Below are 47,935 nucleotides of genomic sequence, written 5' to 3' on the forward strand. Positions count from 1 at the left end.
AACGCGTGGCCGTAGCCGAAGTCCATCGTCACGTCGCGCACCTGGGTGCCGACGCCCGGGACCTTCGAGCCGAAGCGGAGCGTGACGCCCTCGTCCGGCTGGACGCGGATCACCAGGGCGTTCTGCCCGAGCGGGGACTGCGAGTTGCCGTAGACGTCCTCGGGGACGCGCTTGAACACGATCGCGATCTCGGTCACACGACGGCCGAGACGCTTGCCGGCGCGCAGGTAGAACGGGACGCCCTGCCAGCGACGCGTGGCGATGTCGAGCTTGATCGCCGCGTAGGTCTCGGTGCCGGACTCGGGGTCCATGCCGCCTTCCTCGAGGAAGCCGAGCACCTTCTCGCCGCCCTGCCACCCACCGGCGTACTGCCCGCGGGCGGTTGCGGTGGAGAGGTCCTCGGGCAGACGCACGGCGGAGAGCACCTTCTCCTTCTCGGCGCGCAGGTCCGCGGCCTTGAACGAGACGGGCTCCTCCATCGCGGTGAGCGCGAGGAGCTGCAGCAGGTGGTTCTGGATGACGTCGCGCGCCGCGCCGATGCCGTCGTAGTACGCGGCTCGTCCGGCGACGCCGATGTCCTCGGCCATCGTGATCTGCACGTGGTCGACGTAGTTCGAGTTCCAGATGGGTTCGTACATCTGGTTCGCGAACCGGAGCGTCAGGAGGTTCTGGACGGTCTCCTTGCCGAGGTAGTGGTCGATGCGGAACACGTCGTCGGGAGCGAAGACGCTCTCGACGATCGCGTTGAGCTCGCGCGCGGTGCGGAGGTCGGAGCCGAACGGCTTCTCGACGACCACGCGGCTCCAGGAGCCCTCGCGCTTCTCGGTCAGCCCGGACAGCTTGAGCTGCTCGGTGACGACCGGGAACATCTTGGGTGGGATGGACAGGTAGAACGCGTGGTTGCCCAGCGTCCCGCGCTCGGCGTCGAGGTCGTCGACGGTGCGCTTGAGCTCGCGGAACGCCTCGGGGTCGTCGAACGAGCCCTGCACGAAGCGGATGCCCTGTTCGAGCTGACGCCAGACGTCCTCGTCGAACGGGGTGCGGGAGTGCTCCTTGACGGCGTCGTGCACGAGCTGGGAGAAGTCTTGGTCCTCCCAGTCGCGACGAGCGAACCCGACGAGCGCGAACCCCGGGGGCAGGAGCCCTCGGTTGGCCAGGTCGTAGACCGCGGGCATCAGCTTCTTGCGTGACAGGTCGCCCGTCACACCGAAGATGATGAGCGTGCTCGGTCCCGCGATCCGGTTCAGTCGACGATCCGTCGGCAGCCGGAGCGGGTTGTGCTCCGGGGTGATTGCCACCGGTGACATGAGTCGGTGAACTCCTTACGAGTCAGGGGGAGACGGCGGCCGCGATCGCCGCGGTGGCGGCGAGGACGTCCGACGTGGTGAGGGTGAGGACCGGTCGGCCGTGTTCGGCGAGGACACTCGCGTCACCGGCCGCCTGGGCCTGGAGGAGCTGCCCGAACGTGAACGGCCGACCCGGGATCGCCAGGTCCTCGGCTTCGTCGGCCACGATCTGCAGGAACACTCCCGTTGCGGGGCCGCCCTTGTGGTACTGGCCGGTCGAGTGCAGGAACCGCGGGCCGTACCCGAAGGTGACGGGGCGTTCCGTGCGCGCCGCGATCGCGTCGCGCAGCGACTCGAGGCCGCTGTTCGCGGTGCGGTCGACGTACGCCTGCACCGACACGTAGCCGGTCGGGTCGAGTGCGGACACCAGGCCCGACACGGCTTCCGAGAGCGTCGCACCGATGGCGAGTCCGGGCGTCGCGCGGACGGCGATGCCGTCCTCGGAGAACGCCGGCTCAGCCGCGGCGGGGCGGTCGTCGAGCAGTGCGCGCGTCGCGACCTTGGCGGCCTCGACGTCGGGCTGGTCGAACGGGTTGATGCCGAGCAGGCGACCGGCGACCGCGACGGCGTACTCCCAGACGAGGATCTGGCCACCGAGCGTGCCGGTGATCTCGACCTCGCCCTCGGCCACGTGACGCTCGTCCTCGCGCGAACCGACCAGGCGGATGACCTGGACGTCGGGCAGGCCGGCGGTGACCTCGGGGGAGTCCGCGTGCAGCACGACGGGCAGCAGGCCGCGGCCGTCCTTGCCGGTCGACTCCGCGATCAGCTGTTCGACCCAGTCGCCGAAACCGACGATGTGCGTGCCGTCGGGCACGATGGCGATCTTGTCGCGCAGCGGCTCGGTGCCGGCGAGGACCGCACCGAGCACGAGCCCGGGGTTCTCGTCCAGGTCGACCGAGAGCAGCGCGGAGATGGCGTCGGCTTCGTCGAGGAGCTCGGCGATGTCCGCTCCGGCGAGACCGGACGGCACGAGGCCGAAGGCGGTGAGCGCGGAGTAGCGGCCGCCGACGGTGGGGTCGGCAGTGAAGACGCGGTACCCGGCGTCGGTCGCGGCTGCCTCGAGCGCGGAGCCCGGGTCGGTGACGACGACGATGCGGCCGGCCGGGTCGATGCCGGCGTCGCGGAACGCCTGCTCGTAGACCCGGCGCTGCGAATCGGTCTCGAGCGTCGAACCGGACTTCGACGAGACGACGAGCACGGTGCGCTCGAGGTCGGTCGTCACGGCAGCGTGGACCTGCGCGGGATCGGTCGAGTCGAGGACCGTGAGGGGGACACCGGCCGTGCGCGTGATGACCTCGGGTGCGAGCGACGAGCCGCCCATGCCGGCGAGGACGACGTGGTCGACCCCTTCGGCACGGAGCGACTCGCGCAGCGCGGTCACCTCGGCGACGAGCGGGCGGGAGACCGAGACGGCCTCCACCCAACCGAGGCGCTTCGACGCCTCGGCCTCGGCGGTGGCTCCCCACAGATCGGCGTCCTGGGCGGTGATGCCCGAGGCCACCAGGTCAGCGACGAGCCGCGGGACCACCTGTTCGATGGCCCGCGCGGCGTCGCCGCTGGCTGCGATGGAAACCGTCACTACTTGGCGCCCTCGAGCGCTGCCTTGACGGTGTCGACGAGCTCGCCCCAGGAGACGTTGAACTTGTCCACGCCCTCCTTCTCGAGCAGCGCGACGACCTCGTCGTAGTCGACACCCTGCGCGGCGAGCTGGTCGAGGACCTGCTGCGCCTGGTCGAAGGTGCCGGCGATGGCGTCGCCGTGGATCTCACCGTGGTCGAACGTGGCGTCGAGCGTCTTGCCCGGCATCGTGTTGACGGTGTTCGGGGCGGCGAGCTCGGTCACGTAGAGCGTGTCGGGGAGCGACGGGTCCTTGACACCGGTCGAGGCCCAGAGCGGACGCTGCGTGTTGGCACCGGACTCGAGCAGGCCCAGGGCGCGCTCGGAGGCGAACGCCTCGGTCCAGACCTGGTAGGCGAGCTGCGCGTTGGCGATGCCGGCCTTTGACTTCAGGGCCTTGGCCTCGTCGGTGCCGACGGCGTCCAGGCGCTTGTCGATCTCGGAGTCGACGCGCGACACGAAGAACGACGCGACCGAGTGGATCTTGGAGAGGTCGTCGCCGGCGGCCTTGGCCTTCTCGAGCCCACCGAGGTAGGCGTCGATGACGGCGCGGTAGCGCTCGAGCGAGAAGATCAGCGTGACGTTGACGGAGATGCCCGCGCCGATGACCTCGGTGATCGCCTCGAGACCCTCGAGCGTCGCCGGGATCTTGATGAGGACGTTCTCCTTGCCGACCTTCTCGAACAGGAACTTGGCCTGCTCGATGGTCTTGGCGGTGTCGTGCGCCAGACCCGGCTCGACCTCGATCGAGACGCGGCCGTCGAAGCCCTTGGTCTCGTCGTAGATCGGCTTGAAGACGTCGGATGCGTTCGCGACGTCCTGCGTGGTGATCGCGAAGATCGCGTCGGTCACGTCGGTGCCCGCAGCGGCGAGCTCCTTGACCTGCGCGTCGTAGCGCTCGCCCTTGGCGAGGGCCGACGCGAAGATCGTCGGGTTCGTCGTCACACCGACGACGTTCTTCTGCTCGATGAGCTCGGTGAGCTTGCCGGTCTCGAGGAGCTCGCGGGAGAGGTCGTCGAGCCAGATGCTCACGCCGACCGCGGAGAGGGCGGCGGTGGGGGTGTTCTCAGCCATGTGTTTCTCTTCTTCTTTCATCGACGGGTCCGTGAGGACCGTGAGTCGGGGTTTCGGGGACGGGAGGCCCGTGGCGGAACCGAGCCGGGCCTCCCGGAAGAAGGGCCGGATCCGGAAACCGGACCCGGCCCTTGCAGGTCAGGAAGCTGCGATCGATTCCTTCGCGGCGGCCACGACGTGCTCCGTCGTGAAGCCGAACTCCTTGAAGAGCGTCTGGTAGTCGGCCGAGGCACCGAAGTGCTCGATCGAGACGCTGCGGCCCTTGTCGCCGACGATGTCGCGCCAGCTCATGGCGATGCCGGCCTCGACCGACACGCGAGCGGTGACGTCCTTCGGGAGCACCTGGTCCTGGTAGTTCTCGGACTGGGCGCGGAACCACTCGATCGACGGGGCGCTCACGACGCGGGCGTTGATGCCCTCGGCCTTGAGCTGCTCGCGAGCCTCGACCGCGATCTGGACCTCGGAACCGGTCGCGATGAGGATGACGTCCGGGGTGCCGTTGGGCGCCTCGGCCAGGACGTAGGCACCCTTGGCGACGTTCTTCGCCGAAGCGAAGACCTCGCCCGAGGCGTCGCCCTCGCCACGCTCGAACACCGGCAGGTTCTGACGGCTCAGCGCGATGCCGGCCGGGCGGTCGGTGTGCTTGAGCATCTCGAGCCACGCGTACGCGACCTCGTTGGCGTCGGCCGGACGGACGACGTCGAGACCCGGGATCGCACGCAGCGACGAGACCTGCTCGATCGGCTGGTGCGTCGGGCCGTCCTCGCCGAGGGCGACGGAGTCGTGGGTCCAGACGTAGATCGCCGGCGCCTGCATGAGCGCGGCGAGACGGACCGCCGGACGCATGTAGTCGCTGAAGATGAGGAACGTGCCGCCGAAGGGGCGGGTGTTCCCGTGCAGGACGATGCCGTTGAGGATCGAGCCCATGGCGTGCTCGCGGATGCCGAAGTGCAGCACGCGGCCGTACGGGTCGGTGCTCCACGTCGAGGTCGAGGCCTCGGCCGGACCGAAGGACTTGGCACCCTCGATCGTGGTGAGGTTCGACTCGGCGAGGTCGGCCGAACCGCCCCAGAACTCGGGCATCAGCGGCGCGATGGCGTTGATGACCTTGCCGGAAGCGGCACGGGTCGAGACGGCCTTGTCCGCCGGGAAGACCGGGAGCGCTGCTTCGAGGCCCTCCGGGAGCTCCTTCGACTGGACGCGGTCGAACAGTGCCTTCTTGTCGGCGTTGGCTGCGGCCCACGCGTCGAAGGACTTCTGCCACTCGGCGTGCTCGGCCTGGCCCTTGGCGACGGCGCCGCGGGTGTACTCGAGGACCTCGGGAGCGACCTCGAAGGTCTTGTCGGTGTCGAAACCGAGGATCTCCTTGAGGCCCTTGATCTCGTCGGCGCCGAGCGCTGAACCGTGGATCTTGCCCGAGTTCTGCTTGGTCGGCGACGGCCAGCCGATGATCGTCTTGAGGACGATGAGCGACGGCTTGTCGGTGACCTGCTTGGCGGCCTCGATCGCGGCGTGGAGCTCCTCGGCGTCCTCGGAGTACTCGCCGTTCTTCTTCCAGTCGACGATCTGGACGTGCCAGCCGAGCGCCTCGTAGCGCTCGGGGACGCTCTCGGAGAACGCGATGTCGGTGTTGTCCTCGATCGAGATCTGGTTCGAGTCGTAGAACGCGATGAGGTTGCCGAGCTGCTGGCGACCGGCGAGCGAACCCGCTTCGTTGGTCACGCCCTCCTGCATGTCACCGTCGCCGGCGATCACGTAGGTGAAGTGGTCGAACGGCGACTGACCGGCCGGGGTCTCCGGGTCGAACAGGCCGCGCTCGAAGCGCTGGGCGTAGGCGAAGCCGACCGAGGACGCGAGGCCCTGGCCGAGCGGGCCCGTGGTGATCTCGACACCGTCGGTGTGGCCGTACTCCGGGTGACCCGGGGTCTTCGAGCCCCACTTGCGCAGGTGCTGCAGGTCCTCGAGCTCGAGCCCGTAGCCGTGCAGGTAGAACTGCACGTACTGGAGGATCGAGGCGTGACCGGCGGAGAGGATGAAGCGGTCGCGGCCGATCCAGGTGGCGTCGCTGGGGTCGCGACGCATCACCTTCTGGAAGAGCAGGTGGGCGAGCGGAGCAAGGCTCATCGCGGTGCCGGGGTGACCGTTGCCGGCGGCCTCGACCGAGTCGGCGGCGAGAACGCGGGCCGTGTCGACGGCCTTCCGGTCGATGGCGTCCCAGGTGAATTCAGCCACTTGGATGTTGACCCTTCTTGATGCGACATGTGCGAGGGCTCGTGCCATCGCACGGACATGTGGCCATCCCGGGGCCGAGTCGTGTCGCCGTCTAGCGGCGGCCGACCGGCTCATCGCGGCCGACGTCATCGGGGCGCGCACTGCGGGAGGGCGTGTCCAGCATAGTGACCGGGTACTCAGAAGGGGTTCAGGTGACCCCCGATGTTCACACCGGGGTGGCCGACGACGGTCGATCCGGGCGTGTCGAACGCGTCCGGATCACGCCGGGATGTCGGAGCGGGGCACCGTTGCGGCGCTTCCATCCCGTAAACTGATCGGGACCCGTGGACATTCCGGGTCAGCGCATGCCCGGACGCCGCCGCAGTCGTCCACCGAGTGTGCGAGCTGATGCGAACAGACTGAGGTTCCCTTGCCGACTGCCACCGTGACCCGGCCCGACACCGATCGACCCCGATCGCCGCTGTCCCGCAAGGTCCGTGCGTACGTCTCGTTGACGAAGCCGCGCGTGATGGAGCTGCTGCTCGTCACCACGGCCCCGACGATGTTCCTCGCCGAGCGCGGCGTCCCCGACCTGTGGCTCGTCTTCTGGACGATGCTCGGCGGAGCGATGTCGGCCGGTTCGGCGTCGGCCTTCAACTGCTACATCGACCGCGACATCGACCGGCTCATGAAGCGGACGAGCACCCGGCCGCTGGTCACCGGCGAACTCTCGGACCGTGAAGCCCTCGTGTTCTCGTGGATCCTCGGCGTCCTGTCGACAGCGGTGCTCGGCTTCCTGGTGAACTGGCTCGCCGCGGCGCTCAGCGTCATCGCGATCCTGATCTACGTGTTCGTCTACACGCTGTGGCTCAAACGCCGCACGCCGCAGAACATCGTCTGGGGTGGCTCGGCCGGCTGCATGCCCGTGCTCATCGGCTGGGCGGGTGTCACCGGGTCGCTGACGTGGACCCCCGTCATCCTGTTCATGGTGATCTTCCTCTGGACGCCGCCGCACTACTGGCCGCTGTCGATGAAGTACCGGGACGACTACGACGCCGCCGACGTGCCGATGCTCGCCGTCGTCCGTGGTCGGACCGTCGTCGGCCTGCAGGTCGTCCTGTACGCCTGGGCGACGCTCGTCTGCTCGCTCCTGCTCATCCCCGTCGGGCACATGGGTCCGCTGTACACGGTGGTCGCGCTGGCCGGTGGCATCTGGTTCGTCGTCGAGTCGCACCGCCTGTACTCGCGGGCGATCCAGCACGTCGAGCACGTGCATCCGATGCGGGTCTTCCACAGCTCGATCACGTACCTGACGCTGCTCTTCATCGCGGTGGGCATCGACCCGCTGCTGCCGCAGGTCTTCACTTTCTAGGGCGGTCGCGCCGGCGCCGCCGCAGGCGCGTGCTCGGTCCGCAGGACGCCGTCGTGTCCGGTTGACGCCGTCGTGTCCGCAGGACGCCGTCGTGTCCAGTTGACGCCGTCGTATTGGCAAGACGCCGTCGTGTCCGCAGGACGCCGCCACCCCGACGAGACGCCGCCGAATCCGGCGGCGTCTCGCGCGCTCGGCGGCGTCTCGGCAGGACACCGGCGTCTTGTGCTCGGCACGCGGCGGCCTGGAGGCGCGGTGCGGGCCCGCCACGGGCCTCCCGTCCGGCGCGGGGAGCGTCTGCCGCGGCGCGGACCCGACTGGCTGGGGACCGCACGTGGTGCGGGCTCGGTCCGACGGCGCGTCCGGCCGACCACCACAAACGCGACACCCCACGAGTCGAACGACTCGTGGGGTGTCGGAGAACGGGTGTCGAGCGCGCGACGCGCCCGGGCGTCAGGCGTCGATGGGTTCCCGGACGGCGTCGCGACCGGCCGATGCCCGCGTGGACAGCACCACCGCGGTGACGGCGCCCACGAGGAGCCCGGCGAGCACCATGTGCGTGCCGACGAGCCCGACGGGCAGACCGGTGCGTGCCTGCGTGAGGCCGACCGCGATCTGCAGGAACTCGACGACGAGCAGCAGCAACGGCCACTTGCTCGGCCGGCCCAGGCGGACGGCTCCGATGACGAGCACCAGGGTGAGCGCGAAGAGGGCGTACGCCGGCCAGGCGTGCACGTGCTCCATGACCGCGGGGTCGAACCCGGTGCGGTGCAGGCGTCCGCCGTCGACGGCTTCGTCAGCGCCGGCGTGTGGGCCGCTGCCGGTGGTCAGGATGCCGACGAGCACGGTCACGACGACGGCGGCGACGGTGCCGCGGACGACGCCGGTGTACCAGCCGGGGACGAGCCGCTCGGCCGTGCGGGGGCCGTGCACGGTGCGGTAGACCAGGGCAGCGGTCACCGAGGTGAGCGCGGCGGAGACGACGAAGTGCAGTCCGACCACGAAGGGGTTCAGGTTCGTCCACACGCTCATGCCGCCGATCACGGCCTGCACCGGGATCGCGACGCCCTGAGCGAACGCCAGCCAGAACAGTTCCGGCCGCGTGCGGAGCATCCGGACGATCGCCAGGAACATCGCGACGGCCACGATCACGAGCACGAAGGTCAGCAGACGGTTGCCGAACTCGATGATGCCGTGGACGCCCATCTCCGGCGTGGAGACCAGCGAATCCGCCGTGCACTTGGGCCAGGTGGGGCATCCGAGGCCCGACGCGGTGAGGCGGACCAGGCCGCCTGTGCCGATCAGCACGACCTCGACCACGAAGGACGCCCAGGCCAGTGCGACGACGCGGCGGTCGACCGCACGGGGGAGCGACCACCACCGTCCGGTCCGGAGATCCTGCTCGACGGGGGATCCGACGCGTGTCACGAGGGTGGTGCCTTCCTGTTGCTCCGTGCAGTGAACCTGTAGGATTCGAGGGTTCAGCAGCAGTCAAGTCTAGGCAGGCGCCGGCTCCGAATGGGCCGAGATCGCCGATCACTCCACGGACTGCGTGGAACCATAGTCGTTGCGAGGGAGCAGCACCGGGTCCGCATGTCAGCGGTCCACGGTGGAATGGCGTCCAGACGCCACGGGTTGACACCTGTAACGCTGTCCCGCGAGAAGGAAACGAGGAGACCATGTCCGACGTGCTCATCGACCGTCCCGAGCTCGAAGGGCTCGGCCAATACGAGTTCGGCTGGTCCGACTCCGACTCGGCAGGGTCCTCCGCCCGTCGTGGGATCTCGGAAGAGGTCGTCACCGACATCTCGAACCTCAAGGACGAGCCCGAGTGGATGCTGAAGAACCGCCTCAAGGGGCTGTCGCTCTTCGGCCGCAAGCCGATGCCGACGTGGGGTGCCGACCTGACGGGCATCGACTTCGACAACATCAAGTACTTCGTGCGCTCCACCGAGAAGCAGGCGCAGTCGTGGGAAGACCTCCCCGAGGACATCCGTGCGACCTACGAGAAGCTCGGCATCCCCGAGGCCGAGCGCCAGCGCCTGGTCGCCGGCGTCGCCGCGCAGTACGAGTCCGAGGTCGTGTACCACCAGATCCGCGAGGACCTGGAGCAGCAGGGCGTCATCTTCATGGACACCGACACGGCGCTCCGTGAGCACCCGGAGCTGTTCGAGGAGTACTTCGGCACCGTGATCCCGGCCGGCGACAACAAGTTCGCCGCGCTGAACACGGCCGTCTGGTCCGGTGGCTCGTTCGTCTACGTCCCCAAGGGCGTCCACGTCGAGATCCCGCTGCAGGCCTACTTCCGGATCAACACCGAGAACATGGGTCAGTTCGAGCGGACGCTGATCATCGCGGACGAGGACTCGTACGTCCACTACATCGAGGGCTGCACCGCCCCGATCTACAAGTCCGACTCGCTGCACTCGGCCGTCGTCGAGATCATCGTGAAGAAGAACGCCCGCGTTCGCTACACGACGATCCAGAACTGGTCGAACAACGTCTACAACCTCGTCACGAAGCGTGCGATCGCGCACGAAGGCGCGACGATGGAGTGGATCGACGGCAACATCGGCTCCAAGGTCACGATGAAGTACCCGTCGATCTACCTCGCCGGGGAGCACGCCAAGGGCGAGACGCTCTCCGTGGCCTTCGCGGGCCCCGGCCAGCACCAGGACGCCGGCGCGAAGATGATCCACATGGCGCCGTACACGACGTCCTCGATCGTCTCCAAGTCGATCGCCCGTGGCGGCGGTCGTGCCGGGTACCGCGGCGAGGTCCGGGTCGACCCGGGCGCGCACCACGCGGCCAACACCGTGCGCTGTGACGCCCTGCTCGTCGACACGATCAGCCGGAGCGACACGTACCCGGCGATCGACATCCGTGTCGACGACGTGCAGCTGGGGCACGAGGCCACGGTCTCGCGTGTCAGCGAGGAGCAGCTCTTCTACCTCATGTCCCGCGGCATGGCCGAGGACGAGGCGATGGCGATGATCGTCCGTGGTTTCATCGAGCCGATCGCCCGCGAGCTCCCGATGGAGTACGCACTCGAACTCAACAAGCTCATCGAGATGAGCATGGAAGGATCCGTCGGCTAGATGTCCAGCACCACCCCTCCCCACATCGACCAGCCGATCGAGCCCGCTGCCGCAGCGCAGGGCGGCACCCAGCACGGCGCCGGAGCCCACTCCGACGGCGGCTGGGACGCCCCCGACAAGAAGGTGCCGGTCCAGACCCGCTCCGAGCGGTTCCAGTCCGGCGACGTCGAGGCGTTCCCGAAGGTCACCGGCCGAGAGGTCAACTGGAAGTTCGCGCCGCTGACCAAGCTCCAGCCGCTGCTGGACGGCCCGCTCGACGGATCCGCCTACCCGTACCTCGCCCGCCAGTCCGAGGGCGCCGACGTCGAGTGGGGTCGCAGCGACGACCCCCGCGTCGGCACCGCCGGCCTGCCCGAAGACCGCGCGGCGGCCGCGGCCTGGAGCGCCCGTGACGCGGTCCTGGCGATCACGATCAAGGCCACCGAAGCGCACGAGTTCATCACGGTGACCCGCTCCGACTTCGGGTCGCAGCCCCGCGCCGCGCACACGGTCATCACGGCCGAGCCGAACGCGCAGGGCATCGTCGTGCTCGACAACCGCGGCAGCGCCCTGCTGAGCGAGAACATCGAGATCGTCGCGCAGCAGAACGCACGACTGACCGTCGTCAGCCTGCAGGACTGGGACGACGACGCGGTGCACGTGTCGACGCACTTCGCCGAGGTCGGGCGCGATGCCTTCCTCAAGCACGTCGTGGTCTCGCTCGGCGGCGACGTCATCCGGGTCAACCCCTCGACGCACCTCGGTGCGCAGGGTGCCGACACCGAGATGTACGGCGTGTACTTCGCCGACGCCGGCCAGTACATCGAGCAGCAGGTCTACGTGAACCACGACGCGCCGAACACGCGCGGTCGGGTCAACTACAAGGGTGCGCTGCAGGGCCAGGGCGCGCACACCGTCTGGATCGGTGACGTCCTGATCGGTCGCGCCGGTGACGGGACCGACTCGTACGAGCAGAACCGCAACCTCGTGCTGACGGACGGCACCCGTGCCGACAGCATCCCGAACCTCGAGATCGAGACGGGCAACATCGAGGGTGCCGGTCACGCGAGTGCCACCGGTCGCTTCGACGACGAGCAGCTGTTCTACCTGCAGTCCCGCGGAGTCCCGGAAGAAGAAGCGCGGCGTCTCGTCGTGCTCGGCTTCCTGGTCGAGGTGATCCAGAAGATCGGTGCGCCCGAGCTCGAGGAACGCCTCATCGCCGCGGTCGAGCAGGAACTCGCCGAGGGCCGTTCGGTCATCGCGGCACCGGCCGAGTCCGGCGCCGAGCCGGCCGCCGCGCCGCAGACCGCCGCACCGCAGACCGCCACTCCGCAGGCCAACGCCTGATGGCCGAGAAGGTCTGCACCGAAGCCGACATCGCGGTGGACAGCCCGATGCGGGTGGTCGTCGGTGGCACGGCGGTCGCGATCGTGAAGGACTCGTCCGGCACGGTCCACGCCATCGGCGACACCTGCACGCACGGCGACATCTCGCTGGCCGAGGGCTTCGTCGAGGGTGACTCGCTGGAGTGCTGGGCCCACGGGTCCCGCTTCTCGCTGACCACCGGCAAGCCGCAGAACTTCCCGGCCTACGAGCCCGTCCCGGTCTTCCGGGTCGAGGTCCGCGACGGCGACGTCTACGTCGACGTCCAGGACGTCGTCCCGGTCGACTGAGCACCCCAACACTTCCCGCGGCTGACGCCGCACCACAGCTGCAACCGAAGGAACGCAATGTCCACTCTGGAAATCCGTGACCTCAAGGTCTCGATCGACACCGACCAGGGCACCAAGGAGATCCTGAAGGGTGTCGACCTCACCATCAACGAGGGCGAGATCCACGCGATCATGGGGCCGAACGGCTCCGGTAAGTCCACGCTGGCGTACACGATCGCCGGCCACCCCCGGTACAACGTCGTCGGTGGCACGATCACCCTCGACGGCGAGGACGTCCTCGCGATGAGTGTCGACGAGCGTGCCCGTGCCGGCATGTTCCTGGCGATGCAGTACCCGGTCGAGATCCCCGGCGTCACGGTGTCGAACTTCCTCCGCACCGCCAAGACGGCGATCGACGGTGAGGCCCCGGCCCTGCGCGGCTGGATCAAGGAACTCCGTCAGTCGATGGCCGACCTGAAGATGGACTCGTCGTTCGCCGAGCGCAACGTCAACGAGGGCTTCTCCGGTGGCGAGAAGAAGCGCCACGAGATCATGCAGCTCGAGCTCCTCAAGCCGAAGTTCGCCGTCCTCGACGAGACCGACTCCGGCCTCGATGTCGACGCGCTGAAGATCGTCTCCGAGGGCGTCAACCGTGCCAAGGCCGCGACCGGCCTCGGTGTGCTGCTCATCACGCACTACACGCGCATCCTCCGCTACATCAAGCCGGACTTCGTGCACGTGTTCGTCGCCGGCAAGATCGCGGAGCAGGGCGGCCCCGAGCTGGCCGACCGCCTCGAGAACGAGGGCTACGACCGCTACGTGCAGGCCGTCGCGGCCGCCGAGGCGCAGGCCTGATGATCGCCGCGCTCGCTCCCGACAAGTTCGACGAGGTCGTCGAGGGCCTGAAGGAGGTCCAGGACCCGGAGCTCGGCGTGAACATCGTCGACCTCGGCCTGATCTACGACCTCGCCTGGGACGACGACGCCAACGCCCTCGTCATCAGCATGACGCTCACCAGCGCCGGCTGCCCCCTGACCGACGTCATCGAGGGAGACACCGCGAACGCCCTGGACGGCATCGTGGACGCCTTCCGGATCAACTGGGTCTGGATGCCGCCGTGGGGTCCGGAACGGATCACCGACGACGGACGCGAGATGATGCGCGCCCTCGGGTTCGCGATCTAGGCGCGACCCACAACGGACGGGAGGCGCGGTGCCAGCTGGCACCGCGCCTCCCGTCCGTTTGTGCGCACGCCACGCGCGGGGCGCGCCGCCGAGTGGTCGCAACCGCCCGCTCACGTTCGCCGAGCGGTCACGTTCTGTCGGCTGACCCCGCTCCAGGCGACGGAACGTGACCACTCGGCATCCGGGCAGTGGGGAGTCGTGACCGCACTGACAGCCCGGCGCCGCGCCCGCCTGCCTGCCCGCCCACCCGCCGCTGACGCAGAACGGCCCCACACCGATCGGTGCGGGGCCGTTCTCGTGCGAGGGGTCAGCGGCGGCCGACGGCCTTCCACGCGAGCGGCAGGATGCCGGCGGCGATGAGGGCCTTGGCGACGCCACCGATGATGAACGGGTACAGGCCGGCGGCGAGCACCGACTGGACGTCGTTCGGGGCGCCGAGCTGGCCGAGCGCCACGGCGAGGTACGGCAGGCCGGTCACGAACGGGATCGCGCTCGCGAGCAGCATCGCGACCGCGGCACGACCGACGTTGCGGTCCCAGTTGCGGCGGGCGAGCCAGCCGACGAGCCCGGCGGCCGGGATGAAGCCGATGACGTACCCGAAGCTCGGCAGGGCCAGGGCCTGCAGGCCGCCCTGCAGGTCGGCGAAGAACGGGGCACCCGCGAGTCCGGCGACGGCGTAGACGAGCAGCGAGAGCATGCCGCGACGCGCGCCGAGCGTCGCGCCGACGAGCACGACGGCCAGCGTCTGCCCGGTGATCGGGACCGGCCACATCGGGACCTCGAGCTGCGCCATCGCGGCGGTGAACAGGGCTCCGCCGGCGACGAGGGCGGCGTCGGTGGCCAGCCCGTGCGTGCGCAGACGGTCGGCGAGGACTGCGCGGGGAGCGAACCCGGTGGCGTTCGTCATGGATTCTCCTAGAATGGACTGCTGGTTCCGTTCGGAACCATCGGTCCCGTCAGCGTAGCGGTGCACCTCACGCACACACCGTTGTGCAAACCCACCAACTGATTGGACGTCCACTGTGCTTGCCGTGCACGAACTCGAGATCCGCGTCGGAGCTCGTCTCCTCATGGAAGAAGTGTCCTTCCGTGTCGAGAAGGGCGACAAGATCGGACTCGTCGGCCGCAACGGCGCGGGGAAGACGACGATGACCAAGGCCCTCGCGGGCGAGACGCAGCCGAACGGCGGCACGATCGACCGCGGCGGGGAGATCGGCTACCTGCCGCAGGACCCCCGCTCCGGCGACCCGGAGGAGACCGCGCGGAAGCGCATCCTCGACGCCCGCGGGCTCGGTGAGCTCGTGGAGGGCATTCGCCTCGCCACGCTCGACATGGCGAGCGACGACGCGGCCGTCGCCGAGAAGGCGATGCGGCGCTACAGCCGTCTCGACGACCAGTTCAACGCGCTCGGTGGCTACGCGGCCGAGGCCGAGGCCGCCTCGATCGCGTCGAACCTGAAGCTGCCGGACCGCATCCTCGACCAGCAGCTCAAGACGCTCTCGGGTGGTCAGCGCCGGCGCATCGAGCTCGCCCGCATCCTGTTCTCGGACGCCGAGACGATGATCCTCGACGAGCCGACCAACCACCTCGACGCCGACTCCGTCGTGTGGCTCCGCGAGCACCTGAAGACCTACCCCGGCGGCGTCATCATCATCTCCCACGATGTCGAGCTCGTCGAAGAGGTCGTGAACCGCGTCTTCTACCTGGACGCAAACCGCCAGACCATCGACATCTACAACATGGGCTGGAAGCTCTACCAGCGGCAGCGCGTCGCCGACGAGGAGCGCCGTCGCAAGGAGCGCGCGGGCGCCGAGAAGAAGGCCGCCACGCTCAAGGACCAGGCCGCACGCTTCGGTGCGAAGGCCTCGAAGGCCGCCGCGGCGCACCAGATGGTCGCGCGTGCCGACAAGCTGCTCGCCGGCCTCGAGGACGAGCGCGTCGCCGACCGCGTCGCGAAGATCCGTTTCCCCACGCCGGCGCCGTGCGGTCGTACGCCGCTGATGGCCGAGGGGCTGTCGAAGTCCTACGGCTCGCTGGAGATCTTCGCCGGTGTCGACCTGGCGATCGACCGCGGCTCCCGCGTGGTCATCCTCGGCTTCAACGGTGCGGGCAAGACGACGCTGCTGCGCATCCTCGCGGGTGCCGACCAGCCCGACACCGGTGAGATCCAGCCAGGCCACGGTCTGCGCATCGGCTACTACGCGCAGGAACACGAGAACATCGACATCAACCGCACGGTGATCGAGAACATGGTGTCGGCGTCGACGGACCTCAACGAGACCGAGGCCCGTCGGGTGCTCGGGTCGTTCCTGTTCACCGGCGACGACGGCTACAAGAAGGCCGGCGTCCTGTCCGGTGGTGAGAAGACGCGTCTGTCGCTCGCGATGATCGTCGTCTCGGGGGCGAACGTCCTGCTGCTCGACGAACCGACGAACAACCTGGACCCGGCGTCACGCGAGGAGATCCTCAACGCCCTGGCCGGCTTCGAGGGCGCGGTCGTCCTGGTGTCCCACGACGCCGGCGCGGTCGAGGCGCTCAACCCCGAGCGCGTGCTGCTGCTGCCGGACGGCACCGAGGACCACTGGAACAAGGACTACGCGGAGCTCATCGAACTCGCGTAGCCGCTTGCGAGACGCCGTCGTGTCCACACGACGCCGCTGAGCCGTCGAGGCGCCGCCGGAGACGGCGGCGCCTCGCCGACGTGGGGGCGTGTCGCGATGACGACGGCGTCTTGCGCACCGGCCTCGGGGTCGGTCGGGCGTCGCGCCTCCCGTCCGCACGGTGCCGCGTTCGCGGGCCGGTGCGGTGTTGCGTGGTGGGTGCGCGCTTGTGGTGCTGCACGGTGCGGGGAAGCGCGCACGGGGTTGCGAGGTGCGCACGGTGCGGTCTGGAGGCGCGGTGCCGGTCGTGCGTCGCGCCTCCCGTGCGCACGGTGCCGCGTTCGCGGTCCGGTGCGGTGTTGCGTGGTGGGTGCGCGCTTGTGGTGCTGCACGGTGCGCGGAAGCGCGCACGGGGTTGCGAGGTGCGCACGGTGCGGTCTGGAGGCGCGGTGCCGGTGGTGCGTCGCGCCTCCCGTGCGCACGGTGCCGCGTTCGCGGGCCGGTGCCGTGTTGCGTGGTGGGTGCGCGCTTGTGGTGGCGCACGGTGCGCGGAACCGCGCACGGGTTGCGAGGTGCGCACGGTGCGCTGACGCGCACACACGCCAGCGCGTCAGCGACGGGACGCGATGAGCTCGTCCTCGATCTCGGCGTCGGTCTTCGGCTTGAGGTTCTTGCGGCGTTCGCGCTCGAGGGCACGCTCGCGCTCCTCGGGGTCGTCCTGGTTGAGGTTCCGGTACTCCTGCACCATCACGTACGCCAGGAACCCGAAGCCCCCGGCGGCGAACAGGAACCACTGGATGAAGTAACTCAGGTGCAGCCCGGTGTCGGCGTTCGGGCGATCCCAGCCGAGCGGGCGGGCCTCGGTCGGGGCGGGGGACTCCGAGGCGAGCTGCCCGTACGCACCGGTCCAGATCGGGTCGTCGACCTTGTTCGCCACGTCGGCCAGGGTGACCGACTGCACCTGGTCGGTGTCCTTCGGGTCGGAGCGGCCGGGGATGCGGGGTTCGCTCTGCTGCAGCCGGACGACGGCGGTGACCTCGCCGGACGGGGGAGCGGGAACGTGGTCGGGGGCGTCCTGCGCGTTGCCGGTCGGGACCCAGCCGCGGTCGACGATGAAGGCGCGGCCCTCGGACGTGACGAGCGGGGTGAGGACCTCGAACCCGGGCTGCCCGTTGTGCACGCGGTTGCGGACGAGCAGCTGGGAGTCGACGTCGTACCGGCCGGTGACGGAGACCCGGAGCCACTCCTGCTCGTCCTGCCAGCTCGACGCCCTCGGCAGCGCCCGGTCGAGGGGGACGGGAGTGTGGTCGTAGTTCTGCGCGACCTGCTCGTTCTGCCGGACGGCTTCGTTGCGGCGGTCCCACTGCCACATGCCGAACAGCGTGCAGACGATGGCGAAGGCGACGGCGATCGCGAAGTAGCCGAGCCAGCGGCGGCTCCGGACGAAGCGCCAGCCGACGAAGGGCTCGTCGGAGCGGCTGATCGAACCCGAGTCCGAGCCCGACCCCGAGTCCGAGCCAAAGCCGGAGCTCGATCCAGCGGCGGCACGCTGCAGCTTGGCGGCGTGCTTGCGGCCGTACCGGGACTGCGGGTCGAAGCCGTCGGTCATCGCGAGGTGCCGGTGGCGCGCACCCCGACGTCGTTCTTCGGCGCTGCCACCGGGTCGCGCTCGTCGTCGAGGCGGTCGACGTCCTCGTGCATGCCGGTGACGCGCACCGGGAACGAGCGGGACCGCAGGTAATCGGCCAGGAAGTCACGGTGCTCGTCGCACGCCGCCCAGATCTTCACGCGGTCGATCGCGTGGATGCGGGGGTTGCGCCAGTTCACGCGCCAGCCGGCCGTCGAGGTGCAACCCGCTCGCGAGCACACCGGGGTCGATCCGGGCTCGGTCTGCAGGTCGAACGTCGCACCCATCAGCGGGGCCCCCACATCTTCGATCGGTCGCCGTTGCGCTGCCACTCGTCCTGGGCGTGCTGCGCCTGCTGGCGGAGGCGGTCCTGTTCGTCGCGGTAGGCCTGGGCCCGTGCGTCCTCCTGCTGTTCGCGGAGGCGCGGGTCGACGGCGTCGTACAGCTCGATGGACCCGGCGGGGGAGATCATGTCGCTCTCGGTCCGGCTGCCGGCGTTCGCGATGACGACGGCAACCCAGGGGATCACCGCGGCGAGGACGATCGGGATGACCGCGAGCCACGAGTGCCAGGTCGAGTACACGAGCACGGCGGAGATGAAGAGGACCACTCGGATGGCCATCTGCCAGACGTAGCGGGACAGGCGGTGCGCCCGGTCCTGCTCCGGTGTGTCCGGCAGCGAGGTGATGCTCGTGTGCGTGCTCTTCATACAGATGGTCTCCGTCTACCCGTGGTCAAGCCTAATCCCGCCGGGCCGATCGTGGGTGCGCCGCGCGCGAACCGGCAGGGTGGTCGGCTCCGGTACGCTCGTCCGGGCGTGTCCGCCGGGTCCCCGGCACCGCGTGCCGAGCAGAACCCACCGAACGGAGCGACCATGAGCACCCCCCGTACCGTCCTCATCACCGGCGGCAACCGCGGCATCGGCCGCGCGCTGGCCGAGCGGTTCGTCGCAGCCGGCCACCGGGTCGCCGTGACGTCGCGCAGCGGTCAGGGTGGTCCCGAGGGCGCGCTGACGGTGCAGGCCGACATCACCGACACGGCCTCCGTCGACGCCGCGTTCACGCAGGTCGAGGCCGAGTTCGGTCCGATCGAGGTCCTCGTCGCGAACGCCGGCATCACGAACGACCAGCTGCTCCTCCGCATGTCCGAGGACGACTTCACCAGCGTCGTCGACACGAACCTCACCGGCACCTTCCGCGTCGTCAAGCGCGCCACGAAGGGCATGATGAAGGCCAAGTTCGGGCGCATCGTGCTGATGTCGAGCGTCGTGGGTGCCTACGGCCAGATCGGCCAGGTCAACTACGCGTCCTCGAAGGCCGCCCTGGTCGGCATGGCCCGCTCGATCACCCGTGAACTCGGTTCGCGTGGCATCACCGCCAACGTCGTCGCGCCCGGCTTCATCCAGACCGACATGACCGCCGCGCTCTCCGACGAGCTGCAGGCCGAGTTCAAGAAGGCGATCCCCGCCGCCCGCTACGGCACGGTCGACGACGTCGCCGACGCCACGCTGTTCCTGGCGAGCGACGGCGCCGGGTACGTCTCCGGTGCGATCATCCCGGTCGACGGCGGCCTCGGGATGGGGCACTAGCCACCACCTGCGCGTCGTTTCGTGCCCAGCGACCGTCCACGGGTGCTCGCGCGCCTGACGTGTCGCTGAGCGCGAAGACCGGCCGGTCCGCTCAGCCGCGCAGGCCGAGCGTCGCGAGCACGGCGGACAGGTCACGGTCGACGACCGCGACGTCCGCCTGCTCCCGCACGCGCGGCTTCGCGTCGAACGCGACCGACAGCGCCGCGACCCGCATCATCTCGAGGTCGTTCGCGCCGTCCCCGATCGCGATCGTCCGTGCCGGGTCGACACCGTCGGCGTCCGCCCACTCGCGGAGCGCGACGGCCTTCGCGTGCGCGTCGATGACGTCGCCGAGCACGCGGCCGGTCAGCACGCCGCCGCTGACCTCGAGCCGGTTCGCCCGGCAGTGGTCGAGGCCGAGCTGCTCGGCGAAGGGGTCGAGGACCTCGTGGAACCCGCCCGACACCACGCCGACGGTGCCGCCGGCGGCGTGCACGCCGCGGACGAGCTGGTCGGCGCCCCGCGTCACACGGACCGCCTGCTGCGCGCGGACGAAGACGTCCGCCTGGAGGCCCGCCAGGGTCGCGACACGCTCCCGGAGGCTCTCGGCGAAGTCGAGTTCCCCGCGCATGGCGCGCTCCGTGATCGCCGCCACCTGTGGCCGGGTCCCGGCGCTGTCGGCGAGCAGTTCTATCACCTCGTCCTCGAGGAGGGTGGAATCGGCATCGAGGACGACGAGGAAGCGGGGCACGCACCAACGGTACCGACTGGCGGAGGCACGGCCGCGTCGGGGACGCGAGCCGTGCCTCCAGACCGTCCGTCCGGGGCTGCGCCCCGGGTGCGTCGTCACGCGTCGACGCGGACGCCCTTGCCCACCACGGTGATGCCGGACGCGGTGACGGTGAAGCCGCGTGCCTCGTCGGCCTCGCGGTCGACGCCGACCTGCGCACCCGGTGCGAGGACGACGTCCTTGTCGAGGATGGCGCGGTTGACGATCGCGCCGGCGCCGATGGTGGCGCGCTCGAACACGATCGAGTCGAGGACCTTCGCACCGGAGTCGATCGAGCACCACGGCCCGATCATGCTGCGCTCGACCTGGGCGCCCGACACCAGGCAGCCGAGCGACACGAGCGAGTCGACCGTGGAGCCGGTGTTTCCGTTCGCGTCGCGGACGAACTTCGCCGGCGGCAGGTTCGTCTGCTGGTTGAAGATCGGCCAGTCCTGGTTGTACAGGTTGAAGACCGGGACCGGGGCGATGAGGTCCATGTGGGCGTCGAAGAACGAGTCGATCGTGCCCACGTCGCGCCAGTAGTACTTGTCGCGGTCGGTGGACCCGGGGACCTCGTTGCGCTGCAGGTCGTACACGCCGGCGTCGCCGCGGTTGACGAAGTCGGGCACGATGTCGCCGCCCATGTCGTGCGCCGAGGTCTCGAGCTGGCCGTCGCGCAGGACCGCGTCGACCAGGGCGTCCGCGTTGAACACGTAGTTGCCCATCGAGGCCAGGATCTCGCCGGGGGAGTCGGCCAGGCCGATCGCGTCCTTCGGCTTCTCGAGGAACGCGTCGATCTTGGTCGGGTCGTCCTCGGCCACCTGGATCACGCCGAACTGGTCGGCGAGGCCGATCGGCTGGCGGATCGCCGCCACGGTGACACTGCGGCCGGAGGCGATGTGCGCCTCGACCATCTGGTGGAAGTCCATCCGGTACACGTGGTCCGCGCCGACGACGACCACGATGTCGGGGCGTTCGTCGCGGAGCAGGTTGAGCGACTGCAGGATCGCGTCGGCCGACCCGGCGAACCAGCGCTTGCCGAGCCGCTGCTGCGCGGGGACCGACGCGACGTAGGAGCTGAGCAGCCCCTCCATCCGCCAGGTCTCCGCGACGTGTCGGTCGAGACTGTGCGACTTGTACTGGGTCAGGACCACGATCTTGTTGAGACCGGAGTTCACCAGGTTCGACAGTGCGAAGTCGATGAGACGGAAGTTGCCGCCGAACGGGACGGCGGGCTTCGCGCGATCGGCGGTGAGCGGCATGAGTCGTTTGCCTTCGCCACCGGCGAGCACGATGCCGAAGACCTTCTTTGGAGCCATGCCGCTCACAGTAGGCGTCAGCACTGGGAACCGGTTACCTTGAACCAGTGCGAGTCGATCTGCTGACCAGGGAGTATCCGCCGGAGGTCTACGGCGGAGCCGGTGTCCACGTGTCCGAACTCACCGCCGCGTTGCGGTCGGGAACGGAGACGGAAGTCCGTGTCCGGGCCTTCGGGGCCTTCCGTGACGAACCCGACGTGTGGGGCTACCGGACCCCGGACGGCCTCGGCCAGGCGAACGGCGCACTGCAGGCCCTGGGCACCGACGTGGCCATCGCGGCCGACGTCGAGGGTGCCGACCTCGTGCACTCGCACACCTGGTACGCGAACTCCGCGGGCCGGATCGCGCAGCTGACCTACGGCATCCCGCACGTCGTCACCGCCCACAGCCTCGAGCCCCTGCGCCCGTGGAAGGCCGAGCAGCTCGGCGGCGGCTACCGCCTGTCCAGCTGGATGGAGCGCGAGGCGTTCGAGAACGCCGACGGCGTCATCGCGGTCTCCAAGGCCATGCGTGCGGACATCCTGCGCTCCTACCCCTCGATCGACCCGGCGAAGGTGCACGTCGTCTACAACGGCATCGACATCGACGCGTGGAAGCCGACCGTCGACGAGGACGCCGTGCGTGCCCTCGGCATCGACCCGACGCGCCCGAGCGTCGTGTTCGTCGGACGCATCACCCGGCAGAAGGGCCTGCCGTACCTGCTCCGCGCCGTGGCCTCGCTGCCGTCGGACGTGCAGATCGTGCTGTGCGCCGGCGCGCCGGACACCCCCGAGATCCTGGCCGAGGTCACCGCGCTCGTCGAGGGGCTCCGCGCCGAACGCGAGGGCGTCGTCTGGATCGACCGGATGCTCGCGCACCAGGAGATCGTGAACGTGCTGTCCTCGGGCACCGTGTTCGTCTGCCCGTCGGTGTACGAGCCGCTCGGGATCGTGAACCTCGAGGCGATGGCGTGCGGGATCCCCGTCGTCGGCACCGGTACCGGGGGCATCCCCGAGGTCGTCGCCGACGGGCTCACCGGTCGCATCGTCCCGATCGACCAGGTGCAGGACGGCACCGGCACCCCGACCGACCCCGACCGCTTCGTGGCCGACCTCGCCGCGACCCTGGCCGAGGTGCTCGCCGACGAGGGGCTGGCGAAGCTCATGGGTCGCGCCGGACGGCTGCGTGTCGAGACCGAGTTCACCTGGGACGCGATCGCCACCAGGACACGGCAGGTCTACGACCAGGTGCTCGGCCAGAACCCGTAGGCTGGTCGCATGCCCTCGGTCGTGCGCTTGTCAGACGTCTCCGTGGTCCGCAACGGGGCCACCATCCTCGACGCGATCTCGTGGGAGGTGCAGGACGACGAACGCTGGGTCGTGCTCGGCGCGAACGGCGCCGGCAAGACGACGCTGCTGCAGGTCGCCGGTGCCCAGACGTTCCCGACCTCGGGCGACGTCGAGGTGCTCGGCACCGAGCTCGGTGGTGCCGACCTGTTCGAGCTCCGCCCGCGCATCGGCTTCGCGTCGACCGCCCTGGCGCGTCGCATCCCGGTCACCGAGAAGGTCATCGACGTCGTGCTCACCGCGGCGTACTCGGTGACGGGGCGCTGGAACGAGGAGTACGAGGAGCTCGACGTCCGTCGTGCGCAGCGCGTGCTCGAGGAGTGGGGCCTGGGGTCCTTCACCGACCGCACGTTCGGCGACCTGAGCGACGGCGAGCAGAAGCGCGTGCAGATCGCCCGGGCCGTGATGACCGACCCGGAGATCCTGTTCCTCGACGAACCGGCCGCGTCGCTCGACCTCGGCGCCCGTGAGAGCCTCGTCCGCACCCTCGGCGGGTACGCCCAGAGCGCGGACTCGCCCGCCATCGTCATCGTGACCCACCACGTCGAGGAGATCCCGGCCGGGTTCACCCACGCACTGGTCCTCGCCGACGGCCACGTGCAGGCTGCCGGCCCCATCGACGAGGTCCTGACCGACCAGACCCTGACCGAGGCGTTCGGCATCGACCTCTCGGTCACCAAGGACGCCGGTCGCTACACGGCACGCGCCGCGTAGCGCTGCGATCCCGCCGTCTCTCTGGTATCGTGGACGGCTGGCGCAAGCCGACGACTTCCCGCGCAGTTCGCGCAATCCCACCACCGCTATCGAGGAATCTCCATGAAGACCGACACCCACCCCGAGTACCGCGCCATCGTCTTCCGCGACCTGGCCTCCGGTGAGACGTTCCTGACGCGTTCGACCGCGAACAGCGACAAGACCATCGAGCTCGACGGTGCGACCTACCCGGTCATCGACGTCGAGATCTCGTCCGCTTCGCACCCGTTCTACACGGGCAAGCAGCGCATCCTCGACTCGGCCGGCCGCGTCGAGAAGTTCAACCAGCGCTTCAAGGGCTTCAGCAAGTAAGCAGCCCCCACGCAACGTCGACGGGCGGTCCTCCTGCAGGAGGGCCGCCCGTTCGCGTTGTGCGGTGGCTCCGGCTGCCGCTGACCCAGGGCCGCGGGACACCGGTGTTCGCGCGTCACACCGGGTTGTGCGGGTGTTCGGCGCACGAACACCGGTGTCCCGCGCGGGCTGTGCGGGGTCAGGCGCCGTTGCGGTGCGGCCAGCGGCCGTCGGCGGTGAACGACGGGTCGCGCTTCTTGCGCATGTAGTCCTGGAACGACGCGGCCTGCTCGGCGCACCAACCGACCTGCTTGCGGTGGAGTGCTTCGGCGGAGATGCCGAGTTCGTCCGGGTACTTGCCCGCGATGGCCTGGGCGACACGCCCGGCAGCGATGGCGTCCGCGCCGGCGTCGTGGGCGTCGTCGAGCGTGACACCGTAGAGCTCGGACGCGGCTTCGAGCGTGCGCTTGCCCTTGCGGAAGGTGTCGAGCGCCTTGTCGATCACGAGCGGGTCGACGACGTTGCCGACGACGGGGGAGGCGAACCCGTGCCGCTTCGCTTCGCGGTCGAGGACGGTGAGGTCGTAGGGGGCGTTGTAGATCACCAGCGGGATGCCCCGGGCGAACACGGCTTCGATCGCGGCGATGATCTCGCCGACGACCTCGGCCGCGGGACGCCCCTCGGCCTGGGCACGTTCGGTCGTGTACCCGTGCACGGCCGCGGCACCCTCGGGGATGGGGACGCCCGGGTCGGCGATCCACGCGCCCTCGACGATGGAGGCCCCGGTCATGTCGATGAGTCCGACGTGGGCCGTGACGATGCGGGCCGTCTCGACGTCGACCCCGGTGGTCTCGAGGTCGAAGACGCCCAGCGCGTGCCACCAGGGGCGACCCGTGAGGTCCTGGGACGGAGCGGGTGCGTCGAGCTGTGCTGTGGGGAACGTCACGCGGTCAGGCTAACGGGACGCACCGACACCCCCGACTACCGGGTCGGCGCGCCGACGTGCAGCCAGTAGAACGACTGCGTGCCCATGGTGAGCGTGACGGTGCCGTCCTCGTCGAACGACGGGAACGAGCTGCCGCCGAACAGGTCGTAGAGCGGGCGACCCGCGAACTCCGGCGCGGAGATCGTGACCGAGGTCGGGTTCGTCGCGAATGAGAACACGCACAGGACGTCCTCGGCGGACGGCCCGAACTGCTGCCCGGAGCCCTCCCACGAGCGGACGAAGGCGAGCACCGAGTCGTTGGAGGTCTCCTGCACGTTCAGGGAGCCGAGGCCGAACACCGGGTGGGCCTTGCGGGTGTGGATGACGTTGCGGACCCAGTGCAGCAGCGAGCGCGACTGGGCCAGCTGCGCCTCGACGTTGACCTGCGCGTAGTTGTACACGAGCGACTGCACGACGGGCAGGTAGAGCTTGCCCGGGTCTGCGGTGGAGAAGCCGGCGTTGCGGTCCGGCGTCCACTGCATCGGCGTGCGGGACGAGTCGCGGTCCGGCAGCCAGATGTTGTCGCCCATCCCGATCTCGTCGCCGTAGTACAGGAACGGTGAACCGGGCAGCGAGAAGAGCAGCGCGTGGATGAGCTCGAGCTCGGCGCGCGAGTTGTCGAGCAGGGGAGCGAGACGTCGGCGGATACCGATGTTCGAGCGCATCCGCGGGTCGTAGCCGTACCAGCCGTACATCGCCTGCCGGTACTCCTCGCTCACCATCTCGAGCGTGAGCTCGTCGTGGTTGCGGAGGAAGACGCCCCACGCGGCGCTGGCTGGCACGTCGAGGGTCTCGGACAGGATCGCCTTGAGCTCGGCGGCGTGCTGGGCGCGGAGCGAGTAGAAGATGCGCGGCATCACCGGGAAGTCGAACGCCATGTGGCACTCGGGTTCCTCGTCGGTGCCGAAGAAGGCTGCGGTCTCGCGCGGCCACTGGTTCGCCTCGGCCAGGAGCACCCGGCCGGGGTACTCGTCGTCGACCATCGCGCGGAGCTTCTTGATGAACTCGTGCGTCTCCGGCTCGCCCTCGCCGTTGCCCTCCTCCGACTCGAACAGGTACGGGATCGCGTCGAGCCGGAGGCCGTCGACGCCCATGTCGAGCCAGTGCCGGACGACGTCGTAGATGGCCTCGATGACGGCGGGGTTCTCGAAGTTCAGGTCGGGCTGGTGCGAGAAGAAGCGGTGGAAGAAGAACTGGCGTCGGACCGGGTCGAAGGTCCAGTTGGACTCCTCGGTGTCGACGAAGATGATGCGGATGTTCGAGTAGTCCTCGTCGGTGTCGCGCCAGACGTAGAAGTCGCCGTAGGGGCCGTCCGGGTCCTCGCGGGACTGCTGGAACCACTCGTGCTGGTCGCTGGTGTGGTTGATCACCATGTCGATCACGATGCGCATGTTCCGCTCGTGCGACTTCGTGACGAGCTCGCGGAAGTCGTCGAGGGTGCCGAACTCCGGCAGGATCGCCCGGTAGTCGGCGATGTCGTAGCCACCGTCACGCATCGGCGACTGGAAGAACGGCGGCAGCCACAGCGCGTCGACGCCGAGCCACTGCAGGTAGTCGAGCTTGCCGATCACGCCCTGGATGTCGCCGATGCCGTCCCCGTTGGAGTCGACGAACGACCGGATCATGCACTCGTAGAAGACCGAGCGCTTGTACCACTGCGGGTCGAGCGTCAGGCCGGGCAGCTGGATCGGGGCTGTGAAGGTCACCGTGCTCCTCGTCGTCGTCGACGGACCGCTCGACGGCCCGCCCCGGACACGATAGGCGCGAGATGCTGCGGGTGTCCGGGGATTCGTGCGGTTCGCTCCCTAGACTGACGCCGATGCAACCGCCCGTGCTCTCCCCGTACCAGTCGTTGATGGCCGCCACCCCGGTCGTGCACCGGGCCGTCCAGGTCGACGGCCGGACCACGCACTACTGGGTCTACGGGCCCGAGGACGCGGATCGCACCGTGCTCGCAGTGCACGGGTTCCGCGGGGACCACCACGGCCTCGAGACGATCGCCGCGCACCTGGAAGGTGTCCGCGTGATCGTCCCCGACCTGCCCGGCTTCGGCGTGTCCGATCCGCTGCCGGTGTCCGACATCGACGCGTACGTCACCTGGCTGACCGGGTTCCACGCCGCGCTCGGGCTCGGGCGCGACACCGTCGTGCTCGGGCACTCGTTCGGGTCGATCCTGGTGTCGGCCACCGTCGCCGCCGGTCTCGACACCCGGCTGCTCGTGCTCGTCAACCCCATCGCCGCCCCGGCACTGCAGGGTCCGCGTGCCGTCGGGACCGCGATCGCGATCGGGTACTACCGTGCCGGCGCGGTGCTGCCGAAGCCGATCGGGCTCGGGATCCTGCGGAACGGTGCGATCGTCCGGGCGATGAGCATCGCGATGCTGAAGTCGCACGACCCCGTCGTCCGCCGGTGGGTCCACGATCAGCACGACCGGTACTTCTCGGCCTTCGCGAACCGTACGAGCGTGCTCGAGGCGTTCCGCACCTCGGTCACCCACGACGTGTCCGAGTACGCCGACCGGATCGACGTGCCCGTGTTGCTCGTCGCGGCGGAGCACGACGACATCACCGCCGTGCCCGAACAGCGTGCACTCGCCGAACGCCTGCGGGACGCCGAGCTCGTCGTGATCCCGGGTGTCGGGCACCTTGTGCACTACGAGACACCGGCTCTGGCCGCCGCCGCGGTGCTGCGCCGGATGGCGGACACGGCCGCGCGCCCTGGACGGGGCCGCGGCACCAGGGCGGGCCGACCGTCGGGGGCGGGGCGGGCCTCCCGGACGACCGCCGGGAAGGCGACCGAGGCGAAGACGGCTCCGGCGAAGTCGAACACCACGAAGCCGAACGCCGCGAAGGCGACCGAGGCGACGGCGAGCGACACGAAGGAGACCGACGCGTGACGCGCCTGCGCATCGGGATCGACTGCCGGTACGTGCGGATCGGTCGGCACGACGGCATCAGCCGGTTCACCGCCGGAGTGGTCGCGAACCTGCCGGACCGACACGACTTCGTGCTGCTCGTCCATGACGAGCGCCAGCTCGAGTCGCTGCCGCCGGACCTGCCGTGGGAGCTGCTGCCGGCGCCGACGGACGCGGGGGAGCCGCTCGTCGCCCGGCGGGTCAACCGTCTGGGGCTCGACGCGGTGTTCTCACCGATGCAGACGATGGGGTCGCGCGGGCGCCGGTACGCGCTCGTCCTGACGCTGCACGACCTGATCTACTACCGCAACCGCACGCCCCCGCGGGAGTTCTCGTGGCCGCTGCGGCTCGGCTGGCGGGCGTTCCACCTGTCGTGGGCGCCACAGCGGTTCCTGCTGAACGGTGCGGACGGGGTGGTGACGGTGTCGGAGACGACCGCCGGGCTGATCGCCGAGCACCGGTTGACGAGCCGACCCGTGACGGTCGCGTACAACGCGGCCGACCCGGCGACGCCACGGGCGACCGGAGCGCCGCGCGAGCGCTCCCTCGTCTACATGGGGTCGTTCATGCCGTACAAGAACGTCGAGACCCTGGCGGCGGCGCTGCCGCTGCTCGGGGCGGACTGGACGCTGCACTGCATGTCGCGGGTGTCCGGTGCCGACCGGGCGCGACTCGAGGGGCTCGCTCCCGCGGGGACGATCGTCTTCCACGACGGCGCGACGGACGAGGAGTACCTGTCCGTGCTCCGTTCGGCCACGGCGCTGGCGACCGCGTCGTACGACGAGGGGTTCGGCATCCCGCTCGTCGAGGCGATGGGCGTCGGGACCCCGGTCGTCGTCAGCGACATCCCGATCTTCCGCGAGATCGGTGGCGATGCGGCCGAGTACTTCGACCCTGCGTCGCCGTCCGCCGTCGCCGCGGCCGTCCGGCGGGTCGAGGACCGGTGGGACGAGGCTTCGCTGCGGTCGATCGAGCGTGCTCGGCGGTTCCGGTGGCAGGACTCGGCGGAGCAGGTCGTCCGGGCCGTCGAGCGGGCCGTGGGGGACCGGCGGGCCTGAGAGCGGGCGCGGGCGGGCGCCGGCGCGGGCTCGGGGCGCTGGCGCGGTCTCGCGGTTCGGGGCGCTGGCGCGGTCTCGCGGTTCGTGGCGATGCGGAACGACGCTGCCGATGTCGTACGACGTCGACCGTGTGGTTCCACGTCGCCCGGCCGCGACCACCGCACCACACCTCCTTCCGCTACTTCCGCGCGATCACCTGCACGTCCGCCCCGGGGAACACCTTCTGCGTCTCCTCGGTCACCCGCGACACGATGGGCGGCACCGCTGCTCCCCGCCCCGGGGTCCGCACGACGATCGACTGGTCCCGTGCGGTGTCGGACGGGTCGCCGCCGCGCTCCCACGAGCAGCGGACCGCGGTGACCCCGCCGATGCGGTCGAGCGTGTCCGCCAGCGCGAGTCGCTTCGCCGCGACCTCCCCGGCTCCTGTGACGCCGATCTGCAGGCTGCCGAGGTCGGCGATCACGACGACGCGGACGCCGTTGCCACCGGACTCGTCGGCTGCTCGGCTGATGGCGGCGACCAGGTCACGTCTGGCAGCGCGGTCGAGCGAGGGGTCGGCGCGGACCGTCGCGACCGCGTCGTAGCTCGCGAACCCGGTCTTGGCCGGGGCGTGGTGCCGCACCTCGATGACGCCGGGCAGGTCGTCCACCCGCGTGTCGAACCGGTCGAGCGCGACGTCCGGCCGTGGGAAGACCCCGCCGATGCCGTTCTGCACGCTGCCGATGATCGACCCGAGCACCACGGCGATGACCGCGGCCACGACGAGGACGCTCCCGCCGATGACGAACCAGGTGCGGGCGCGGGTGCGCGTGGGGATGCTCGCCGTCTCCGGGCCGAACACGCGGTCGAGGTCGTCGTCGGACGGATCGGGGGCATGCCGGCCGTGTCGGCTGGTTCCGTCGTCGGACATCTGGCTCCCGTCACCCTGGGTTGCGGGTGGTCCCCGGTGTGCGGGTGCGTCGGAGCGTAGTCCCCGGTCAGCCCCGGCGTTCCAAGGGGTTCTGGTACTCGAACGCCGAGCCGCCGGTGGCGTCGGAGACGTCGTCGATCGGGTCGTCGAACCGGACGAGTTCGGCGTGGAAGCGCTCCGGGTCCCACCGGAACGAGTGGATGGACCCGTTCCGGATCGGGGTGTGGCCGCGGTCGGCTGTCCCGGGGGCTGCGGCGTTGACGACGCTGCGGATCACCGCGCCGTGCGTCGCGACCACCACGACGCCTCCGTCGAAGCGCACCGCGATCTCTCCGAGGGTCTCGGTGATCCGCGCGAGCAGGGCGGAGCGGGACTCCCGACCGGGGATGTCGTCGTGCGGGTACCGGGCGGACACCTCGTCGTCGGTCAGACCCTCGGCCTCGCCGTAGGACCGCTCGGCCAGGCCCGGGTACGTCGTCGGGGCGTCGAGTCCCAGGTGATCGGCGATGATCGCACCCGTCTCGGCGGCGCGGGACAGCGGGGAGGCGACCACGGCGTCGAACGGCCGGCGGGTCAGGAGTTCGGCGGCCTCGGCGGCCTGCCGTCGTCCGGTGTCGTTGAGCGGGATGTCGGTGGAGCCCTGGATGCGGCGCTGCGCGTTCCAGTCGGTCTCGCCGTGGCGGACGAGGTACAGGAGGGTCGTCACCCGACGATCTTCGCAGACGCGACCGGCGGACCCGTCCGGCTACTCGGAGGAGCGCGAGTCCGCGCGCGACGCTGCGGGTGAGGCTGCGGGTGACGCCGCGGGTGACTCCGCGGGCGACTCCGCGCGCGACGCCCCCGCTGCACTGAGCCGCTCCGCCAGGTGCACGAGCGTCTCGGTGGTGCCGGCGTCGAGCTTCACGGCCGCCCGGCGGTCGCTGCGGGTCTCACCGCGGTTCACGATGACCACCGGGTTCTTCCGGCGTGCCGCGTGGTCGACCAGCCGCACGCCCGAGTTCACGGTGAGGGAGGACCCGACCACGAGCAGCGCGTCGGCGTCGGCGACGATCGACACGGCCTCGCGGAACTTCTCGGCCGGCACGAACTCGCCGAAGAAGACGACGTCGGGCTTCAGGTCGCCGCCGCAGACGGAGCACGCGGGCACGACGAACCGTTCGACCTCGGTGATCTCGACGTCGCCGTCGGGCTGCAGCTGCACGGACCCGGGCTCGTCGATCCAGGGGTTCGCCCGGTCGATGGTGGTGGCGAGGTCGGAGCGGGAGAACACCTGCCCGCACCGCAGGCACACGGCGCGGTCCATCGACCCGTGGATCTCGACGACGCGACGGGACCCGGCACGCAGGTGCAGGCCGTCGACGTTCTGCGTGATGACGCCGGCGACGATCCCGGCGTCCTCGAGCGCGGCGAGCGCCCGGTGCCCGTCGTTCGGCGTGGCGGCCGCGAAGCTCCGCCAGCCCAGGTGCGATCCGGCCCAGTACCGCTGGCGCTTCGCGGGGTCGGCGAGGAACTCCTGGAACGTCATGGGCTTCCGCACGACGCGTCCGGCTCCGCGGTAGTCGGGGATGCCGGAGTCGGTGCTGAGACCGGCGCCGGAGAGCACGGCGACGCGCTTGCCCGCGAGCAGCTCGACGACACGGTCGAGGTCGTCGGCGCTCACCGACCCGGAGGTGGCCCCGGAGGCCGCTCCGGTGGTCGGTCCGGTCGTCGACGCAGCATCATCCAGCACCCTGTTCACGGTACCCTCAACACCCGACCGTCCCGGTCACTTCCCGAGTGGAGCACCGGTGACGCCATCGCCGCACCACACCGAAACGAGCCCCGTGCACCCCGTCCGCATCGACTCCCTCGACGATCCCCGCCTCGATGACTTCGCCCGTCTGACCGACGTGGCGCTCCGTCGGGTCTCGGAGCCCGAGGGCGGCCTGTACATCGCCGAGTCGAACACGGTCATCGAGCGGGCGGTCCGCGCCGGTCACGTGCCGCGCAGCATCCTGGTGCAGGAGAAGTGGCTCGACACCGTCCTGCCGCTGGTCGCGGAGCACGACGGTCCTGTCTTCGTCGGTGCGGACGCCCTGCTCGAGGAGCTCACCGGTTTCCGCATGCACCGCGGTGCGATCGCTGCGATGCAGCGTCCCGAGCTGCCGAGCGTCGCCGACGTGGTGCGGGACGCGAAGGTCGTCGTCGTGCTCGAGGACATCGTCGACCACACGAACGTCGGTGCCGTGTTCCGCAGCGTCGCCGGTCTCGGCGCCGACGCGGTGCTCGTCAGCCCGCGCTGCGCCGACCCGCTGTACCGCCGGAGCGTCCGGGTGAGCATGGGCACCGTCCTGCAGGTGCCGTGGACCCGCATCGGCGACTGGCCCGCGGCGGGTGAGGAACTCCGCGCACAGGGCTTCCACCTGGCCGCGATGGCACTGACGGACGAGTCCGTCGACCTCGACGCCTTCGTGGCGGACCTGCCCGACAGGGTCGCGCTCGTGATGGGGACCGAGGGGCAGGGACTGACGCCGGCCGCGATCGCGTCGGCGGACACGACCGTCCGCATCCCGATGGCACACGGCGTCGACTCGCTCAACGTGGCCGCGGCGAGCGCCGTCGGTCTGTGGGCGGTCACCCACGCCCGGCGGCTCGCCTCCTAGCGCACCACCGAGACCGTCGGGAGGCCCGGGGCGGGCTGGTCCGGCAGCATGCGCCCGGCACGGATCACCAGGGCACGGTCGGTGTCCGGTCCGCCGACCAGGCACACACCGACGGGAGCGCCGGCCACGGTCATCGCCGGTGCGCTCACCGCGGGGAGCCCGCCGACGCTCGCGAGCGCGGTCATCGCCGTGGTGGCGGTCCGGGTGCGCTCGAGCGCTCGGGCGTCCGCGTCCAGCAGCGGTGCGGGCCCGGGGACGGTCGGGAACAGCAGGGTCCGACCGGCGAGGGCACCGCGGATCGTCGTGCGCACGGCGTCCAGGGCGGTGACGGCGTCGGCGGTCGCGTCGGGGTCGTTCGCCCCGGCCGCGCGGAACCGGTCACCGACCACGGCGCTCAGCGCTCCGGGGTGCGCGTCGATCCAGGGGCCGTGTGCTGCCAGGGCCTCGGCGGCCTGGACGAGCCGCAGCTGCTCCTGCAGGGCTCGGGGCTCCGGCATGCCGAGGTCGCGCAGTCGGACGGTGGCGACGGGTTCGTCGAGGGTCTCGACGAAGGCCGTGAAGGCCCGGGCGGTGTCCGGTTCGACGAGCGCGACGAGTTCCTCGGGGACGACGAGCACCGTCGCGTCGACCGCCTCGTCCGGCCCGGGCATCGGCGGGACGGTGGCGTCGAGGGCGGCGAGCAGCACCTCAGGGCTGCGGGTGAGCCACCCGACGGTGTCGAACGACGGCGCCAGGGGGAGCAGCCCGTCGCGGGACACCGTGCCGTGGGTCGTCCGGAGGCCCCAGAGTCCCTGGTACGAGGCGGGGACCCGCACCGAGCCCGCGGTGTCCGTGCCGATCCCGATCTCGACCATCCCGAGGCCGACGGCCGATGCGGATCCGCTGGACGAGCCTCCCGGCAGTCGGGTGGGGGCCGCGCTGTTCGGCGGTGTGCCGTGGTGCGCGTTCCGGCCGGTCAGGTTGTAGGCGAACTCGTCGGTGCGTGCGATCCCGCGGATCGACGCGCCGGCGGCGAGGAGCGCGGCGACCGCGGGGGCGGCCGTCGTCTCGACCGGTGCCTCGTGCAGGTACGTCGGGTTGCCCGCGCCGACCGGCTGGCCGGGCACGGCGTAGAGGTCCTTGACGGCGATGGTCAGGCCGTCGAGCGGCCCCACGGCGGTGGGTGCGACGAGCGGGTCGCCGACGGCCCGCCAGACGGTGGTGTCGACGGCTTTCGGGCGGCCGGTGACGTGGGCCGCTTCGATGCGCCAGCGGGGTCCGGCGCCGGGGTCGGTGTCGGTGTCGCCTTCGCCGTCGCGGCGCCAGAGCTGGGTCTGGAGGCCCTGCCCACCCGCGGCGAACCGGGACACCGACACGACGAGGGCGCGGTCCTCGGTCAGGGGGCGGACCTCGACGTGCGTCAGCGACCGGGTCGCGACCCCACCCCGTGCCCCGCGGAACGCGCTGATCGCGTCGTGCCCGACGAGCAGGCCGCGGTCGTCGCCGCGCATCGTGCCGGGGGAGTCGACGAAGGCGGCGTCGAGGGCGTCGAGGTCGTTCGCCAGCAGTGCGGTCTCGTAGGCGTGGATGGCTGCGAGCAGGCCGGCCGGGGCCTCGGGCGCGTCCGCCGTGGCCGGGGTGTGCGGCTTGGTCGACGTTCCGGGCGTGGTCATCGGGCGGGCTCCTCGAAGTCGGCCTTGCGGATGCGGGCGTGGACACCGGTCACCAGGTCCACCACCTGCGAGATGTTGAAGTCGGTCGCGGCGGACAGGTACGCGTACGCCAGGTGACGATCCATGCCCCAGCGGGCACCGAGGATCGCGACGGCGTGCCGGACGCACTGCCGGACGGCCTCGTCGAGGTCGGGGTCCATGCCGGTGGGCACCAGGAACTCCTGCGTCTCGGCGACGGGCCAGACCAGGTCGCCGAAGCGGGCGGCGGCCTCGGCTGCCGGGGTCAGGTCGAAGCGGATGGTGGCGCGGAGCGAGGCCTCCATCGCGGTGAGCGCCACCTCGCCGTCGCCCTGGGCGAAGTGCGGGTCGCCGACGTGGGCCAGCGCACCGGGGACGAGCACCGGCAGGTGCAGCTGCGAACCGACCTGCAGCAGGTTGACGTCGATGTTGCCGCCGTGACGACCGGGTGGGACGGAGTGCAGCCGCTCGCCGGGGGTCGCGACGCCCATGATCCCGAGGAACGGTGCCAGGGGGAAGTGCGCGAAGCGGTCGCCCGCGGCGGTGAGCGGGATGCGGCCCCGTCGCCCCTGGGCGGTGTCGACGACGTCGGCGAAGACGCTCACCGTCGTGCCGTCGACCGGGAACTCGCCGTGCAGGGCACCGCGGCCGTGCCGGTTCGAGACCACGCCGTAGTGCACCCGGGGCAGGGTCTCGAGCACCGTCATGGTCAGGACGTCACCGGGGCGGGCGCCGCGCACCGCGATCGGACCGGACACCACGTGGGGGCCGTCCGCCGTGGGGTCGCGGTGTCCGGAGCGGGCGATCGCGACGGCGTCGGCGAGGACGTGCTCCGGGGCCACACCGTGGTCGCCGAACCAGGCGACGGGGTCGCTGCCCTGGTCGGGCAGGATCCCCTCGTGGCTGACGGTGTCGATGGTGACGGACTCCCCGGCACCGATCGTCAGGGCGGGGACGTCACCGTCGCTCGGCAGCCGGCCCCACAGGACGGTCTCCGGGTCGACGGGCAGGGAGTGGTCGCCGCGGACGGGCCCGGCGCCGGGCTGCAGGGTCGGGACCGCGGGGGCGGTGTTCTGGTGTGCGGTGGTGCGGTGTGCGGTGGTGCGGTGTGCGCTGGTGTGGTGTGCGGTGGTCATCGGTCCGTCCTCCGTTCGACCAGGTGGGCCACGTCGGCGAGGTGGTCGGCCATCGCCCGGGCCGCGCCGTCGACGTCGTGCTGCCGGATCCGCTCGAGGATCCGCTCGTGCCACTCGAACGACGACCGCCGCCCCTCGCTGGTGCTGTGCGACCGGGCGCGGACGTCCTGCACCCATCCGCTGCTGAGCTCGCACAGGGACACGAGCAGGGGGTTGCCCGAGGTGCGGGCGACCTGCACGTGGAAGGCGACGTCCTGCGCGAGCGACTCCTCCGGGCTGAGGCCCGCGTGCGTGGCGGCGAGGATGCGTTCCAGGGTGAGCAGGTCGGCCGCACCCGCCCGCGCCGCCGCGAGTCCCGCGACCTGCGGCTCCACGACCGTCCGGAACTCGGCGACGTGCTCGGCCCGGTGGTCCAGGTCGTCGCGGTGGTGGTCGAGCAGGGCCGACGCCTCCTCCGGCCTCGGCAGCACGACGGTGCCACGACCAGGGGTCCGGGAGACCAGGCGACGGCGCTCCAGCTCCTGCAACGCCTCGCGGATCGTCGTGCGGGACACGGCGAGGTCCTCGGCGAGGGTGCGTTCCGGCGGCAGCTTGTCGCCGGGCTGCAGGTCGTCGAGCACGAGCGTGCCGAGGTGGGCGGCGGTCGCCGCACTCAGGGTCCGTCCACGGTGCATGCCATCGACCGTAGGGCCCGTTGGTCTGCTTGGTTCATTGGTACGACCAACTTTTACACGGCCGTCACATCCGGCGTCGGAACCCGAAACACGGTGGGCGAATGGTGGAGCACACCCCGCCAGCACCGACCGGAAGAGAGGTCCGACGTGGACCTGGTCCTCACCAATGCACGGCTGACCGACGGCCGTTCCGTCGACCTCGTGATCACCGACGGCCTGATCGCCAGCATCTCCGACACGCTCCCCGGTGCCGCCGCTCCCGCTGGTTCCGCCCGGGTGGTCGACTGCGCCGGCCGCGTCGTCATCCCCGGACTCATCGAAGCGCACCTGCACGTCGACAAGGCCCTGCTCGACCGGGAACGCCCGAACCCCGACGGCACACTCGCCGGAGCCATCGCCGTCACGGGCGAGCTCAAGCGCGGCTTCACCCACGCCACCGTCCGCGACCGCGCCCGCACCCTGCTCGACCAGGCCATCACGAACGGCACGACCCTCGTCCGCGCACACCCCGACGTCGACCCGATCGTCGGGCTCACCGGCGTCGAGGTCCTGCTCGACCTGCGCGACGAGTACCGGGACGCCCTCGACCTGCAGATCGTCGCCTTCCCCCAGGAGGGCATCGCGAAGGCACCGGGCACGCTGGCCCTGCTCCGCCGGGCGCTCGCCGCAGGGGCAGACGTCATCGGCGGCTGCACCTACAACGAGCGCACCCTCGCCGCGTGCCACGAGCACGTCGAGATCGTCCTGGACCTCGCCGAGGAGTTCGGCGTGCCGGCGGACCTGCACGCCGACTTCGCCGACGACACCTCCGACCCGCGGTACGCGCTCGCCGGGCACATCGCCGACCGTGTGGCCGCCCGCGGGCTGCAGGGGCGGGTGGCGCTCGGCCACGTGACCTCGGTCGCCAGCCTGCCCCGCGGCGAGCGCCGGGTGCTGTTCGACCGCCTGGCCGCCGCCGGGGTCGCCGTCGTGCCGCTGCCCGCGACCGACCTGCACCTCGGCGGCCGGTCCGACGACCACGACGTCCGCCGCGGGGTCGTGCCGGTCCGTGAGCTCTGGGACGCCGGCGTCACGAGCGCGTACGCGTCGAACAACGTCCGGAACGCCTTCACCCCGTTCGGGAACGCCGACCTGCTCGACGTCGGGCTCCTGCTGGCCCAGACCGGGCACCTGTCCGGACCGGACGACCTGCGACGGGTGCTCGCGATGGCCACCACCGGTGCCGCGCAGGTCGTCGGCGTCGCGGACACCCACGGCATCCGGCCCGGTGCCGCCGCCGACCTCGTCGTGCTCTCCACCACGGACCCGGACGGCGTGCTGCTCGACCGGCCGGACCGCGCCCTCGTCGTCAAGCGCGGCCGGGTCGTCGCCGAGACCACCAGGACCACCCGACTCACCACCAGCCGCACCACGAACCGATCGAAGGAACTCAGCCATGCGTGAACGGATCCCGCACGAGATCGTCGCCTCCGTCCTGGCCGGTGCCACGGCGTTCATCGGGGGCAACGCCCTGCACCTGCCGACCTGGGCGATCTTCATCAGCTGGGCGGGGATGTTCCTGCTCGGCAGCAAGCCGACGCTGCGGAACGCCACCCGGCTCTGGGCCGCGATGCCGATCGGGTCGGCGTTCGGTCTGGTCATCGTCCTGCTCGACCAGCGGTTCGGCACGCTCTTCGGCGAGGGGCAGGCGGGGCAGAACACCGTGCTGGCGCTGCTCATCCTCGTCGTGAACTGCGCGCTGATGTACACCGGTCGCACGAAGCTGTTCGGGCTCGTCCCCGGGATGTTCCTCGGGTTCGCCTCGTTCTTCGCGACGTGCTTCGGCGGGTTCGGCTTCGACCCGGGGAACGCCTGGGCCGCCTGGGTCTCGGTCGTGCTGATGAACGCGCTCGGCCCGGTGTTCGCGTACCTGTCCCGTCGCCTGACTTTCGCGCGGCCCGAGACGACCGGCGCGGCCGATGTGGCCGACCCGGCCGTGGGTGCGCACCCCGCCAGCCCGGCCGCCCAGGCCCCTGCTCCGGAACGGCAGCCCGACCAGCCGGTCGCAGCCTCGGCCTAGGAGCGGACCGGTACGCTCGGGTCCCGTGTCACGAGTCGTCCGCCGCCCCCGCTCCGCCGTCCGGAGGCCGGTCACGATCTCGGTGGTCGCCGTGCTGCTCCTGGTGGCCGGGTACCTCGTCGCCGCGGCCGTCGTGCCGTTCGGTCCGGCGAGCGCCAGCACCACCACCTACTCGGCACCGAGGACGACTGCCCCGGCACTGAGCTTCCCGGGCTACGGCGCGACCGCGGTCGAAGCGACGGACTTCCCCGAGAGCCTGCGTACCAGTGGCGACACGAAGCCCCGGTCCATCGCGAGCATCACGAAGGTCGTCACGGCGCTCGTGGTGCTCGACGAGAAGCCGATGGCGCCCGGACAGTCGGGCCCGGCCATCCGCTTCACGAAGCAGATGGAGGGCCTGTACGCGAAGTACGCGGCGCAGAACGGCGAGGTCGCCCCGATGCCGGCCGGCCTGAAGCTCACCGAGCACCAGGCGTTCCAGGTGATGCTCATGAAGTCGGCCAACAACTACGCCGGCGCGCTCGCCATCTGGGCCTTCGGATCCCTCGACGCCTACGAGCGAGCGGCCGCGAAGTGGCTCGACGAGCAGGGCCTCGACGACACGACGATCCACGAGCCGACCGGCCTCGACCCGGACAACACCTCGACCGCGACCGACCTGGTCGAGCTCGGGCAGCTGGCGCTCGCGAACCCGGTCGTCAAGGACATCGTCGGCACGCAGGACGTCACGATCCCGACGGTCGGCGCGATCGAGAACTCGAACAAGCTCCTCGGGCTCGACGGCGTCGAGGGGATCAAGACCGGCACGCTCGACGAGGCCGGGGCCTGCCTGCTGTTCGCGGCGACGTACGAGCGTGGCGGCAGGCAGGTCACCGTCGTCGGCGTGATGCTCGGTGGCGTGGACCACGACTCCCTCGACAACGACGTGCAGCGGTTGCTGCGGTCCGTCGCGGACAACTTCCAGGTGGTGACGCTCACCCACCAGGGGCAGACCTTCGGCACCTTCTCGACCCCGTGGCAGGACGAGGCGGACGCGGTCACGACGAAGGCCGCCGAGGTGCTCGTGTGGGGGAAGACCACGGTCACCGCGAAGGCGACGCTCGAGCGGGTGACCTTCGGCACGAAGGGCGAGCGGGTCGGGCGGGTCCGGTTCCGCATCTCCGACCACGACCCGGTCACGGTGCCGCTCGCGCTCGCGCGGACGATCGACGACCCCGGCGTCTGGTGGCGTTGGACGAACCCGTTCCAGGGGGCGTGACGCTCGTCGGTGCCCGACCGTAGAGTCGGTCGGGTGACGACGATGACGACGTTCCCCCGGACCACCCCCTCCGCCCTCGACGTCGACGCCCGCGGAGTCCTCGCGTTCGTCGACGCCCTCGAGTCGACACCCGGCGTCGAGCCGCACAGCTTCATGCTGCTCCGGCACGGCCAGGTCGCTGCCGGGGGGTGGTGGCAGCCGTACTCGGCCGACCGCGTGCACCTGCTCTACTCGCTGAGCAAGAGCTTCACCGCAGCGGCCGTCGGCATCGCCGTGCGACAGGGCCTGGTCGACCTCGACGCGACCGTGCTGTCGTACTTCCCGGAGCTCGACGCCGACGTCACCGATGAGCGCAGCCGCCGGATGCGGGTGCGGCACCTGCTCGCGATGGCGAGCGGGCACCGCGAGGAGACGCTCGAACGGGCGGAGGCCCTCGATCCGACGAACACGGTGCGCGGGTTCCTGCTGCTCCCGCCGGACGAGGAGCCCGGCTCGGTCTTCGCGTACAACCAGCCGTGCACGTACACGCTCGCGAGCATCGTCCGGCGCGTGACCGGCGGGTCGCTCGTGGCCTGGCTCCGCCCGCACCTGCTCGACCCGCTCGGCATCGACGACCTCGCGTGGCGCCGCGACGACACCGGCGCGGAGTTCGGGTTCAGCGGGTGCTACGCCACGACCGACGCGGTCGCGAAGCTCGGCCAGCTGTACCTGCAGGACGGCGTCTGGAACGGCGAGCGGATCCTCGACGCCGACTGGGTCGAACAGGCCACGAGCACGCAGGTCGCCAACCCGGACGAGGCCAACCCGGACTGGTCGAAGGGGTACGGCTTCCAGTTCTGGATGGCCCGCCACGGTTTCCGCGGCGACGGCGCCTACGGTCAGTTCTGCGTCGTCCTGCCGGAGCAGGACGTCGTGCTCGCGATCACCGGTCAGACCGTCGACATGCAGGCGGTCCTCGACGCGGCCTGGCAGCACCTCCTGCCCGCCGTCGACGGCACGACCGACACGGATGCGGACACCGCACTGGAGGCCCGGCTCGCCTCCCTCGGGCTGCCACCGGTGCAGGGTGGTCGCCTTCCGGAGCACCTCGCCGACGTCGAGCTGCGGTCGCGTCCCGGCGGGATCCTCGATGCCGCCACGTTCGCGCGCGGTGCAGACGGGATCCGCCTGACGATCACCGACGACGGCCGGTCGGAGTCCGTGCCGCTCGGCGAAGGACGGTGGGCCGTCGAGGGCGCCCTCGCGGCGAGTGCGGCGACCGAGCCGGAGGGCACCGTGCTCGTCGCGGTCCGCTTCCTGGAGACCCCGCACCTGCTGCACCTGCGAGTCGACCTCGACGCGGGCACGGTCGGGGCGAAGTGGAAGACCGAGCCGCTGCACGACGGTCCGATGACGCTCCGTCGCCCCGCTGACTGACCGGTGCCGACCACGGGGTGCGCACGACCCCGTTCGCGGCGCGCACGACGCGGTTCGCGCCCCCGTAGCGTCATCGCGCCCCGGTGAGCCGGGGCGCGATGACCGTGGTGTGCCGCGGCTGCGCAGGCGTGCGGACTCGAAGGGGCGTCGTCGGCTACGGGGTGTCGGAGGGGTGCTCGGTGACGATCTGCAGCTCGGGCCGCTTCGCCGTCACCCCGTCGCCGGACGAGGTGTGCTTGATGCGGCGGACCACCCACGGCACCAGGTACTCCCTGGCCCACCCGAGGTCCTCGGCGCGGGCCTCGCGCCACGGGCGTGCCTCGAGCGGGTCCGGGTTGAACGGTTCGAGTCCGTGCGGCACACCGAGGGTGTCGAGCACCGCGGCGGCGATCGTGGAGTGGCCCATCGGGGAGTGGTGCAGCCGGTCCGGAGCCCACATCCGCGGGTCCCGGAGCACGCGGAGTGCCCACATGTTGGCCACCAGGGCGCCGTGCTTCAGGGCGATGGCGTGCAGGTTCTCGTTGTAGATCGCCGTCTTGCCGCGGACCATGCCGAGCACCGGGGTCATCCCGACGTCCGGGCCGGTGAACAGCACGACGGTGGCACCGTCGCGCCGCAGGTCCGCGACGAGCCGGTCCACCCGTTCGGCGAGTTCGTCCGGGTCCGAGCCGGGGCGGATGATGTCGTTGCCGCCGGCCGACACCGTGATGAGGTCCGGGTGCAGGGCGACGGCGGCCTCGGCCTGCTCGTCGATGATCTGCTGGAGCAGCCGCCCGCGGATCGCGAGGTTCGCGTACGCGAAGTCGTCCGTCTGGTGTGCCAGCACCTCGGCGACGCGGTCCGCCCAGCCGCGGTTGCCGCCCGGGACGGTCGGGTCGGGGTCCCCGATCCCCTCGGTGAACGAGTCACCGATCGCGACGTACCTGGTCCAAGGATGACGATCTGACACGTCCCGGACCCTAGTCTCGTGGCATGACGAAGGCCAACACGGACGCCGTCGGCTGGTCGGTGCCCGACGAACTGCTCGACCGCATCGCCGGGCGCGCCTCCGGGTACGACGCCGCGAACGCGTTCTGCACCGAGGACCTCGACGAGCTCCGCGCCGCCGGCTACCTGCGGATCGGTGTCCCCGTCGAGCAGGGCGGGGCGGGCCTCGGCCTCCGCGCCACCGCCGACGTGCAGCGCGCCCTCGCCCAGGCCGCGCCGGCGACGGCGCTCGGCCTCGGCATGCACCAGGTGTGGGTGCAGGCGGCGCGCGCCGTCCGTGCGCGAGGTGAGTCGTTCCTCCAGGCCGTCACCGACCACGCGGCGGACGACCAGCTGCTCGCCTTCGGGGTGAGCGAACCCGGCAACGACGCCGTGCTGTTCGACTCGTCGACGACGGCGGAGCCGGACGGCGACGGCGGGTACCGGTTCACCGGCACGAAGGTGTTCACCTCCCTCGCTCCGGCGTGGGACGTCATGAGCGTCTTCGGCAAGGACGCCTCGGGGGCGGAACCCCGGCTCGTGCACGGCTTCGTGCTGCGGTCGGACGGCGACGTCGAACACCTGGACGACTGGGACACGCTCGGGATGCGCGCGACGCAGAGCCGCACCACGAAGCTGCACGGCGTGCACGTCCCGGCTGGCCGCATCGTCCGGTCACTGCCGGTCGGGCCGAACCAGGACCCACTCGTGTTCGGGATCTTCGCCTCGTTCGAGCTCCTCATCGCGTCGGTGTACGCCGGGATCGCCGAGCGGGCGATCGCGCTCGCGGCGACCGCCGTGGCGGGGCGGACCGCGGCCGACGGTACTCGGCGGTCGGAGGACCCCGACGTGCGCCGGGCGATCGCCGACCTGCGCGGCGCGGTCGACGCGATCACGCTGCAGGTCGACTCGTTGGCGCGGTCGGTCGACGAGGTCGACGACCTCGGAGCCCGGTGGTTCCCGCTGCTCGTCGGCACGAAGGCGCGGGCCGTGGACACGGCGCAGCACGTCGTGGACGAGGCCATGCGCGTCGTCGGCGGCTCGGCGTTCCGGGCGTCGAGTGAGCTGGCGCGGCTGGCGCGTGACGTCCGGGCGGGGCAGTACCACCCGTCGTCGCGCGACTCCGCGGCGCGGACGATCGCCGCGTCGGTGCTCGGCCCGCTCGGCTGAGCGCTGCGCTCCGGGGCGCTTCCGGTGCGCTTCCGGTGCGAGGGTGGCGTGGCCGCGCTCGGTGCCGAGTCCGTCGGCCGGTGCGGGGTTGGCGCGGCGGCGCACCGTGCGGGGTCCGTCGGCGGGTGCGGGGTTGGCGTGGCGGCGCTCGGTGCGGGGTCCGTCGGCCGGTGCGAGGTTGGCCGATCGGTGTTGCCTTGCGGCGCCGCACCGTGCGACCAACCCGGCACCGAGTTGCGAAGGGCGCGCGGTGCCGCGGGCGATGGCGTGGCGGCGCACCGTGCGGGGTCCGTCGGCAGGTGCGAGGTTGGCCGCTCGGTGCTGCATTGTGGCGTCGCACCGTGCAACCAACCCGGCACCGAGTTGCGAAGGGCGCACGGTGCGATGACGGGCGAGCAACCGCGCACGACGGGACGAACCTCGCACCGTGCGGCCGTCGGCACGCCCGGCACGGCGATGTCGGTGGCGCCTGGCATCATCTCGGTGTGAGCAAGCAGGACGGACGGAACCGCCTCGTCTCCGACGCACCGGTGGACGACGTCTCGGCGACCGTGCTGCACGTCGACATGGACGCCTTCTTCGCCTCCGTCGAACTGCTCGACCGCCCCGACCTGCAGGGCCTGCCGGTCATCGTGGGCCACGACTCCGACCGCTCCGTCGTCACGGCGGCCACCTACGAAGCCCGTCGGTACGGCGTGAACTCCGCCATGCCGATGGCCGTCGCCAAACGCCGCTGCCCGAACGCCGTGATCGTCGAACCGCACTTCGAGAAGTACCGGGCGAAGTCCGCGGCCGTGATGGCGATCTTCGACCGGTTCACCCCGCGGGTCGAGCGGCTCGGCATCGACGAGGCGTTCCTCGACGTCGCCGGCGCGCTCCGGCTCTACGGCACGCCGTGGCAGATCGGCCAGGCGATCCGCCGCACGGTCTTCGCCGAGACCGGGCTGCACTGCTCGGTCGGTGCGGCATCGACCAAGTTCGTGGCGAAGCTCGCCTCCAGCCGGTCGAAGCCGGACGGCCTCCTCGTCGTGCCCGAAGCGGACACCGTGGCGTTCCTGCACCCGCAGCCGGTCTCCGCGCTCTGGGGCGTGGGCGGCAAGACGCAGGAGACGCTCGAACGCCGGGGCATCCGCACCGTCGGCGACCTGGCGAACACCCCGCTCGGCTCGCTCGTCTCGGCACTCGGCCCGGCTGGCGGGCAGCGGCTGCACGACCTGTCCTGGGGTCGCGACCCGCGCGTGGTCGACACCGGCGTCGGCGAGAAGTCGATCGGGCACGAGGTCACCTTCGGCCGCGACCTGACCGAGCGCGACGACGTCGCTCGCGAACTCCTCCGCCTGGCCGACAAGGTCGCGGTCCGCCTGCGCCAGGCCGACGTGCAGGCCCGGACGGTGGCGCTCAAGGTCCGCTACACCGACTTCACCACGCTGACCCGGTCGCGCACCCTGGCGGAACCGACCGACGTCGCGAAGCGCCTGCACCGCGAAGCCGTCGAGCTGTACGACGTGCTGCACCGACCCGGCAACCAGATCCGGCTGATCGGCGTGCGCGGCGAGAACCTCGTGCCGACGGCTGCCAGCAACGCCCTGTGGGACGACGACGCGCCGTGGCGTGACACCGAGACCACCGTGGACGCGGTCGCCGCTCGCTTCGGCGCCGGCGTCCTGCGACCGGCATCCCTGGTCCGTCGGACCCCTGACGGGGGCGTCCCGCACGCTCGGCAGGACTGACGGTGGCGGTAGAATCGGGTTCAGTGAGCGCAGCGGAGTACGAAGACCAGCAGCCCGCCACGCTGTGGGCGGAGTCGGGTGACGACCAGTCCGGCGCCGGCGGCACATCGCCGACGCTCGACACGGCGCAGGCCGACGGTGACGCCGCCCGTGACGAAGCCGACGCCGCGGCCCTGGCCGAAGCGGCCGGCAACTCGGCGGTCCAGCACCTGTCGCCGGCGTTCCCGGACCGGGCCGCATGGGGCACGGCATCGAAGCTCCGTGCCTGGCAGATCGAAGCGCTCACGAAGTACTTCGAGAAGGAACCCCGCGACTTCCTGACGGCAGCGACCCCGGGTGCCGGCAAGACCACCTTCGCGCTCCGACTGGCGACCGAGCTCCTGGCCCGCGGCACCGTCGACCGCATCGTCGTCGTCGCACCGACCGAGCACCTGAAGCGCCAGTGGGCCGACTCCGCCGACCGCGTGGGCATCCGGATCGACCCGATGTTCAAGAACGGCGACGGCATGTTCGGCCGGCACTACCAGGGCGTCGCGATCACCTACGCCCAGGTCGGCATGAACCCCGAAGTGCACAAGCGCATCACCGAGGGCGGGCGCACCCTGGTCGTCCTCGACGAGGTCCACCACGGCGGCGACGCCCTGACGTGGGGCGACGGCATCAGGGAAGCGTTCTCCGGTGCCACCCGACGGCTCTCGCTGTCGGGGACCCCGTTCCGGTCCGACACCGCACCGATCCCGTTCGTGCAGTACGCCCCCGACGAGCAGGGCATCCGCACCTCGATCTCCGACTACAACTACGGCTACGGCCGCGCACTCAAGGACGGCGTCGTCCGCCCGGTGCTGTTCATGGCCTACGCCGGCCAGATGCGCTGGAAGACCCGGATGGGCGACGAGATGTCGGCCTCGTTGGGTGAGCAGGTCACGAAGGACATCACGGCCCAGGCCTGGCGCACCGCACTGTCGCCCGAGGGCGAGTGGATGCCGGCCGTGCTCTCCGCCGCCGACAAGCGCCTGACCGAGGTCCGCCGTGGTGTGCCCGACGCCGGCGGTCTGGTCATCGCCACGGACACCACCACGGCCCGCGCCTACGCCCGGATCCTGCAGCAGATCACGGGGGAGCGCCCGACCGTGGTGCTGTCCGACGAAGCCGCGGGGTCGAGCCGCATCAGCGCCTTCGCCGAGGACACCTCGCGCTGGATGGTCGCCGTCCGCATGGTCTCCGAAGGCGTCGACGTCCCACGGCTCTGCGTCGGCGTCTACGCCACGAGCGCGAGCACGCCGCTGTTCTTCGCACAGGTCATCGGCCGCTTCGTCCGTGCCCGTCGTCGTGGTGAGACCGCGAGTGTCTTCCTGCCGAGCGTCCCCGGCCTGATGGCCCTCGCCGCCACCCTCGAGCTCGAGCGCGACCACGCCCTCGACCGCCCGAAGGACGCCGACGACGGGATGTACAACCCCGAAGACGTCATGGTCGCCGAGGCCAACAAGGAAGACCGTGCGTCCGAGAGCCTGCTCGAGGTCCAGCCGTTCGAGGCGCTCGACTCGCAGGCGTCCTTCGACCGCGTCCTCTACGACGGCGGCGAGTTCGGTACCGGCGGCGAGGTCGGTTCCCTCGAGGAGCTCGACTTCATCGGCATCCCGGGGCTCCTCGAACCCGACCAGGTGCGCGACCTCCTGCGCGCCCGGCAGGCGACCCAGGCCAAGCGGTCCAAGGGCCGGACGGCCAAGGACGGCCTGCCCAAGGCGCCCGAGCCCGACCGCCCGATGTACATGACGATCAAGGAACAGCGGACCGAGCTCGCCCGGCTCGTGTCGATCTGGTCCCGTCACTCGAACGAGCCGCACGGATCGATCCACGCCGAACTCCGGCGCATCAGCGGTGGCCCGGCCGTGGCACAGGCGAGCATCGAGCAGATCCAGAAGCGCATCGACATCCTGCGCTCCCGCATCGGCGGACGTCGGTGACGGCGGCGTGATCGAGCCGGTCGACGATCGCACCTGGTACGTCAAACGCGATCCCGAGGCGTCGCCCGAGGCGATCATCGACCGCTTCGGCGGCGGCTACCGGCTGCGCCGCTTCTCGCTCACCGAGTCCCGCCGCACCCCGCACGGAGTGTTCACGGGCCCCGAACTCGCCGAGACCGCGTGGTGGCGGCTCCGCGACAGGCCGCGGAACTCATGACGCGCCAAGCCAAAGTCCGGTAGACCGGAGGAATGGCAGACTCGATCCCTCACGTCCTCGTCCTCGGCGGCGGCTCCGCTGGCTACGCCACGGTCAAGCAGCTCCAGAAGCACGCGGCCACGGTGCCCATGCGGATCACGCTGGTGGACCAGAACACCTACTACACGTACCTGCCGTTCCTGCCCGAGGTCGCCGGTGGCCACATCGCACCGAAGGACGTCACCGTCGAGCTGCGCCGTGCGCTGCGCAAGACCCGCGTGATCCAGGGCAAGGTCACCGCGATCTCCTCGGCCGACAAGACCGTCTCGATCGCGACCGCCGGCGGCGACGACCGCACCCTCGGCTACGACCAGCTCGTCGTCGCCCTCGGCTCCGTCACCCGCACGTTCCCGACCCCCGGACTCGAGGAGTACGGCGTCGGCTTCAAGAGCGTCGAAGAGGCCGCCTACGTGCGCGCCAAGCTCCTCGACAACATCGCGAAGGCTGCTGCCACGCGGGACGAGGACGAGCGCCGTCGTCTGCTGACCAGCGTGTTCGTCGGCGGTGGCTACACCGGCGTCGAGGCGATCGGTGAGCTGTTCGACGTGTCGCAGGCCGCCATCAAGACCTACCCGTCGCTCGCCGGCGAGCAGCCCCGCTGGGTGCTCATCGACGCGCTCGACCGCGTCGCGCCCGAGGTCGGCCCGGAGCTGTCCAAGTGGACGCTCGAGTCGCTCCGCGCCCGCGGCATCGACGTCCGCCTGAAGACCACCATGCCGAGCGCCGAGGGTGGTGTCGTCAAGTTCTCCGACGGTGACGAGTTCGCCACCGGACTGCTCGTCTGGACCGCAGGCGTCAAGCCGAACCCGCTCCTCGACGCCTCCGACCTGCCGCGCGGGCCGAAGGGCCACCTCGCCGCGAACGCGAAGCTCCAGGTCGAGGCCGAGGACACCCACCAGGTCGTCGAGGGCGTCTGGGGCCTGGGCGACGTCGCGCAGGTGCCCGACCTGACCGCCGACAAGCAGCCGGCGTTCTACCCGCCGAACGCGCAGAACGCCGTCCGTCAGGCCGTGGTCGCCGCCGACAACATCGTCGCGACCATCACCGGCAAGCCGCTCGAGGAGTACCGCCACCCCTCCATCGGCACCGTCGCGTCGTACGGTGTGGGCAAGGGTGCCGCGAACATCAAGGGCATCAAGATGACCAACCTGTTCGCGTGGCTCGCGCACCGCGCCTACCACGTGTACGCGATGCCGACCCTGAACCGGAAGGCGCGCATCGTCATCGGCTGGATCACGGGCGCCGTGTCCGGTCGCGACGCGACCTCCCTGATCAAGGAGACCGACCCGCGACGCAACTTCGTCGAGGCGTCGAAGAGCTAGACGCACCCACGGACGCACGGG

General features: G+C 70.9%; 43 protein-coding genes (1 of these 43 running past the window's edge). 23 read left to right on the forward strand and 20 right to left on the reverse strand.

The genetic code is table 11. The features are described 5' to 3' along the window. The 4 genes from zwf to tkt all read right to left on the reverse strand — a co-directional run. Nucleotides 1-1,307, reverse strand: the 5' portion of a protein-coding gene (gene zwf, locus BOSE127_RS16700) for a glucose-6-phosphate dehydrogenase (protein WP_017887260.1). It extends 232 nt beyond the left edge of the window; the window shows 1,307 of its 1,539 coding nt (coding positions 1-1,307); its start codon is at nucleotides 1,305-1,307; the stop codon falls past the left edge of the window. 22 nt (nucleotides 1,308-1,329) lie between these two features. After that, entirely contained in the window at nucleotides 1,330-2,928 is a 1,599-nt protein-coding gene (locus tag BOSE127_RS16705) for a hypothetical protein (RefSeq protein ID WP_017887261.1), read from the reverse strand. Next, nucleotides 2,928-4,040 carry a transaldolase gene (tal, locus tag BOSE127_RS16710; RefSeq protein WP_159558051.1) on the reverse strand — a complete coding sequence of 371 codons (1,113 nt, stop codon included), beginning with the start codon at nucleotides 4,038-4,040 and terminating at the stop codon, nucleotides 2,928-2,930. Before tal ends, BOSE127_RS16705 begins: the two co-directional genes overlap by 1 nt. 138 nt (nucleotides 4,041-4,178) lie before the next feature. Beyond that, a complete protein-coding gene (gene tkt / locus BOSE127_RS16715) occupies nucleotides 4,179-6,272 on the reverse strand; it encodes a transketolase (protein ID WP_017887263.1) in 2,094 nt (697 codons plus the stop codon). Nucleotides 6,273-6,696: 424 nt separating this feature from the next. Between tkt and BOSE127_RS16720 the strand changes: the two genes are divergently transcribed. Next, nucleotides 6,697-7,623 (forward strand): heme o synthase, encoded by a 927-nt coding sequence (locus tag BOSE127_RS16720; RefSeq protein ID WP_017887264.1) that lies wholly within the window; start codon nucleotides 6,697-6,699, stop codon nucleotides 7,621-7,623. A 450-nt stretch (nucleotides 7,624-8,073) separates the two neighbouring features. Here BOSE127_RS16720 and BOSE127_RS16725 read toward each other — a convergent pair whose 3' ends face one another. Continuing rightward, a complete protein-coding gene (locus BOSE127_RS16725) occupies nucleotides 8,074-9,048 on the reverse strand; it encodes a COX15/CtaA family protein (RefSeq protein WP_159558053.1) in 975 nt (324 codons plus the stop codon). A gap of 251 nt (nucleotides 9,049-9,299) precedes the next feature. Between BOSE127_RS16725 and sufB the strand changes: the two genes are divergently transcribed. The 5 genes from sufB to BOSE127_RS16750 are packed head-to-tail and all read left to right on the forward strand — an operon-like array spanning nucleotide 9,300 to nucleotide 13,533. Then, nucleotides 9,300-10,718, forward strand: coding sequence for a Fe-S cluster assembly protein SufB (gene sufB / locus BOSE127_RS16730; protein WP_017887266.1), 1,419 nt, complete (start codon nucleotides 9,300-9,302; stop codon nucleotides 10,716-10,718). Next, on the forward strand, nucleotides 10,719-12,044 hold the full coding sequence (gene sufD / locus BOSE127_RS16735; protein ID WP_159558055.1) for a Fe-S cluster assembly protein SufD: 1,326 nt from the start codon (nucleotides 10,719-10,721) through the stop codon (nucleotides 12,042-12,044). Next, nucleotides 12,044-12,370 (forward strand): non-heme iron oxygenase ferredoxin subunit, encoded by a 327-nt coding sequence (locus tag BOSE127_RS16740; RefSeq protein WP_159558057.1) that lies wholly within the window; start codon nucleotides 12,044-12,046, stop codon nucleotides 12,368-12,370. The genes sufD and BOSE127_RS16740 overlap by 1 nt, the downstream gene beginning before the upstream one ends. Before the next feature lie 57 nt (nucleotides 12,371-12,427). Further along, the gene (gene sufC / locus BOSE127_RS16745; RefSeq protein ID WP_017887269.1) at nucleotides 12,428-13,204 is read left to right on the forward strand and encodes a Fe-S cluster assembly ATPase SufC; all 777 of its coding nucleotides are present in this window, start codon (nucleotides 12,428-12,430) and stop codon (nucleotides 13,202-13,204) included. Further along, complete coding sequence (locus tag BOSE127_RS16750; protein WP_017887270.1) at nucleotides 13,204-13,533, forward strand: metal-sulfur cluster assembly factor; 330 nt, start codon at nucleotides 13,204-13,206, stop codon at nucleotides 13,531-13,533. Before sufC ends, BOSE127_RS16750 begins: the two co-directional genes overlap by 1 nt. Before the next feature lie 307 nt (nucleotides 13,534-13,840). Here the strand turns inward: BOSE127_RS16750 and BOSE127_RS16755 are convergent, their stop codons facing one another. After that, entirely contained in the window at nucleotides 13,841-14,440 is a 600-nt protein-coding gene (locus BOSE127_RS16755; protein WP_042540909.1) for a biotin transporter BioY, read from the reverse strand. 115 nt (nucleotides 14,441-14,555) lie between these two features. Here BOSE127_RS16755 and BOSE127_RS16760 point away from each other — a divergent pair, with 115 nt between their 5' ends. After that, the gene (locus tag BOSE127_RS16760) at nucleotides 14,556-16,154 is read left to right on the forward strand and encodes an ABC-F family ATP-binding cassette domain-containing protein (protein ID WP_031259783.1); all 1,599 of its coding nucleotides are present in this window, start codon (nucleotides 14,556-14,558) and stop codon (nucleotides 16,152-16,154) included. 589 nt (nucleotides 16,155-16,743) lie between these two features. On the opposite strand, the gene BOSE127_RS16765 is transcribed toward BOSE127_RS16760, so the two are convergent. From BOSE127_RS16765 to BOSE127_RS16775, 3 genes are read right to left on the reverse strand one after another with little or no spacing between them, the layout of a single operon-like run. Continuing rightward, nucleotides 16,744-17,742 carry an SURF1 family cytochrome oxidase biogenesis protein gene (locus tag BOSE127_RS16765; protein WP_159558059.1) on the reverse strand — a complete coding sequence of 333 codons (999 nt, stop codon included), beginning with the start codon at nucleotides 17,740-17,742 and terminating at the stop codon, nucleotides 16,744-16,746. Next, entirely contained in the window at nucleotides 17,739-18,047 is a 309-nt protein-coding gene (locus BOSE127_RS16770) for a hypothetical protein (protein ID WP_081612300.1), read from the reverse strand. The genes BOSE127_RS16765 and BOSE127_RS16770 overlap by 4 nt, the downstream gene beginning before the upstream one ends. Continuing rightward, complete coding sequence (locus tag BOSE127_RS16775) at nucleotides 18,047-18,469, reverse strand: DUF3099 domain-containing protein (protein WP_052481935.1); 423 nt, start codon at nucleotides 18,467-18,469, stop codon at nucleotides 18,047-18,049. The genes BOSE127_RS16770 and BOSE127_RS16775 overlap by 1 nt, the downstream gene beginning before the upstream one ends. Nucleotides 18,470-18,634: 165 nt before the next feature. Between BOSE127_RS16775 and fabG the strand changes: the two genes are divergently transcribed. Beyond that, nucleotides 18,635-19,348, forward strand: a complete 714-nt coding sequence (gene fabG / locus BOSE127_RS16780) for a 3-oxoacyl-ACP reductase FabG (protein WP_031259788.1) — start codon at nucleotides 18,635-18,637, stop codon at nucleotides 19,346-19,348. Nucleotides 19,349-19,439: 91 nt separating this feature from the next. Here the strand turns inward: fabG and serB are convergent, their stop codons facing one another. After that, entirely contained in the window at nucleotides 19,440-20,078 is a 639-nt protein-coding gene (gene serB, locus BOSE127_RS16785) for a phosphoserine phosphatase SerB (RefSeq protein ID WP_042540905.1), read from the reverse strand. 95 nt (nucleotides 20,079-20,173) lie between these two features. Next, a complete protein-coding gene (locus tag BOSE127_RS16790) occupies nucleotides 20,174-21,415 on the reverse strand; it encodes a glucose-1-phosphate adenylyltransferase (RefSeq protein ID WP_042540903.1) in 1,242 nt (413 codons plus the stop codon). A gap of 47 nt (nucleotides 21,416-21,462) precedes the next feature. Here BOSE127_RS16790 and glgA point away from each other — a divergent pair, with 47 nt between their 5' ends. The 3 genes from glgA (at nucleotide 21,463) to BOSE127_RS16805 (ending at nucleotide 23,805) form a co-directional block, all read left to right on the forward strand. After that, nucleotides 21,463-22,662, forward strand: coding sequence for a glycogen synthase (gene glgA, locus BOSE127_RS16795; protein WP_031259795.1), 1,200 nt, complete (start codon nucleotides 21,463-21,465; stop codon nucleotides 22,660-22,662). A 9-nt stretch (nucleotides 22,663-22,671) separates the two neighbouring features. Continuing rightward, nucleotides 22,672-23,454 (forward strand): ABC transporter ATP-binding protein, encoded by a 783-nt coding sequence (locus BOSE127_RS16800; protein WP_017887279.1) that lies wholly within the window; start codon nucleotides 22,672-22,674, stop codon nucleotides 23,452-23,454. A 102-nt stretch (nucleotides 23,455-23,556) separates the two neighbouring features. Further along, on the forward strand, nucleotides 23,557-23,805 hold the full coding sequence (locus tag BOSE127_RS16805) for a type B 50S ribosomal protein L31 (protein ID WP_017887280.1): 249 nt from the start codon (nucleotides 23,557-23,559) through the stop codon (nucleotides 23,803-23,805). 178 nt (nucleotides 23,806-23,983) lie between these two features. On the opposite strand, the gene BOSE127_RS16810 is transcribed toward BOSE127_RS16805, so the two are convergent. Together BOSE127_RS16810 and treS are read right to left on the reverse strand one after the other, a co-directional pair. Next, nucleotides 23,984-24,730, reverse strand: a complete 747-nt coding sequence (locus BOSE127_RS16810) for a 3'-5' exonuclease (RefSeq protein WP_017887281.1) — start codon at nucleotides 24,728-24,730, stop codon at nucleotides 23,984-23,986. Nucleotides 24,731-24,765: 35 nt separating this feature from the next. Continuing rightward, nucleotides 24,766-26,475, reverse strand: coding sequence for a maltose alpha-D-glucosyltransferase (gene treS / locus BOSE127_RS16815; RefSeq protein WP_017887282.1), 1,710 nt, complete (start codon nucleotides 26,473-26,475; stop codon nucleotides 24,766-24,768). 113 nt (nucleotides 26,476-26,588) lie between these two features. Here treS and BOSE127_RS16820 point away from each other — a divergent pair, with 113 nt between their 5' ends. Together BOSE127_RS16820 and BOSE127_RS16825 are read left to right on the forward strand one after the other, a co-directional pair. Then, complete coding sequence (locus tag BOSE127_RS16820) at nucleotides 26,589-27,665, forward strand: alpha/beta fold hydrolase (RefSeq protein WP_328698932.1); 1,077 nt, start codon at nucleotides 26,589-26,591, stop codon at nucleotides 27,663-27,665. A 5-nt stretch (nucleotides 27,666-27,670) separates the two neighbouring features. Next, nucleotides 27,671-28,741: a glycosyltransferase family 4 protein gene (locus BOSE127_RS16825; protein ID WP_031259798.1), complete on the forward strand. Its 1,071-nt coding sequence runs from the start codon at nucleotides 27,671-27,673 to the stop codon at nucleotides 28,739-28,741. Between the two features lie 178 nt (nucleotides 28,742-28,919). On the opposite strand, the gene BOSE127_RS16830 is transcribed toward BOSE127_RS16825, so the two are convergent. From BOSE127_RS16830 to BOSE127_RS16840, 3 genes are all read right to left on the reverse strand, one after another. Next, a complete protein-coding gene (locus BOSE127_RS16830; protein ID WP_017887285.1) occupies nucleotides 28,920-29,651 on the reverse strand; it encodes a hypothetical protein in 732 nt (243 codons plus the stop codon). 67 nt (nucleotides 29,652-29,718) lie between these two features. Next, the gene (locus tag BOSE127_RS16835; RefSeq protein WP_042540899.1) at nucleotides 29,719-30,357 is read right to left on the reverse strand and encodes a histidine phosphatase family protein; all 639 of its coding nucleotides are present in this window, start codon (nucleotides 30,355-30,357) and stop codon (nucleotides 29,719-29,721) included. A 39-nt stretch (nucleotides 30,358-30,396) separates the two neighbouring features. Then, nucleotides 30,397-31,311 carry a Sir2 family NAD-dependent protein deacetylase gene (locus tag BOSE127_RS16840; protein WP_236559603.1) on the reverse strand — a complete coding sequence of 305 codons (915 nt, stop codon included), beginning with the start codon at nucleotides 31,309-31,311 and terminating at the stop codon, nucleotides 30,397-30,399. A gap of 163 nt (nucleotides 31,312-31,474) precedes the next feature. Here BOSE127_RS16840 and BOSE127_RS16845 point away from each other — a divergent pair, with 163 nt between their 5' ends. Then, complete coding sequence (locus tag BOSE127_RS16845) at nucleotides 31,475-32,293, forward strand: TrmH family RNA methyltransferase (protein WP_017887288.1); 819 nt, start codon at nucleotides 31,475-31,477, stop codon at nucleotides 32,291-32,293. Here BOSE127_RS16845 and BOSE127_RS16850 read toward each other — a convergent pair. From BOSE127_RS16850 to BOSE127_RS16860, 3 genes are read right to left on the reverse strand one after another with little or no spacing between them, the layout of a single operon-like run. Next, nucleotides 32,290-33,945 carry an AtzH-like domain-containing protein gene (locus tag BOSE127_RS16850; protein WP_159558063.1) on the reverse strand — a complete coding sequence of 552 codons (1,656 nt, stop codon included), beginning with the start codon at nucleotides 33,943-33,945 and terminating at the stop codon, nucleotides 32,290-32,292. The genes BOSE127_RS16845 and BOSE127_RS16850 overlap by 4 nt on opposite strands. After that, nucleotides 33,942-35,099, reverse strand: a complete 1,158-nt coding sequence (locus BOSE127_RS16855; protein WP_017887290.1) for an acetamidase/formamidase family protein — start codon at nucleotides 35,097-35,099, stop codon at nucleotides 33,942-33,944. The genes BOSE127_RS16850 and BOSE127_RS16855 overlap by 4 nt, the downstream gene beginning before the upstream one ends. Next, nucleotides 35,096-35,773 (reverse strand): FadR/GntR family transcriptional regulator, encoded by a 678-nt coding sequence (locus BOSE127_RS16860; RefSeq protein WP_042540895.1) that lies wholly within the window; start codon nucleotides 35,771-35,773, stop codon nucleotides 35,096-35,098. Before BOSE127_RS16860 ends, BOSE127_RS16855 begins: the two co-directional genes overlap by 4 nt. A 147-nt stretch (nucleotides 35,774-35,920) precedes the next feature. Here BOSE127_RS16860 and BOSE127_RS16865 point away from each other — a divergent pair, with 147 nt between their 5' ends. Genes BOSE127_RS16865 through BOSE127_RS16880 form a run of 4 tightly spaced genes read left to right on the forward strand, consistent with a single transcriptional unit; the run spans nucleotide 35,921 to nucleotide 40,506 of the window. Further along, nucleotides 35,921-37,216 carry an amidohydrolase family protein gene (locus BOSE127_RS16865; RefSeq protein ID WP_159558065.1) on the forward strand — a complete coding sequence of 432 codons (1,296 nt, stop codon included), beginning with the start codon at nucleotides 35,921-35,923 and terminating at the stop codon, nucleotides 37,214-37,216. Beyond that, nucleotides 37,209-37,832, forward strand: a complete 624-nt coding sequence (locus BOSE127_RS16870) for a DUF1097 domain-containing protein (RefSeq protein WP_017887293.1) — start codon at nucleotides 37,209-37,211, stop codon at nucleotides 37,830-37,832. Before BOSE127_RS16865 ends, BOSE127_RS16870 begins: the two co-directional genes overlap by 8 nt. A gap of 25 nt (nucleotides 37,833-37,857) precedes the next feature. After that, a complete protein-coding gene (locus tag BOSE127_RS16875; RefSeq protein ID WP_081612295.1) occupies nucleotides 37,858-39,090 on the forward strand; it encodes a D-alanyl-D-alanine carboxypeptidase family protein in 1,233 nt (410 codons plus the stop codon). Nucleotides 39,091-39,132: 42 nt separating this feature from the next. After that, complete coding sequence (locus BOSE127_RS16880) at nucleotides 39,133-40,506, forward strand: serine hydrolase domain-containing protein (RefSeq protein WP_236559604.1); 1,374 nt, start codon at nucleotides 39,133-39,135, stop codon at nucleotides 40,504-40,506. Between the two features lie 154 nt (nucleotides 40,507-40,660). Here BOSE127_RS16880 and BOSE127_RS16885 read toward each other — a convergent pair whose 3' ends face one another. Continuing rightward, nucleotides 40,661-41,455, reverse strand: coding sequence for an SGNH/GDSL hydrolase family protein (locus BOSE127_RS16885; protein ID WP_056068694.1), 795 nt, complete (start codon nucleotides 41,453-41,455; stop codon nucleotides 40,661-40,663). A 23-nt stretch (nucleotides 41,456-41,478) separates the two neighbouring features. Between BOSE127_RS16885 and BOSE127_RS16890 the strand changes: the two genes are divergently transcribed. The 5 genes from BOSE127_RS16890 to BOSE127_RS16910 all read left to right on the forward strand — a co-directional run bounded on the left by BOSE127_RS16890 (nucleotide 41,479) and on the right by BOSE127_RS16910 (nucleotide 47,914). After that, nucleotides 41,479-42,642: an acyl-CoA dehydrogenase family protein gene (locus BOSE127_RS16890; protein ID WP_159558069.1), complete on the forward strand. Its 1,164-nt coding sequence runs from the start codon at nucleotides 41,479-41,481 to the stop codon at nucleotides 42,640-42,642. Between the two features lie 485 nt (nucleotides 42,643-43,127). Then, complete coding sequence (dinB, locus tag BOSE127_RS16895; protein WP_071251616.1) at nucleotides 43,128-44,372, forward strand: DNA polymerase IV; 1,245 nt, start codon at nucleotides 43,128-43,130, stop codon at nucleotides 44,370-44,372. A gap of 173 nt (nucleotides 44,373-44,545) precedes the next feature. Continuing rightward, the gene (locus BOSE127_RS16900) at nucleotides 44,546-46,336 is read left to right on the forward strand and encodes a DEAD/DEAH box helicase (protein WP_031259805.1); all 1,791 of its coding nucleotides are present in this window, start codon (nucleotides 44,546-44,548) and stop codon (nucleotides 46,334-46,336) included. A gap of 7 nt (nucleotides 46,337-46,343) precedes the next feature. Then, nucleotides 46,344-46,553, forward strand: a complete 210-nt coding sequence (locus BOSE127_RS16905; protein WP_017887301.1) for a hypothetical protein — start codon at nucleotides 46,344-46,346, stop codon at nucleotides 46,551-46,553. A gap of 32 nt (nucleotides 46,554-46,585) precedes the next feature. Further along, on the forward strand, nucleotides 46,586-47,914 hold the full coding sequence (locus BOSE127_RS16910; RefSeq protein ID WP_017887302.1) for an NAD(P)/FAD-dependent oxidoreductase: 1,329 nt from the start codon (nucleotides 46,586-46,588) through the stop codon (nucleotides 47,912-47,914). Nucleotides 47,915-47,935: the final 21 nt, after the last annotated feature.

The organism is Curtobacterium sp. 8I-2, assembly GCF_902506155.1.
Classification (GTDB): domain Bacteria; phylum Actinomycetota; class Actinomycetes; order Actinomycetales; family Microbacteriaceae; genus Curtobacterium; species Curtobacterium poinsettiae.

Bases quoted from the DNA above. Each gene is read 5' to 3' on its own strand.
- BOSE127_RS16860 (WP_042540895.1), bottom strand. From the start codon at position 35,773: ATGCACCGTGGACGGACCCTGAGTGCGGCGACCGCCGCCCACCTCGGC.
- sufD (WP_159558055.1), top strand. From the start codon at position 10,719: ATGTCCAGCACCACCCCTCCCCACATCGACCAGCCGATCGAGCCCGCT.
- BOSE127_RS16765 (WP_159558059.1), bottom strand. From the start codon at position 17,742: ATGACCGACGGCTTCGACCCGCAGTCCCGGTACGGCCGCAAGCACGCC.
- BOSE127_RS16775 (WP_052481935.1), bottom strand. From the start codon at position 18,469: ATGAAGAGCACGCACACGAGCATCACCTCGCTGCCGGACACACCGGAG.
- BOSE127_RS16890 (WP_159558069.1), top strand. From the start codon at position 41,479: ATGACGAAGGCCAACACGGACGCCGTCGGCTGGTCGGTGCCCGACGAA.
- BOSE127_RS16880 (WP_236559604.1), top strand. From the start codon at position 39,133: ATGACGACGTTCCCCCGGACCACCCCCTCCGCCCTCGACGTCGACGCC.
- BOSE127_RS16910 (WP_017887302.1), top strand. From the start codon at position 46,586: ATGGCAGACTCGATCCCTCACGTCCTCGTCCTCGGCGGCGGCTCCGCT.
- BOSE127_RS16750 (WP_017887270.1), top strand. From the start codon at position 13,204: ATGATCGCCGCGCTCGCTCCCGACAAGTTCGACGAGGTCGTCGAGGGC.
- BOSE127_RS16820 (WP_328698932.1), top strand. From the start codon at position 26,589: ATGCAACCGCCCGTGCTCTCCCCGTACCAGTCGTTGATGGCCGCCACC.
- sufC (WP_017887269.1), top strand. From the start codon at position 12,428: ATGTCCACTCTGGAAATCCGTGACCTCAAGGTCTCGATCGACACCGAC.
- BOSE127_RS16770 (WP_081612300.1), bottom strand. From the start codon at position 18,047: ATGGGTGCGACGTTCGACCTGCAGACCGAGCCCGGATCGACCCCGGTG.
- BOSE127_RS16830 (WP_017887285.1), bottom strand. From the start codon at position 29,651: ATGTCCGACGACGGAACCAGCCGACACGGCCGGCATGCCCCCGATCCG.
- tal (WP_159558051.1), bottom strand. From the start codon at position 4,040: ATGGCTGAGAACACCCCCACCGCCGCCCTCTCCGCGGTCGGCGTGAGC.
- BOSE127_RS16850 (WP_159558063.1), bottom strand. From the start codon at position 33,945: ATGACCACGCCCGGAACGTCGACCAAGCCGCACACCCCGGCCACGGCG.
- BOSE127_RS16870 (WP_017887293.1), top strand. From the start codon at position 37,209: ATGCGTGAACGGATCCCGCACGAGATCGTCGCCTCCGTCCTGGCCGGT.
- BOSE127_RS16755 (WP_042540909.1), bottom strand. From the start codon at position 14,440: ATGACGAACGCCACCGGGTTCGCTCCCCGCGCAGTCCTCGCCGACCGT.
- BOSE127_RS16855 (WP_017887290.1), bottom strand. From the start codon at position 35,099: ATGACCACCGCACACCACACCAGCGCACACCGCACCACCGCACACCGC.
- BOSE127_RS16740 (WP_159558057.1), top strand. From the start codon at position 12,044: ATGGCCGAGAAGGTCTGCACCGAAGCCGACATCGCGGTGGACAGCCCG.
- BOSE127_RS16805 (WP_017887280.1), top strand. From the start codon at position 23,557: ATGAAGACCGACACCCACCCCGAGTACCGCGCCATCGTCTTCCGCGAC.
- BOSE127_RS16790 (WP_042540903.1), bottom strand. From the start codon at position 21,415: ATGGCTCCAAAGAAGGTCTTCGGCATCGTGCTCGCCGGTGGCGAAGGC.
- sufB (WP_017887266.1), top strand. From the start codon at position 9,300: ATGTCCGACGTGCTCATCGACCGTCCCGAGCTCGAAGGGCTCGGCCAA.
- fabG (WP_031259788.1), top strand. From the start codon at position 18,635: ATGAGCACCCCCCGTACCGTCCTCATCACCGGCGGCAACCGCGGCATC.
- BOSE127_RS16800 (WP_017887279.1), top strand. From the start codon at position 22,672: ATGCCCTCGGTCGTGCGCTTGTCAGACGTCTCCGTGGTCCGCAACGGG.